The following is a 56,453-nucleotide window of genomic DNA, read 5'->3' on the forward strand; positions in this document are numbered from 1 at the left end:
CTTCAATGGCAGTTTCCGGGATGAGTGCCTGAACGTGAATTGGTTCCTCTCACTGGAAGACGCAAGGGAGAAAATCGCGGCCTGGCGGCAGGAGTATAATTGCTTCCGGCCCCACAGTTTACTTGGTGACAAATCGCCGGAAGAGTGAATAAAAGAAAATATAGTAGAACCCGAATTCTCTAATTTTGACCTGTCTTAATATTGGGAGGGGCTCAAAATTGTTCATACACTACCTTATTATGATGTTTCATATGGGGATTGTTTTTTAATGGAAATAATTTTCCCAGTTTTACATACTCCCTTTTTTTGTACCCATAGTATATGTCTGCATAAAGTGTGTCAAACTTTTTGTTTTTCTTTGTTCTTAATTTTATAGTCATATCTCTTCTTAAAAGTAGTTGTTAAAAATTTCGTTTGTACTCTTGTCCATTGATGGATTAAAGCTGCCGAATTCCAAAAGTGCTTCTCTAAGCTGTTTAGGACAGTAGTATATTTTGTTTTTTTGTTTAATCTGCTTAAACAGATTTCCTATCTTTCTAAGAGTTTCCTTGGTTTTGTATAGAAGCTATCTCATAAATAGGGACATTCTTTAGGAGCTGCATGTTTACTTGTCATGAAGCTGACAGATAAATAATGGGAGAAGCTAAAGGACCTGATTCCTGATGGTGAGAGAAGAGCCGATGGCAGAGGCAGGCCTTGGAGAGACAAGCGAGAAGTGCTGGAGGGGATTCTCTGGATACTGAAGACAGGCGCGCAGTGGAGCCACCTGCCGCCCAAGTACCCTCCCTACCAGACCTGCCACCGCAGGTTCCAGCAGTGGCGGGAAAAGGGGGTGATACAGCAGGTGGTGGAGGCGCTGGCAAGGGACCTGCATCAGAGAGGCGGTGTGGACTTGAGTGAGTGTTTTATCGATGGCTCTTTCTGCATGGCCAAAAAGGGGGGCTGCTGTTGGGAAAACTAAACGGGGCAAGGGGACTAAGGTCATGGCAGTCACAGACGCTGGTGGTACTGGTGGAAAGGGTTCTGGAGGAAAGGTTCATAGACGCTCTGCCTGAAAGGCTCATCGGCGACAAGGCCTATGATTCCGATCCGCTGGATGGAAGTCTAAAGCAGCAGGGAATCGAGATGATCGCCCCGCACAGGAGCAACAGGAAAAAGAAGAAGACGCAAGACGGCAGAAAACTCAGACGTTACAGGCGCAGATGGAAAGTAGAGCGGTTCTTCGCCTGGCTCTTCAACTACAGGAGGTGTGTCGTCAGGTATGAATACAAAGAAGAGAACTTCAAGGCTTTTATTCTGCTGGCTTGTATGCTGATTCTGCTTAAGCTATTTATGAGATAGATTCTAGTAAATAGGCAGCATCTTCCTGTGATATTAGTGGAGATTCCCAAAGCAACTTCTTATTAGAAAGCTTTAGTTGGTAAAGCTGAGCCTTCACTAGTGCTTCTTGGTGTTTATTTGTATTCTGAATGTCCATTTTTAAAAGGTCATTTAGTTAAATTCTTTTATTATGGAATCGAGAAATGGAAATTTTAAAATATTTTTACTTTTTTTAAAAGCTCTTCTTTTCTAGTATTATCCTGTTGTTGAATTTGATTATAGGGAGTTTTTTTGATTGCTGTCATCCTGCTTTTTGTTCTTGTAGATATCCCGAACAGGATAGAAGCCTCCTATATGGACAGATATAATTTTTCGTGAAGATTATTCTCGATTACCTGAAAGGTGGCAGCAGTTTCTAATTCAGTCGTTGTAATCTTTTGTTCTCTTAACCTCTGTTTGTAGGCTCTTTTGGCGCAGTAATCGGAATAGTTCTTAGTAACAGTAGTCTTTGCTATAAACTGTTTACCGCAGAACTGACATTTGCGTGTGATTCTGATATTGCTGCTCATTTTAATGGACCATGAAGGTCTATGGATGTCAGCAACGGACAGGTGTGGACTGTAGTGGACATCATTTCGCCACTAGTCAGCACTAAAATGAAAAAGGAAGAATTCGTAACAAAAACGTCACAGATTCTTCCTTTAAAACATGTTTTAATACTGTTGGATTCTTCTGAAATCTTGACATACGCTCTAAAATAGCGGTTTTTGAGGCAACCTATTTGCCGATGCAGAACTTCGTGAAAATATTATCCAGCAAATCGTCTGTGGTGATTTCTCCGGTTATCTCGCCCAGGCTGTAGAGGGCACGGCGGATATCGGCGGCTACTAGGTCGTTGCTGATGCTGAGGGCCAGGCCGTGGAGCACATCGTCCAGGGCGGCGTAGGTTTTGTTCAGGCTGTCTACGTGGCGCAGGTTGGTGACGATGGTCTGGCTTTGGGTGTTGAGTTTGCCGAGGTTCACTTTCGCTACCAGCGCCTGCTTCAGGTCGTCCAGGTTGGCGCCTTCTGCCGCCGAGATTTGCACCAGGTTTTCTATACTTGCAAAGGCCGCCAACTTCTCTGGCGAGGCCTGATCAATTTTGTTGGCAACCGCTACAAATGGCATTTTTTTGGGGTTCAGCCTTTCCAGCTCGGCCTGCACTTCTGCAGCACTAACTTCTGTGATATCAAATAAGTAGATAATCAGCGAAGACTGGCTTAGCTTCTGCATGGTTCGCTCCACGCCAATGGCTTCTACCTTGTCGGTTGTCTCGCGCAGGCCGGCCGTGTCGATAAAACGAAAGGTGATGCCTTCGATGTTTATCTCGTCCTCAATAAAATCACGCGTAGTACCGGGCACATCAGACACAATTGCTTTTTCCTCGTTGAGGAGTTTGTTGAGCAACGTAGATTTACCGGCATTCGGGTTGCCAACGATAACCGTAGGCACGCCGTTCTTGATCACGTTGCCGAGTTCAAAAGACTTCAGCAATTCTCGGATAATAGCCTGAATGTTCAGGATGAGTGTGCGCAGTTGGTCGCGGTCGGCAAACTCTACATCTTCTTCGCCAAAGTCCAGCTCCAATTCAATCATCGAGGCAAAGTGTACCAGTTCGGCACGCAAGCGTTTGATTTCCTGCGAAAAGCCGCCACGCATTTGCTTCATGGCCACTTCATGGGAGAGGGCTGAATCAGATGAAATAAGGTCGGCCACGGCTTCGGCCTGGGCAAGGTCAAACTGCCCGTTCAGGAAAGCACGTTTGGTAAACTCCCCGGCATTGGCCAACCGCGCTCCGCGTTTCAGGAGCAGCTGCACGATCTGCTGCACAATGTAATCGGAACCGTGGCAGGATATCTCCACCACGTTTTCTTTGGTATAGGAGTGAGGCCCCACAAACAGCGACACAAGCACTTCGTCCAGTACTTTTTCTTCATCCCGTATCGTGCCGAAATGGATTGTGTGGCTGAGTTGTTTGGATAAATCCTTGCCCTTGAAAACCGCATTTGTTATAGTTATTGCCTCAGGGCCAGATAACCTGATGACGGCAATGGCACCCACACCGGGGGCAGTAGCAACAGCTACAATTGTATCGTTATTGAAAGTATGATTGATCAAACCAAAGTATAGTTTAGCGCGGCACAAATTTACGCAAAATTGCCGGAAACCGAATTTGCCCAATAAAAGTCTAAAATTTGGCTGGAATCCTTCCTGTCTGAAAGTATAAACTTAACTTTATACTTCGTTGTAAAAAGTGTTTGAAGAATTAGAATCAAACTAAAGGTTAATTGCCTTTAGCCTGTTTTTCATACTCCTGAAAATTCATTTTCTGATGATGGTTCTCGCCGAAATAGCGGAGAATCCTGGAGAAGTTCTTCGCATCCAGGTAACCGGGCACAGGAGCCAGCATGTTCATGTTTTCATCCAGGTAAACCGTGGTTGGGAAGCTCATCTGGCCTTGCAGCAACGCCACCGCCAGCTCATGCGATTTATACGCTGGCTTAAAGCTGAAGGTCTGCCCGTTAAGCGTGATAGGCTCCTTTCCTTCTGCATCCAGCTTTACGGCATAAAAATGGTCGTTTACAAGCTGTGCCACCTCAGGGTCGGTGAAGGTGCTTTTATCCATTTTCTTGCACCAGCCACACCAGTCCGTATACACATCAATCACAACTTTGCGCGGCTCTTCCTTCATGCGGGCAGCTGCCTCTTCTATACTTAGCCACTGAATTTTGGCAGATTTGGATGCTTCTGCATCCTGGGTGGTAGCTGTTTCTGATGCTGTGGCGCTTCCAGCAGGAGCTTCTGCAGCAGTTGTGTCGGGAGAAGCAGCAGGCGGTGTGCTGGTGTTGCAGCCTGTAAGCAATGCTACTCCTAGTGCTGAAAGTATAGCCGTTCTTTTTATCATACTTGTTGAGTTACTTAATAAATAATCTTCAGGTAGTTCTTGAAACAGAAACGGGAAAGTATAAATTCCTGTTTAGTGCTGCACCGGCTGTAACTGCTTTCTTTTCAGAAGTATGCCTCGGGTAGGGGAGAAGAGAAAAGCCAGCGTGAATTCTATACCTGTTACGGTGGCAATAGCTCCGGCAATGGAGCCATCTATCCAAACGGCCAGGTAATAACCTGCCACGGACGCGATAATACCGGCAAGCACCGAAATTAGCAGCATAGACTTAAACTTGTCGGTGAGCAGGTAAGCAGTGGCCGGCGGCGCTACCAGCAAGGCAACCACAAGTATGGCCCCCACAGACTCGAAGGAGGCAACAGTAGTTAGTGATACTGCCGTCATGAGGGAGTAGTACCAGGCAGTTGTTGAGATACCAATGGCAGCAGCGAAGGCTGGGTCAAAGGCTGTCAGGAATAGTTCTTTATAGCCAAACGTGATGAAAAGTATAATTAGTATGGTTACGAAGCCTAATGTCCAGACGGTGCCCGGGCCTAAGCTCAGACCGCCTTCTGTAATCCAAAGGTCCAGGGGAACATAGGCGATCTCCCCGTAAAGCACGCAATCCTGATCCAGATCTACTTGACCGGCAAACACAGAAATAAGAATGATGCCAATGGCAAAGAGCCAGGTAAAGGTGACACCAATCGAAGCATCGGCCTGCACGCGGGCATAGCGATGAAAAAACTCAATCAGAAAGGTTGTCAGCACGCCTAAAAGTCCCGCACCGATCAGCATGGGCACTGAGTCGCGGGAGCCGGTGAACAAAAAGGCAATAACAATGCCTGGCAACACGGCATGCGAAATAGCGTCGCCGACCATAGCCATGCGGCGTAGAATAAGATAGCAGCCTAACAAACTACAGCAGGTAGCCACCAATGATCCGGTAAGTATGATCCAAAAAGCGTTCACTTATTTAATTGTTATATGGCTTAATTGCTTTATTATTGAAGTGGTGATTGTTGACTATCAGTGCCTTAACTCCCAAACTCTCTAACTTTCTACGGTATTCGGGCGCTGTGCGGATCCATCACCGGAAAGCCTAATTCTTCCATGAGTTTTTGCTCCAGTTCGGGTGTGATGATATGCTCTATGGTTTCGGCATCCTCGTGCACGTGGTCGGAGGCCAGGTGCAGATATTGCGTTAGGTAAAGCTCCCAAAGCCGGTGCAGCCTCACCACACGTTCCCCGCGCCGTTGCCCTTGGCTGGATAGTTTCCATCCTTCGGGAGTCCTCTCAACATAGCCTTGCTTTATCAGTCGTTTAAGCCCCGCCTTAGCTTCTTTCTGAGGTATGGCTCTTCGCTCCAGCAGTTCGTGCAGTTGCCTCGGTGCATCAAAGCCTGGTTTCTTTTCGCCTAGCTGGTACATGAGTTTCAGCAGGTTTTCCTCCAGAATATGTGTTTTATTTCGCCGCTGCCGGAACAGGCGCGATACCCAGCCTTTTTTTGGGGCAAAGGCAAACGAGAAAATTGCGATCATGGAAACTATCAGCACGATCCAGGGGCCTGTTGGCATGGCAGGGGCCGTGTAGGAAACAAATGCGCCTGCCACACCGGAAAAAGCTCCTATCAAAGCAGCCAGCACCAGCATGAGGTGAAGCTTGTCAGTCCAGAAGCGGGCAGCGGCGGCAGGGGTTATCAGCATGGCCGCCATCAGCACAACGCCTACAGCCTGTATGCCTACCACCACCGCAAAAACCGTAAGCGTGGTCAGCAGCAACTCCAGGAGGCGCACCGGAAAACCGATTGTTTTGGCGTAAGCCTGATCGAAACACAACAGCGTAAGCTCTTTATAGAATATGATGGTGGTAACAAGCAGCAACACGGCCACAATAGCAAAAGCAATCAGGTCTTCGCCCACAAGAGAAGCCGCCTTGCCGAACAAGAACTTATCTAAACCGCTTTGTGCGGCATTGCCTGAATGCTGTATGGCTGTGAGTAAAAGTATGCCGATGCCAAAGAAGACGGATAGCACCAGGCCAATAGCGGTATCCTCCTTAATGCGGGAGCGGGAGGTGATAAAGTCGATGGTAACCAGGGAGATCCAGCCGGTAATAAAGGCACCGAGTAAAAGTATAAATGGGTTTTTGGTGCCGGAAAGTATAAACGCCAGGCAGACACCCGGTAACACGGCATGCGCTACGGCATCACCAACAAGGGCTCTCTTACGGAGCAGTGTAAAGCAACCCACCACCGCCGAACTGCTAGCCAGCAGCACAGAGCCAAGCGTAACGTATCGGATGTTGGCGTCTGCAAAAGAAAAGAACTCTAAAAAATCGTTCATACAAGCAGTTTATACTTTCAGAATGTTGGCTGCATTTAACGTTTTATGCCTCTCTAGAAGGAAACTCCTGCTTGCGCAGCAGTTCGCCTACTTTGGTGAGCACGGTTAATTTGCCGCCATAAGTTTGCTCCAGCAGTTCCTGAGTCAGGATTTGTTCTGTAGGGCCGGATGCTACCAGGCGCATGTTCAGGAGCACTACCCAATCAAAATACTCGGTGGCAGACTGCAGGTCATGGTGTACCACGATAACGGTTTTGCCTTGTTCGCGCATGGTGCGCAGTAGTTCTATAATGGCAGTTTCGGTGGCGATGTCTACTCCGGCGAAAGGCTCATCCATAAAATAAATATCGGCGTTTTGGGCCAATGCCCTTGCCAGGAATACCCGCTGTTGCTGCCCACCCGACAACTGAGAAATCTGCCGATCGGCGTATGCCTGCATGCCGACTTTTTGCAAAGCCTCCATGGCTGCATCCTTATCAGCTTTACGCGGTCTCTTAAAAAGCCCCAGTTTGCCGTAGCTGCCCATCAGCACCACATCAAAAACTGATGCCGGAAAATCCCAGTCCACCGACTCGCGCTGCGGTACATAGCTGATGCGGTTGCGCACTTCGTCTATCGGTTTGTCAAATATCCGCACGTAGCCGCTACCCACCGGCAGCAGATCCATCATGGCTTTGATTAAAGTAGACTTACCTGCTCCGTTAGGGCCGATAACGCCTACCAGAGCGCCGGCTGGCAACGTAAGGTCGATGCCCCAGAGCACAGGCTTGCGGTCGTAACTCACCGTCAGGTCATGCACTTCTACTACCGGATTCTCTACTTGAAGTATCATGTGTTATTTATTTTAGAGAAGAGACAATGGTGTTTACGTTGTGCCTTACCATGCCCAAATAGGTTCCTTCTGCTGTGCCTTCCTCGCCTAAGGCATCGGAGAACAATGTGCCGCCAACCTGTACCTCGTGGCCTTTCTGTTTGCTTCCGATCACCACGGCCTCAATAGCTTTTGGCGAAACGGAGGACTCCACAAAAACTGCTTTAATTTTATTGTCTGCTATATAGTTTACCAGCGACGATACATCCTGCAAGCCAAACTCTGAAACAGTAGAAATGCCCTGCAGGCCACGCACATTTATACTATAAGCATCCCCAAAATACCCAAAGGCATCATGCGCCGTGATCAGGATGCGCTGCTGCTCTGGAATGGTGCTGATCTGCGCTTTCACCCACTGGTGCAGCGTGTCGAGCTCCTTCAGGTAAGCCTGCGTGTTTTGCTTGTAGGCCTCGGCGTTGGCTGGGTCTTTTTGTTGCAACTCCTGGCTCATGTGCTTTACCACATCCTGCCAAAGCTGCACATCAAACCATACGTGCGGGTCGCTGCTGTTCTTATACACCGGCGAAGCACGCAGTTTGTCTTCCGCTATACCGGCCGTGGCGGTTACAACCGTTTTCTGGCGGCCAAGTTTTTCCATTATTTCGCCCATTTTGCCTTCCAGGTACAAACCGTTGTAAAAGATAACATCCGCTTCGGTTAATTTCTGCAGATCGCCTTGGGTGGCCTTGTAGAGGTGCGGGTCTACGCCACTTCCCATAATCGACTCCACATCGGCCAGATCACCTACAATATGTTGGGCTGCATCTTTTAAAATACTGGTGGTGGTTACCACTTTCATACGCTCGCCAGCGGCAATAGCGCCTTTGTTTTCGGTTTGCGTACAGGCACTGGTGATAAGGGTCAGGCACAGAAAAGCCCAAAGTAGAATCGTTCTCATAGTTTTGTGCAGCACTCTTTGCTTAAGCAGATATAAATATGTTTTTGGAAACTTCTTGTGATATAACCAGGCATCTGTCTTGGGCAAGGCCAATCTCAAGTGAGTTGTCGTAAGGGATCTTATCGATTATTTTTATACTTGTGCCAAGGGAAATACCCATCTTATCGAGGTACTGCAGGAAGAGTGGCTGCGAATCGTTGACACCAACCACTACACCGGCATCGTCTATTGCCATTTCGGCGAGCAGGCGCTGCTTTTTATGCTTCATTTCTCCCGATTCGGAAGGAATAGGGTCGCCGTGCGGATCAAATTTTGGATAGCCCAGAAACTCGTCTAGTCGGTTGGCAAGCAGGGTAGAGGAGATATGCTCCAGTTCCTCGGCCACCTCATGTACTTCGTCCCAATTAAACTTTAGCTTCTCCACCAGAAAGGTTTCCCATAACCGGTGCCTCCGGATAATCTGCAGCGCCACGCGTTCTCCCTGCGGTGTCAGCGATACGCCCTTGTATTTAACGTAGTTAACAATATCCTTGGCGCTTAATTTACGGAGCATGTCTGTTACAGAGGCCGCTTTTGTTTCCAACACTTCTGCAATGGCATTGGTGTTAACATCCTGCACACCGTTGGCAGATAGCTTGTAAATGGTTTTTATGTAGTTTTCCTCTGTGTAGCTGTGGGACATTTTAATTTTTATTGTGAGAATGAGTGATTGAGTGAATAGACATCTAATGTTAACCACTTCTCCACGCAACCACTCATTCAACATTTATACTTACCAGCGAATTAGTGCAGAAGCCCATGTAAAGCCGCTGCCAAATGCTGCCAGGCAAACAAGATCTCCTTCTTTGATGCGGCCTTCGGCATAAGCCTCGCTCAGCGCGATTGGTACCGAGGCAGCCGTAGTGTTGCCATACTTTTGGATGTTGCTCATAACCTTCTCGGCTGGCAGCCCCATTTTTTGCTGAATGTATGAGGTGATGCGCAGGTTAGCCTGGTGCGGCACTAGCAAGTCGATGTCTTCTGGCTTGTAGCCGTTTTTGTTCAGCGCCTCCTCAATCACTTCCGGGAAACGTGTTACGGCATGCTTAAATACCATGTTGCCGTTCATGTATGGGTAAACGCTGCCGTCATCGATCATTTCGTGCGTCAGGCGCTCTTTCTTGTTACTGTTCGGTGCGGTTACAGCCAGTTCTTCGGCAAATTCGCCATCGGCATGCAAGTGTGTTGAAAGTATACCTCTGTCGTTGCTGTCAGACGGGGTGAGTACCACTGCGCCGGCGCCGTCTCCGAATATCACAGACACGCCACGGCCACGGGTGGAAAAATCAAGCCCTGTGGAGTGAATCTCTGAACCTACCACCAGCACGTTGTTGTACATGCCTGTTTTTATAAACTGATCTCCAACAGATAGAGCGTACACAAAGCCAGAGCACTGGTTGCGCACATCAAGCGCCGGTATCTCTTTAAGTCCAAGTTCTCGTTGCATCAGCACACCCGAGCCTGGGAAAACGTAATCCGGGCTTAGGGTGGCAAACACGATCATGTCAATATCTTTCGGCTCCAGGCCAGCCATTTGAATAGCTTTACGTGCGGCGGCGGCACCCATGTTAGCGGTCGTGTCTACACCCTCCTGGAAATAACGCCTCTCCACAATACCTGTCCGCTCCCGGATCCACTCATCCGTAGTGTCCATCAGTTTCTCCAGGTCCTTGTTTGTTACCACGTTTTCCGGTACGTAGTGGCCAACGCCTGCAATTCTCGAATTACGCATACTATAGTTTCGTTTAGTTACAAATATACTGATTTATATCGAATTTAGATTCATCTAAAAATAAAACTTTGAGCTCATATAGCTTTTTTTAAGGCTTGTTTAACTATGGCTAGAAGCTTCTCTTCTTCGCTCTGCCAGAAAATCTCCTGCGGTACTCCGGAAGTATAAAAAAGCTGTTGACGTATACGAGGCAACAACTCCTGTGGGCGTGCCTGCTTAAAATCAATAGAAAGGCCTGCCTGGTTTGTATGGGTTATACTTTGCCAGAGCGGGTTTTGCTGCACGAGCACCGGTAGTGCGTAGGCCATATACTCATAAAGTTTTGTAGGGATGCAGCGTTCGGTGCTAGGGTGTGGCTGGTAAGGCAGCAGTCCTAAATTACTCTCTTTTATAATTTGCAGAATCTGCTGATGAGGCACCAGCCTATCGCCACCTATAAGCCTGATATAACTTTTGCCCTTTATTTGCTCCTGTAGCTTCTGTAGAGTGTCCTGGCGGGCGCTGTAGCCTATAATTGTCAGGGTGGTGGAGGCATCCAGCCGGTGCAGCTCAATTGCCAAATTTATCGCGTCAAAAATGCCATACAGTTCCGCAATGGTGCCAGAATAAAGTAGCCGGAGAGGCTGTTGCTCCAGTTTAACGGGTGTGGCTGGCAACGTATAATCAGGGGCAGGATTATACTTGTTGCCGATAACAGTGAAATTTCTGCCTTTGATGAACGGTAGTTCCTGTGCATAGCTTTGTTCAGCCAGTAGGAAGTGCGTTACGCCAGAAGCTGTTTTCGCCTCCACTTTGCTGACACCGTAAGTGAGCAACTGCCGGAGCAGCGGCGGGTAATTCTGCTGCGTTGCCAGGTTTAAAGTATAGTTTTCCTGCACATCATATAGCAGCTTGGCACCGTGCTTACGGCAGTACCGTTGGCTGGTTGCCAGCAACTCGTGGGTGCAGGCAATAACCAGGTCAGGTTTTACCTGCTCTAGCAATTGGGTATACTTTTGCTGCGCCAGATAACGGTTAATACTTAGTCGCCTGAAATTAAATATTGGGTGAAAGTATACTTGAGCGGGTGCGGAGATTGGCTCCGGAGCCAGGAAACCTGCAATGTGGATTTGAGTTTCTGCTAGTTTGCTAAGCGATAAGCCCAACTTTTCGAACATCCGTGTGTCGGTTATAGGCTTTAGCAGCGAAGCAATCAGGATTCTCTTTTCAGACATCCACCAAAAATACTTACTTTTACGCAATATTGAGTAACAAGCATTTTGAATATGGAGCTAAGACAAATAATAGAGCAGGCCTGGGATAACCGGGAGCTACTAAAAGAATCAGCCACTGTGGAAGCCATCCGTTCTGTGATTGATGATCTGGATAAAGGATTGGTGCGCGTGGCGGAGCCAACTGGTGAGGAGTGGACTGTAAACGAATGGGTGAAGAAGGCTGTTCTGCTGTACTTCCCAATTCAGCAAATGAAGACGATAGAGGTAGGGCCTTTTGAGTTTCATGATAAGATTGCCCTGAAGCGCAATTACGAGCAACTGGGTGTGCGTGTGGTGCCTCATGCCGTGGCACGTTATGGCTCTTTCCTGGCCAGAGGTGTGGTGATGATGCCTTCTTACGTAAACATTGGCGCCTATGTGGATTCGGGTACGATGGTAGATACCTGGGCAACGGTGGGAAGCTGCGCCCAGGTAGGCAAAAACGTACACCTTAGCGGCGGCGTAGGCTTAGGCGGTGTGCTGGAGCCAGTGCAGGCTGCACCGGTTATTGTGGAAGACGGCGCCTTTATCGGTTCCAGAAGTATACTTGTAGAGGGTTGCCGCATTGGAAAAGAAGCGGTAATTGGCGCGGGTGTAACCATTACCGGCAGCTCTAAAATTATTGACGTAACAGGTAGCGAGCCTAAGGAATACAAAGGATATGTGCCGCCACGCTCGGTGGTAATTCCGGGTTCATACACCAAGAAATTCCCGGCTGGCGAGTTTCAAGTACCATGCGCCCTTATCATTGGGCAGCGTAAAGCAAGCACAGATCTGAAGACATCGCTAAACGATGTGCTTCGCGACCATGCCGTGGCGGTATAGTGCCTGGCTAAGACTATAAATATCCCCTGCTGAGGTTACTTGGCAGGGGATATTTGTTTATGATGTTAATTGGCCAGAACAAGTTTCATACTCTTTGTTCTTTCCTGGGTTTGCACCTTTACAAAGTATAAACCTCGGCTTAGCTTGGTTCCGTCAATCTCAATTTTAATAATCGCGCCCGCCGTAGCTTCGCCCTCGTTTAACTTGGCAACTAGCGCGCCTGTTGTATCATAGAGCAATACCTTATACCTGCCGTTGTGCTGCAGGCTAAAATATAAATTGGTATTTGCTGAAAAAGGGTTGGGGTAGATGATCCAGTCTTGAACAGCATCGCATTTATCTGAGGGTTGATCATCTAAGGCCAACACCCCCACCGCTTGGGTGCTGTCGGATGCCAGAATCACTACATCATTATTATAAGGGCCTTTGCTGCTCGACACATTGTTGTAGGCCCCGTTTTTTATCAAAGGCAGTTCTGGTGAGAATGAGATGTTTTTACTGTCCGACTCTTTATAAACAATTTCTCCATCAAGGTCCTTAGCAGTATAAACTACTTTGACTTTGTTCTTTTCTTCATTAAGTATAACAATCGGCCTGGTGCCTTTTTGAGATACTTCGTACAGGTTGTCCCAGGTGCCGGAGGGCCGCCGCACCAGCAACGCAATTTTAGGGTAACCCTTGGTGTCATACTCGGTCTTAATAGCGCAGTAAAGCGTTCCGTCGCTGGCAACTGTCATGTTCAAATGGTCGTCTGCCATGCCCAAGTGCACATCCAGTGCTGACTGCGAAGCCGGAACCTCATCACCAGACCAAACTTCAGGGGCGTCTCCATCTGTGTGCGTTCTAAAACCAAACCGTTTTGCTTTCTGGTTAGACCACATCACGCCAACTTTATTTGGCATAGCTATGATGGCGCCAATATCATTTATACTAATATTAGATACTAAGTCTATGGGATTGCTCCAGTTAGTATAAGGAGAATCGCTCCACCTCACTTTAATATTTGGTGCAGCATCAGACGCCAGCCACATTCTACCTTTGCTATCTATGTCTATTGTAGCGGTTTTAGCACCCTCGGCAAGCGAAACGGGAGATGGCGTTGGCTGTGCAGACCAGAATTTATAAGTGCCACTTTCTGATGAGTACTCCAAAGAGACTAAGTAGCTTTTGCCTTCCCCGGTAAAAAGGAAGATATGCGCTATATCGTCTACAATTTTACAATCTGCGTTGGCAAGTTTATCTGACAGCTTAAGCACATTTCTCCATTTATTATTATCAAGCCGCCAGAGGTATGTGCCGGATTTGTCTGCCAGCACTGCCCATTGCTTGCACTTGTAAGACCATACTTTTGACTGCGGTTTCTCTCCTGTGTTTCTGGATACGGGCAAAGGAGCAAGCTCTTTAACTGAGACAAAACCTTGTGACTGTTGCGCGAACGCTTGGTAATAGAAAAGGAGAATACAGATAAGGGCGGTATACTTTATTATCATATTGGCAATTTTGAAGTAAAACCCAAAGAATGTAGCAGCAAAAGAACGTGTCTTAAATCTCTCCTAAATTAAATTATTATAAATCAGGAAGATATGTAGAGTGTCATGTATCAGCTAAAGTAAGGCTGATTCGCATACTTGATTTGTTATAAACTTGTATTGAGTATATTATTTATACTTATATGTATATTTTTAAAATTAGTTGTATTTAATGCTGCTTTATTTGATCTTTTCGCTTAGGTAATAAGCGCTTTTACTTGAGAATTATGCCCGTTAAACCCGCTCAGCTATAGAATTTATACATTGAATAATTGAGAACCTAAGAAGGATTAGAGGCAAGAGGTCTTGCCCTTGCTTCGCAAAGTATAATTTAAAGGGTTACCAATTTGAGGTTAAAATAGAAGCGTAGAGAATTGTATTGTAAAGAAAGTCAATGCGTTATCATGTGTTGTATGACAAAAAAAGAGCAGGTTCAGGCGCTTTATTTGCCTGAACCTGCTCTTTGCTAAAGCTTGTTTATTATATTAAATTCAGTTGATATTGATCAGCCTGAAGGTATACTTGCCGTAGTTCGTTTCAACTCTTACAAAGTATAAGCCGGCGGCGAGGTTTGTGCCATCAACTGCTACATTAGTGGTTCTTCCTTTTTCAGCTGTTCCCTGGCTTGTAACACCTACTTGTTTGCCGTTGCTGTCATATAAGGAGACACTGTAGGTGGTGTTAGCCGCGCTAGTAAAGCTGATTGTCACACTGCCAGAGAAAGGGTTTGGATATGCTTTTAGCTCACTGATTAAGTCGGCTTCAGTTTCAAAGCTGGTTGAACTATTAGAGGCATTGGTGTCTTTTGTTCCGAGTGGTACTGCTTTGCTACCGATAAGCTCAAGATCAAACGCTATGTCTGAGGATGAGCGAGCAGCCTGATGTATTTCTACCGCTATCGTGTTGCTGCCGTTTACAAAGGCTGTTATAGGTATCGAGAACGGAATAGGAGTAGCGCCATCGTCGCCACCAGTAGTACCGGCAGCCAGTGTGCTGTAACTTATAGCTCCGGAAGGCATGTTGTTGCGGTAAACTTCCTGGCCGTTTACATAAATCACCACACCATCATCTCTGTTAACTTGCGCTGTAAAGGATGAGATAGCTTCTAGGTCGGTTATCGAGAAATTTTTCCGGAAGTAGGAGGTTATATATTTCTTGTTTTTGTTTTTCCCGTAGCTTACTACAGTAGCTGCATCAGGTATGCCATAGCCCAACTTGCCTTCTCCGGATTTCCAGCCGGAGTCGTTAAATGAGGCTTCTTGCCAGGCAGTGTCTTGGTCTGAGCCATCATCAAGATATTTCCAGGTAGAGTTAAAGGAGATGATTTCTTCTTCTGTAGTTGTGCCTGATGTGTCCGTCGGAATATCATCTCCTGCAATATCCTCCCATCGGTACAGGTGAAAAGTCCCGCCTTCCGACATAGCTACCACTAAGCCATTGTTAAAGTCTGGTGGTAAAGAATGACTCGTGGCTTCAATGCCATCAGTAAATCTTGCAGCTATGGGTACTTCCTTTAGCAATGGGTGTTGGTGCGGGTCGGCAGCAGTGCCTTCACGCGGGTAAAGGTGCAACTCACCCGCGTCCTGGTCAGATACAAGTATAAAACCGGTACTATCTGTTTCGTTGTAAATAGCAATGCCCTCCTGGTCGATGCTAAAGCTGCTGGTTGCAAAAAGCGCCAGTTCCTCATTGCTCGAGTCAGGGTCTGCGTAATACTTCCTTACCCCTACCATTTCGTCTGAATAATACACGTAACCTAGTTCATTATCTACTGCAACGGCCTCTATTTCTTTGTTGCCGCTATAGTTCCCGAATTTCCTGACGAGCGTTCCGGTTACATTGCCTTGCCCGTCATCTTCCAGCAGGTACTGCCAGAGATAAGTGCCGTCGCTAGTGCCGCTTTTCCGGCTTACAATAGCAAATAAGCTTCCGTCGCTTGGCCTTTTATAAAGTGAAACACCCATAGGTTCATCGTAGCCATAGCTGCCGCTTTCGCCTTCAAACACTTCTATTCCGCCGCTATCAACTGCTTGCATATCTGGTAGGCTGTACACTCTTAACTTGCCAGCTAAACGCTCTGTTGTCACGGCTATATCCACCTCTGCTCCCTGTAGCATCAAGCCATAGGCAACATCCACATTATTAGGGCGCTCTAAGTTTGGAATTACTTTATCCGGAATGATTTGCCCTTGTAGGTTGAACACAAACAAGGCACCATCTGCCTCTTTGTCGGTGCCGATAATAAGGCTTTCACTGGGGTTTTCCTTGTTAATCCAAATTGCCGGGTCATCGGTGTCATACTTCACAGCTTCAGTTACATACAAAGGCTGAACCGTGCTTTGTGCATTTACAGTAAATAAGATTGGGTTAATCAGGTAAGTCAGAATAAACAGAAAGAAAGAAGTTTTAATAAGTTTTAAGTTTTGCATAATATAAAAGCTAAAGCAATTCAAAATCGTTACGGGTCATACATTCGTCATTTCAGGAGAAAATGAAGCTTTGGCGTCGTTGTTTTTAGCGGGAATTTTTGAACTGTTTAGAAGGGGAAGAATCCTGCCCTGCCAAAAGTTGACAGAGCAGGATGAAAGATACGTTTACTTGTCCAGCACAAGCCGCAGCGTTTTGCCCTGTGTTGCTGTTTGCAGGCGAATAAAGTATAAACCTTTTGCCAAATGCTGACCTCTAAGCTCCAGGGCTCTGTTTTCTCCTGCTGTAGCGTAGCCCTGCTGTAACTGATCAATCAGCGCTCCTTTGCTGTCATACAACGATAAGGAATAAGAGCCGCTCTCCGGAAGTATAAAATTTAAGGTAGCAGTTGATGTAAACGGGTTTGGATATACTTCCATACTTGGCATCTGCTCCGAAGGTGGCAGCAATGCTGTGGCAGAAGAGGTGGCGGAGGCTGCCAAAGAAGCATTGCCAGTGTATAAAGCGCTGACTTCTGAGGCACTTAAAGCATTATTGTATATCCGGGCATCATCAATAGCGCCTCTAAACTTATAAGTACCATTATCCTGCGCTCCGATATGCACAGCCTGGGTGTTTATAGCTATAGTTTGAGGAGAGCTCAGTGTCTGGCTTGCGTTCTCTGCCCCGTTCAAGTATAGCTTTAAAACAGAGCCATCGTATGTGGCAGCAACGTGCATCCAGGTGGTGCCATTCGATGGATAATCTGTACTTGAGTTTAGCCTGTATGTATTGCCTGATGAAGCTTGGTTAATCCGGAAAAATACGCTTCCGCTACTGGATAGCCCTAACTCGTAACCGTCTATACTGTTGTTTACCGCTTTTTTAATAATGTATTGCGTACCCGTTTTCTGAGGCTTTATCCAGGCGGAAAGTGTAATGGTCTCAGTAATATCAAGGGATTCAGTATCTGGTGCCGCTGCATACTGGTTGCTTCCGTTAAGCTGCAGGGCTGTACCATCTACACCTGTAGTCCAGGATGGGCTTCCAACAGTTTGGGCATCATTGCCATTGCCGGTGGCATCTGATACGGTGGTGCCGCTGCCTTCGTTCATTTTCCAGTGTGCCACAAGCCCTTCGGTAGTTGGCGGCGGTGGAGGAGGGGTGGCAGAGTTAGTGGTAAAGCTCCAGGTAGAGGACCAGTTGCCTGTGCCTGCTGTATTCGAAGCTCTGGCCCGCCAGTAGTAGGTTGTATTTTGGGTAAGCCCGGTTGCGGTTACTGAAGTGCCCGTAATATTACTCTGGTTAAATGCGGTGCTTGAGAAATCTGAGCTTGCAGCAACCTGAACCTGATAGGTAGCGGCATGAGACGCTGAGTTCCAGCTGAGCGATGGAGCAACGGAAACTCCAGTGGCTAAATCGGCCGGCGAAACTAAAGACGGTGTGCCAGGCAGAATAGGTGTTGGAGAGGATGCATCAGTAGCCAAAACTCCTGCCGCTTCAGAGCTGCTTGAGGCAAGTATAACAATATCATCCGTAAAATTATCTTTGGTGCTGGTGGCGTTGTTGTAAGAGCTGCCGCTGATCAAGGTCATCTGAGAGCCAAAAGATATTGACGACATGGAAGACTCCCGGTATAGAATATTGCCGCCACTGTCGCTGGAAGTATAAACAACCCTGACTTTACCCTCAGCCTCATTTAATATTACCAAAGGTCTTGTGCCGCCATTAGCTACAGTGTATAAATTGTCCCAGCTGCCGGATGGCCGCCTTACAAGTAACGCAATGGAGGGGTAATTCTGAGAATCATAACCAGTTTTGACAGCGCAATATAAGGTGCCGTTGCTGGAGATTGCCATATTTAAGTGATCATCTGCCATGCCGCCGCCAATATTCATGGCAGATTGTGAGGCCGGCACTTCATCTGATGACCAGGAAGCAGGATCTGCACCGTCGGCATGTACTTTAAACCCGAACCGTTTTGTGGATTGGTTAGACCAAAGCACTCCTATATTACCGGGCATGGAAGTTAGGGCGCATATGTCGTCGCTAGATACACCAGATGCTATGGTAATAGGTGAGCTCCACTTGTTGTAAGGCGAGTCGCTCCACCTTACATGTATGGTGCTGCTTGCGTCAGACGCAAGCCACATTCTTCCCTTAGAGTCTATATCAATAGTAGCTGTCTCTACACCACTCTCGAAGGATAGCCCAACGGTTGATGTTCTCTTTGACCACAGCTGGTAAGTGCCTTCTGCCGGTAGGTATTCAATGGAAACCATCTGTGAAGACCGCCCTTGGTAAAGGAGGATGTGTGCCGTATTGCCCACCATTTTGCAGTCAGCTTTTGAAGTTGACTTTGTAGAGAGCTTCAGAACATTGGTCCAGGAGGTGCCATCTAAACGCCATAGGTATGTGCCGGAAGAGTTCGGTAAAACTGCCCAGTGTTTGCCATCATGCTTCCATACTTTAGATTGCGGTTTCTCGCCCGTGCTAGTAGAAACGGGCACGGGCTCCAGGCGGGTAATGGTTTTAAACCCTTCAGAAGTAGGTTCATCAGGTTTCTTTGTTACAGTAATGCTAACGGCTGAGGAGGTGGCTGATGCTCCTTCGGCATCAGTGGCTGTTGCTGTAAGTGTATAAGTGCCAGCTGCCGCAGGCGACCAGGAGAGGCGGTAAGGGCTTGAGTTGTCTTCGCCTATAGCGGAGCCGTTTACGAGAAACGTGACTTTTGCCAATGCGTTTTCGGGGTCTGAGGCCGATGCTTCTAAAGTTGTGGTGCTTCCCAGTTCCATACTTGTACCGTTTGCCGGGCTTGTTAAGCTAACAGAAGGCGGCTCATTCTTAGTTGGGGGTGGGTTAACGGCAGTAGCGCTTAGTTCCAGGTCAAAAGCTATGTCTGAGCTGGAAGGGCTTGCCTGATGTATTTCTACGGCCATAACATTGGTCCCGCTAACTATGGCACCGTTTGGTACAGCAAACGATATAGGTGTTGCCCCATCATCCCCACCAGATGTACCAGAGGCGCGGGTGTTGTAGGAGATTGCGCCGCTTGGCATATTGTTACGGTATACCTCTTGTCCGTTTAAGTATACAACAACGCCATCATCCCGCTTTACCTGCCCCTGTAATTCGTTATATGCCGATGGTTCTGAAATGGTAAAACTCTTTCGGAAGTAGGTGGTAATATATTTATTAGATGAGCTTCCGCCAAAACTAACTATAGTTGCTGCGTCAGAAATACCATAGCCAAGCTTTCCTGCACCGGATTTCCAGCCGGAGTCGTTAAAAGAGGCTTCACGCCAGGCAGTGCCTTGGTCTGACCCATTATCCAGATAATTCCAGGTAGAGTTAAACGGTATAATGGTAGTTTGTGCAGCTGCTACCAAGCTTATTAGTAGCAAGGGTAAAAGTAGTAATGCGTTTCTTTTCATAAAAATTATTCATGTTTGTTCTCATTTGGGTTGGGCGCATGTGGAGGCAAGTTTGTCAGGGGCAGATGGGCACCTGATCGCATACCTATAGCGTCTATTTGGTATAGATACACTATAAGCTTCGGGAGGTCGTATTAATAAACGTATGTATGATTTGAAGAAAAGTTGTGTTGTTTTGAAGATTAAAAGGCCAGATTAATCAATAATTTAGTGAGCTTTGTTATTTGGCCTGTAGGAATCAAGTATAATTCTACCGAGCCATAGAGGTGAAAAAGTGAGGTGCCAAGCGTTAAGACTAGCCAGTTAAGCCCTTTGAAAAGTGATGATGGCCAAAGCAGCGGTGATAGCTAATTTGGATAACTATCTGACTAAAAGTGTGCGGATTTTATTTAACTGGGAAGACAAATCAGGCAATTTGCTAAAACGAGTTACCCCAAGGTTTTGCTCTTCAAATTCCAAAATCTCCAGAAAACTTTGACGCATAGAGTTAATCTTTCTGAAAATAAATATTTTATGCTTTAAAGAATATAGCTTCAAGCTATAGTATTCTGCCATATCAGAACCAGGGCGTGATTTGAATTTATGAAACAGAACAGGGAAAAGCCTCAGAATGTAAGACAGCAATATCCACATAGCCTTGGCATAAAACGAAAAGAGGTTTTTTGCCCCCATACTTACTCTTAGCCGGTAAGGGACAATCACTTCATAACATTGCAATCCTTCTTTGATGAAGCGTTTATAGAACTCCCATCTGATGCGGGAGGAAGGCATGAAGTGCCTAAAAGTAAGCTTTCTTTCATACCAAATGCTGTAACCAGCCAAAGCAATGGCATAACAAAGCTCATAGTCTCCGCCCGAGCTAAGTTTACCGCCTTTTCGATCAGTAAGTGTTGGTTTGAATCCTGATTGTATAAGTTTGTTATACGCTGTTTTCCTGATAACGCATCCTGCACCATACACAATATGGTTAGGTACTATGCCCGATGCTTTTGCTTGCGGCCCGTTAGCAAATAAACCATGGCCTTTTGCCCAGACAGGTGGCGGAGTCTCAAATACTAAAGTGCCATGGCCTCCAAGCGCCCCAACCCTTGGGTGCTGCATCATACATTGGTAAGCTAAGTTTACATAGTTTTCCTCTAGCCAATTGTCATCATCACAAAACAGAACAAAATCATACTGAGCCTCTTGTAAGGCTAGTGCACGGGCGTATGTTAACCCTTGTTTGCTTTCCTGAAGAAGGATAAAAGGGGCTGGCGATCCGTGTTTTCGCCATTCAGTTACAGCTATCTCGCTTGTGTTATCAGTGGAGGCATTATCTATTACTACAAGCTCCCAACTAATTTTTGGATCCACGCGCTGCTGTGCTATATGGCGTATAGTTTCTGGGAGTAAAGCCGCTCCGTTGTAAGTGCAAATAACTATAGATACGCCTTCTCTCATATTAGTGCCATATAAAATATAGGGAACGTCTTCAATGCTGTAGAAGAGCAAAACACTACACAAAATGAAGTATAAGCTCCTGCTAACTTACTACCTGAAGTCAAATTGCTTAACAGCTTATAGTATATTATATAAGTTGTTCTAAAACATTCAGCTGTGCAGCTAAAAATAGATACACCTGTTTTGAGGATGGCAGAAGTGGCTATACGTTGTGTTATATGCAAAACATCTGACAGCCTCAGTAAGTAATTTAATGTGTTTGTAAAAGATTGAGCTAAGTATAAATACTTTATAAAGCTGCCAATTTTGTGAAGGAGCCGAAGCAGATGGAACAAGGGAGGCAGAACCAGTGGCATTGTTTGAGGAGAAGTTTTTTATAAGCTTTTATATACGGAGATTTAAGGTTTATATCTGAATAAGTCTTAAATATATTTATATAATCATAGTTTGTTTGGTGTATCTTATTGTTTTCTCAAAGTATTAAAGTTCTTGTAAGCTGGTTTTTGATATAGAGTAATATAGTTACTCACCCATAACCTCTATTGTTATCAGTTAAATATGCTGATGTTAGAAGTCCTCTTTTTAACTACAGTTTACCTATTCTCTAAATTAGAACGGCATTCAAAAAGTCACAGTTCTACTTAATTTGCCGACTCATTTTCGGTTATAAATGACTGTATTTTAACTATTTAGTAGGTGTATGTATAGGAATTAGTTATCTCTTAATAATAACATAGCCTATAGGTCGTTATACTTAAAAAATAGTGCAATCTATTATAGATCGATTTTGATCTGGCTTGAGCTAATCAATCCATACTAATTAACATTAGTATGGGCTCTTCTGGTAAACAATAAAATTGCATCTTGTTCTTTCTGAATATTGCTTAATCCTAAGCAAGAAAATCTCCTGTTGTAATTGATTGTATTGTAAAAATACAATTATCATAAAAGCTTATAGTTCTGACTATATATAAGGTTTCGTATAAAGAAAGCTAAAGCATGTATGAATATCATGTTTTAAATGTAAAAAAAGACGTTTTTTGCAGAAAATTGGTGAATGGCTTTCAATTTTGAAATCAACTGCTTTACCTTTGTTGCAGACATTAGGATAAAATGTGCAATTATTAGGTGGGTGTAGTGCAGTAGAGATTACATCATTCTATGTTTAACTGTTAAAAAGCTTCTGTGTGTATGATAAGACTTTTAGGTGTTAGTAAATTAATTTAACTAGTAACCGTAAATTATTAATTCTTAAAATTTTCTATCTAGTTTTTACCTCTAATAAATCAGTATTGACTGGTAAAAATGAAACTATTCAATCCAATTCTTATTCAATTTTTAGCCAAATAATGAAAAATTCAAGATTCAAATATATCCTTATGCCCCTAATGGTGGGCGCAGTAACTTTTTCTTGTGAGCAAAAAGAACTTGATGAAGTAAACCCTAGTGCAGGACTGACTGCTGAGTCAACTGGCAATGCTACTTCAGCGAATTACATTTTCCAGGAGACGTTTGAGGGCAGCAGCGCCTTCTCCGGCCGCCACACGCAGTTCGGCACCTCTTACTCGTTCCAGATGGCCACCAACCCGGTTTTCGCCGGGGCCAAGTCGGGCCGCTTTGAGCTGCGCAGCTCAGACGGGCAGGTAGCCAACGGCACCCGCGCCGAGGTGATCGTGGCCGACCCGGCCACCAACAAGAACAGGTGGTACAGCTTTGCGGCCTACTTCCCGGCCAAGGACTACGCCTACGACTCGGGCAGCGAGGTGATCAGCCAGTGGTGGCAGACATCGGGCAGCACCCAGGCCACCTCCCTTCGGGTGCGCAAGGACAGGCTCATCCTGAGAACAGGCAACGACCCGAAGTCGTTAAAGGAGATCGACCTGGGCGCAGTGACCAAGGACAGCTGGCAGGAGTACGTGTTCCACTTCATCCACTCGAACGGCAGCGACGGCCTGATCGAGGTGTGGCGCAACGGCACCAAGATTCTCGAGCAGAAGGGCGGCAACATGTACAACGACAAGATGCCTAACTGGAAGATCGGTATCTACAAAGCGTCATGGAACAGCGGCAGCACCGAGACGAGCAAGCGCGTGATTTATTACGACAACATCCGCGTTGGCAACGAGAATGCTACACTGGCTAGCATGACTACTACAACCGCTGACGCTCCGGTAACAACTCAGCCAGAGCCAGCACCAACTGAGCCAGAGCAGGAGCCAGTTATCACAGAGCCAGCACCATCTGCGCCATCTGAACCGGAAGTTTCTGAGCCAGCACCGTCTGAGCCGAGTGAGCCAGAAACGACAGAGCCAGAACCAACTGAGCCTGAAACAACGCAGCCAGAGCCGACTAAGCCTAGTGAGCCGGAAGTTTCTGAGCCAGAGCCATCTGATTCAGATAAGGATAAATACAAAAACAGAGGGCATGAGAGAAGAGAAAGAAAAGATCGTAGCTACGGTTACTCTAAGTCTTATTCTAGAGCTAAAGGTAAATAAATTTATATAGTATTTTTACCTGTATAGGTAGATAAGCCTACACATTGTATTGAAAAGAGCAGCTGATCTTCAGCTGCTCTTTTTGTTTTTTAGTATAGCATGGACTTAAAATTAATAGTAGGTATAAATAGCTGTATAGCTTGTGCTTATATAAGAGTTAAACTGATATTCTCAATTAGCTACCATAAAAGTGACACTTTGTACAGATAACTATTTTCGATCTTGAATATAGAAAAAGTTTAAGCCATATCTGCTTCGAATAATTACTTTACTAGATATTAAAATATACACCCACGCAGCTATTATACTCAAATAGCATAAACTAAAACTATATTATAAATAGAGTTGCTATACTGAAAAATGATAACTAATAAAAGTTAAATGGCTTATAAGCAGTTTTTTAAAAGCTGAAGCCTTTATAGCATTAAATTTTAGTACACCATGCAATCCTACTAAATTGGTTGGAATCTAATGAATATAGCTATGGCCAGTCAGGATTAAACAAAATTGAATCTGCAAATATATACATAGTTTATATGTATTCACATCCTATAGATTGACGTTCACCAGTGAAAACCCCTTATCTACCCGATATTTTATATTCCTTCCTAATATAAGCATAAATATGAATCTTTAACAGTTGGATTAAGTATAATAATTATAAAAAATTTATAAAAATTATAACTCATTAGTTATTAGTTCCAAAATATGGAAAGAAATCAAGGTGATTAGTTTGATTTAATTGTAAAAATAACACCAAGGTTAATAGTGTTTATATATTTTGTAGACTTAATATTTCGTAATATGATTGAAATTTACCGACTCTCTTATCAGTATTATGTAGTCCCGCACAGAATTTAAGGATTACACACAAAATCTATAATACAGTATATATTCTAGTTCTACAGTACAGGCTTAGCAAATATGGTAAGTGCTTACTACTGTATTGCCTCTAGTTTAAATCTATTGCGCTGCTATAGATGCTTCTTATACCAATTCACTGTAACCATTATGACCTAAGCTAACAAACATTGGTAGCCTTTATGGTAAAATAGTTATTACGATCACTTTAAAATGTATAGTATGAACGACCACAGACATATAAGCCCGTCTTTCTACTTTGGTGGAGATATAATAACTTTAATAACAGCTTTATTTATTTCTATCTATTTCTTCAATGATAAAAGTTTAAGCCAGGTAGATTGGAGTATTTTTTTAGGCTTCATTGTACTGTGGTTTGTAATTGGCTACTGGAGGCGTTTGTATTACCTAAATTTCCACAACAGGCTAAGCCTTAGGGTTTTCAATTATGTGAAGGCTTATGTTATACTTATCACAATCTCTTCCATTATTTACTATTTCTCACCAATATCAATTAAAAGCCTTAACGCTATTACCGCTTTTGTAGTCGCATTCCCAATTTTAGGCATTTCTGTTAATATGCTTGTTGTAAACTACTTGACTTACGTTAGATCCCAAAAGAGCACGAATGAGCGTTATACTTTAGTTGCAGGCATTGGCAACGTGGCAGAGAATGTAGAGAAGCACCTACACACTTCTAAAAACAGAGGATATAAAATTAAAGGCTTTATAGACTGCAATAAAAAGGAGAAGTGCTTGGTGCCGCAAGATAAAGTGGTAGGAGACATTGACCATATACATGAGTATCTGAGAGATAACCCTGTAGATGAAATTGTAATCGCACTTCCTGTTAAAACTTCAAAGAAGATCAAGAATATTATAACAGCCGCTGATTACCATGGTGTTAGGGTAAAGTATATTCCAGATTATCAAGGGCTCTTCGGTAACCAATATAAAATTACCAGGTTTGGGCAGTTGGATGCTATAAATGTTCGCCAGTTACCTTTAGACGAGACATTCTCATTTTTCATCAAGAACACCTTTGATAAAGTTTTCTCATTTGTAATTCTTGTGTTTTTGTTACCTGTATTTGCCTTAATCGCTGTACTTATTAAAGCAGATTCTCCAGGCCCGGTATTCTACTACCCTACCCGGATCGGAAAAGGAGGGCGGCCTTTTAAGGTGATTAAATTCCGAAGTATGATAAAAAATGACAACCCTAATTTAGACATGCTGTCTACTCAAAAAGATGATGCCAGAATAACTAAAGTAGGAAGAATCCTGCGCAAGTATAGCCTCGACGAGTTACCGCAATTTGTGAATGTGCTGCTTGGCGACATGAGTGTTGTTGGGCCAAGGCCGCATCGGAGCTTTCTAAATCAGCAGTTCCAGGAAAGTGAAGAGAAGTATATGATCAGGCACTACTTTAAGCCTGGCATTACTGGTTGGGCGCAAGTAAATGGGTGGCGCGGGCCAACAGAAACAAAGGAGCAGAAAACACAGCGAACACGGCATGACCTGTGGTACATGGAAAACTGGTCTTTATGGCTGGATCTTAAAATCATCTACATGACAATTTTCGGTAAAAAGACCCACAATAGCGCATTTTAATACGAATGCTTTCAGGCGCATAATAAAAACGAAAGCAGAGATACTATTTTATGTTGAAAATAAATACGATATATATTTCATACTTTATACTATTTCTTACACTTATTGCCAAACATGAAGTTTCAGATTTAGCGTCTAAAATACAGCAAAAAAGCGAAGTGCTGCCTGAGCAACTTTATTCGCTTTATTTGCCACGCATGGAGTTTCAGAAAGTAAATTCATCAACCAATTCCATAATTTTTGAGGAAACCTTTGAAGGTGAAAAGCCTCTCTCTAGCATTGTAGGAATTCAGACTGCAACTCCGCATAGTTACCAGTTAGTAACAAACCCGGTTTTCAGGGGCAGCAAAGCAGGAAAATTAGAACTTCGGCACAATGACCCTATGGTCCATAATGGTACCAGGGCAGAACTGTTTGTTACTGACCGACCTACAAACAAAGAGAGATGGTATAGTTTTGCGGTTTACTTCCCATCCGAAAAGTATGCATGTGATGCCTCTAGTGAGGTAATCAGCCAATGGTGGCAAACTGCCCACAGTACGCAAGCTACATCGCTGCGTGTGCGGGAGGACAGACTTATACTTAGAACTGGCTCTGACCCGGATCTGCTGCAGGAAATAGACTTAGGCCCTTTGTTAAAAGACAGTTGGCAAGAGTTTGTATTCCATTTTGTACACTCTGATGGTGGCGATGGCCTGATAGAGATCTGGAGAGACGGGAGGAAAATCCTTACGCAAAAGGGAGGAAATATGTATAAACTAGACCTACCTTACTGGAAGCTAGGTCTATACAAAGCTAAGTGGAATAAAAGCGAAACAGATACAAAACTTCGTGTCTTATACTTGGATAACATACGTGTTGGCAGCGAACATGCAGGATTAAATATTATGCAAACTATTAATGAGGCTCCATAACTTCTTTTTGCTTGAAGTACAGATTTTAGGGAAAAAGTAAAATTATTTAGTACTATAAAAATAATATTTAGACATATTTTTACCTATTTTTTTCGTATTGAAAATATGCACTAATATATCAACCCAGTACTAAAAAGACGTATCACTGATCTTAAATGATTTCCCATGACATGGAGCGCTAGAAATATATTCACCTGGTTTGTAGCTAACTTGTTGATTATAGGTGGATTTGTACGGAGGGCCAAGAAACGAGCTATGAAAGGAGAGTTCATCTTACCGGTTTATTTTCATAACCCCACTAAAAAAGAGTTTGAAGGGTGTGTGAAATGGCTTAAAAACAACGGGTTCACTTTTCTAAGTATGGCTGACCTGAATGAAATCAGGCAAAAAAATCTTCCGCTGCCAAAGGGGGGAGTGCTGCTAACCCTGGATGATGGTTGGCAGTCTAATGAGAGCAACGTAATAGAGGTTGCCAATAAATACAAGGTGCCGGTATCAATATTTGTGTCCTCAGAACCTGTAGAAGACGGTGTTTATTGGTGGACTTACCTTGAAACTGCCGCAAAGTATAACAAAGGTCTTCCACCAAAATCCTTGTTGAAAAAAGCATCCAACGTAGAACGTATTTCTATACTACAAAACATAAAGAATGAAATCACGCTGCCGCGAGAAGCTTTAACGGTTGATCAGGTTAAAAAAGCATCTGAATCTGAGTATGTTACTATTGGCGGCCATACGCATACACACCCTATACTAATCAATTGTAAAGATGATGAGCTTTACGCTGAGTTAAGTCTGTCTAAAGAGAAGTTGGAAGCTTGGACGGGCAAAAACATACATTATTTTGCTTACCCAAACGGAGACTATGGAATACGAGAAATAAATGCCCTGTCCGAACTTGACTACAAGCTAGCGTTTACCTGTGAGCCAAAGTACCTTACAAAGAGTATATTGAACAGCAACTTTGAATTACCGCGATTTGGTCTGTTGGAGGGCGCCTCGCTGGCAGAAAATATCTGCAGAATGTTAGGAGTCTGGAAACCGCTGATGCTTAAATTTATGTATCCCAAGCGCAGGCTGTCTGTGGATCCACAGACTACTACAGTGTCAAGCAGGCCAAAATCCGAAATGATGGCGCTTTAAATAACTTCTGTAACAATAATTTATCGGGTTGTTGCTGGTACCCTTTCCAGCTCTATACCAGCACATCTTCAATGGCATGTTAGTATTTTACCATATAAAATATCAACTGAATTGCTTGTAGCCTTTCATCAAATTAAAAAATCTTAGTTATGTATAAAAACCTTACTAATGAGTTAACCTTAGAAGTAGAAAGTACATCTGCAACTGAGCTTTTAGTTGGAGATGAGGTATTACAATTGATGTCAGATCAAAACTTTATCGAGGCTTGGCACGCACTTTATGGGGATTGTGAGTGGGCAACAGTGTTTCAGAGTCCAGAGTTTGTAAGTGTGTGGTACCAGACATTTCATCATAAAAACTTGCCCATACTTGTGAAAGAGGAGCAGGGAGGGAAACTCACCGGCTTACTGACATTAGCTAAAAATGTGCAAGGCTTGGGCATTACGGCTGCCGGAGGCTGGGATGCTTACTACCATACCTGGCTTTGCAGCAAAAGTGACGAGGATAGATTTATAAAAAATGCTTTATCTAAGGTAAGAGAGGGTTTTAAGGGGCAGAAAATCATGTTTAAATATATTCCACCTAAAACACCTCTTAATTGGTTGCAGGATGACCCTGAGTGGAATAGCCGCTATGTTATGCGTGAGTTCAAGCGCCCGGTTATGAATTTCCAAGATCCTGAGGCAACAAAGCTGTTTAAAAAGAAACAGTTTAGGGAAAATCGTAATCGCTTAAAACGACTTGGAGAATTAAAATTTGAAAAGATTGTAGTGCTGGATGAGTTTAAAGCTGTGCTGGACGAACTTATTATTCAGTTTGATTTTAGAAAAGGTGCGACGCTTAACAAAATCCCTTTTAAAAATAACCCTGTTAAAAAGGAGTTCCTTCTTGCGCTATTTGAGCAAGGCATACTTCATGTAACAGTCTTAAAGCTTAACGATGAAATCATTGCCTCATTAGTGGCTACAGAAGGTAAAAATAAGTGGGTGCACGGTGCGGGTATCAATACGCATTCTCCTTTCTATGCAAAGTACTCGCCAGGCTACGTCATTATGGTAATGTTGGAGCAGCTACTGTTTGAAGAAGGTTATGCAGCTTTTGATTTAACGCCTGGTGGTCACGCTTATAAAGAAAGACTTGCAAACTCACATGATCAGTTGTACGAGCTCTGTATTACAAGTAAATGGCATGCCTATACGACACGTTTTTTTTATGATTATTTAAAAAAGGCTAGCATGTACGGCTTGTCAAGGGCAGGCATAAACCCAAAGCTGCTCAGAAGCAATGTTGAAAGAAAACTTCTTCTTAAAAAGGAGCAATTAAAGCTGGCTAAGTATAATGGTTATAGAAGTTTAGTCAGAGATAAAAATACGCAGAACTTAGGAAAGCAGATAGAGGTTTACAGAGTTGACGCAAGTGCTTTGGGTGAGACTATGCCTGTAAGGAGAAACTGTTTAAACAGCTTGCTGCAGTATAAGGCTAAAGGTGCCCAATTAACAAGGTGGGAATTTTTGGAGGGTGCCATGATGCGTTTTGAAAGTGGTGAGGAATCCTACACCTGGCTGAAAGACGGGCAATTACAATTATGCTTATGGGTAAACTATACTTCTAAAACTGGCTTTGAAAAAAATGATGGGGCAGTAGCAGTTAAGTTCGAAAACATCTACTGTAATCCTGAGAATACAAAAGACTTACCTGCTTTTATTGCAGCCGTATCCAGAGAAATAATAACTAAAACTGGCAAGCAAAACTACTATATCACTGTTAACGCGCATGATAATTTGCTAGTGCAGTCTTTTGAACAAATCGGAGTTAATACAGCATCTCTTTCTGTTGAAACAAGCATTTAACCTCTACCCACAAAGATGCTAGTGGCGGTAAATGACTTTTTCCGCATAATCTTAACAATTCCCTTATAATTTCCTCCTTAAAATGGGCATGATACTGCTTCTTTAGGAGTGAAAACAGCCTATATTTTCTAAAAGCAGGACTCCCTGAAGATAGTGCATCCTCAACTAAAAAGTACAAAGTTGCCTCATGCTTTCTAATTGAGGATGCTATGGTAATTAATTTTACTGCTGACCTGCTGCAGCATGTTCATTTTTGGGTAACTATTTTAATCTGAGGCATATTAAAGGAGAGGGTAAGGGACGTATGGGTATAAAATCTTATTTAAAATTTTAGAGGTTTAATCAATAAAGGTTCTGAACCATAGCTCCAGGTGAACCCATTTCCATATCTCCTTGGCTATGTTTGCTTCGCCAGATAAATGTTCTTCATACTTTTGAAGCGCGACTTCAGGATCAATAAGATTTCTGTTTTTGAAGGATTCACTTTTAAGTATGTCTTTAACTGTAGCCTGCCATTTAGGCTCTCTGAACCATTCATCCTGGGGGGTGCCAAAACCAATTTTGTCCATCCTCATTCTGATTTTATCAGGCAGAATTCCTTTCATGGCTTCTCTAAGTATGTATTTGGTGATGCCGTTGCGAATGGCCCAGGTTTCTGAACTTGCCAAGGTTCTCTCCACAAGGCGGTAGTCTAGAAACGGAACCCGGGCTTCTAAAGAGAAATGCATAGAGTTCATGTCTTCCCATTTTAAAAGATGCTCCAGCTTATTTTCAAAGTGGTCTAGCAAGGAGTCTTTCAGCGTGTTGGAGCCATACAGGCTTCCGGCAATAGAGTTTGATGTGCTATACCTTTCAATAAAATCTCCTTTCAAGTATCCTTTTTCACCGACGCGTACGGATGTTTTAATGTTCTCAGGCAATAAAAAGTATACAAACGATTTGATGCCGTACAAGCTTCGGTGGTTGTTCAGGTATTGGTACATCTCACCGCCTAGCCTGCCGATTCTGGCAGTTCTTAAGAGGTCTTTAAAAAAGAAACCGAAAAAATAATGATAGCCGGCAAGCTCTTCGTCGGCTCCTTGCCCGTCTAGGGTTACCACCACTTTATCTTTTGCTAACTCCATAACCTTATATTGGGCGTAAGGCGAGGTAGAAGGTATGGGCTCTGCATGCGCCTTAACAAACTGTATTAAATCTGCTCCCAAAGTCTCCGCATCAGGGTGCGTATAATGCATGTTCTGCAGGTAAGGCTTAAACTCATGTATAAACTCCTTCTCATCCCCAACCTGCCCGTTTTGATAAACCGCAGAAAAAGTGTTTAGATCAGTTTTGTTAAATTCTTTAAGAAGAGTCGCGACAATGCTGGAAGAATCCAGGCCACCGCTAAGGCAAACACCAACCGGCACATCGCTCCTCAGGCGCAGCCCTATAGAAGAAGTTAACAGGTCTCTGTATTCTTCCGGGTCCCGGAAGGCCTTTGCTTTTGCTACACTGTCACGCAGGTCGTACCACTTGTTAATTGTAATACTGCCTGCGTTTACCATTAGCTTCATGCCGTGCTGCAGCTTTTTAACTTCTTCAAAGAATGTCTCTTGCGTTTGGTCGGTTCTGTTAAAAGCGAGGTAATCGAATATACTTTGGTAATTAGGCGTCGGCTTTGAGTCTAAAAGGCTTAGCAGGGGAGGGATTTCGGAGCAGAAAGCAAAGAAATCCTGGTTTTGGATATAATAAAAAGGTTTGATGCCAAAGCGGTCTCGGCAGGCGAATAATGTTTTTTCTTTTCGGTCATAAACTGCAAATGCCCACATGCCGTTAAAGCGGTGCATGCATTCCTCACCCCAGTTAATGTAAGCCTGGAGCAGTACCTCTGTATCCGTTTTAGTCTTGAATACAATTCCCTGCTCTTGCAGCTCCTCACGTAACTCAACATAGTTAAAGATCTCACCATTAAATACCAGCGCATACCTATCGTCAGCAGATAGCATCGGCTGATGGCCATCCGGTGAAAGATCAATGATGCTGAGCCTGACAAAGCCCAAACCTGTGGCATTTTCTATAAATAAACCTTCGTCATCTGGTCCACGGTGTTTCATTTGCTGCATCATGGTGCGCAGCGACACTTCTTTAGGGCTGTTTTCGTCAAAACGGATGATTCCTGCTATTCCACACATATTTGTTATAGTTTGGGTTAATATAAATCTGTAAAGGGTTATGGAGCGGTGATGCTATTTTCTAAAGCCGAAGTTTTGCTATACTTGTCTGCGTAGGTAATGCCTTTGCTTGTGTTAGACCGTTTTTGGCAAGCGAAGTATAAAGAGCGCTGTTGTTGCTATTTTTAAGAAGGTAGATGTCTTGGTGTACTTTACCGGCAGCCGCTACAGCGGTAAGTATGAACTCGTCTAATCGATTCTGCACTTGCAAGCATGTATGGTATCCATAAAGGATTACCGCGTCTGCAGGCAGCTCCTGATCAAATTCAACAGAGGTTTTCAGAGCCTTTTGGTTACTTTCCCAGCACCAGCCAAGGAGGCAATTATTTTCAGACCATGAATAGCAATGCTGTCCCTGCTCAAAACGATTCATAGCCTCTGCCAGAAACTCCCACTTAGTTGTCAATGAATTTGTTGGCTTGTACAGCAGAAGATCACTTAAGCTGTCTCTATGGAGTGTGATGTTAGTTGAAGTAGTAACCGCAGAATGGTTCAGCTTTAAAACCGTCTGCTTGCTCTTGGCTTTGATCTTATGAATATTTTGTTGCAGCCACAGTGACAACCCTTTAGATTTTAGTAAATTGGCTTTTTGTTTTAACAGTTCTGACTCGTGTTTAAAACGTCTCAGCTTCTCTCTTTGCAAACCTGTTTTAGGTAATTTCTTTTTCAGATACTCGTTTAGTTTATACTTCAGCTTATGTTTTAACCAGCTGTTTTGGCCGCAGATGGTAAGTTCTGTTGCAGTACAAAAGTCTGTTGCCAAGGTTTCTTTATAAGGGTCTGAGCCGGGCGTAAGATCAAACACTTTCATGCCTTCTGCCGCGAGCAGATTGCCAAGCATCAGAAAATGAAGTATGCCCGGAGAGTGTTTGGCATGGAACGGGGAGTGCGTATTTATACCTTGCAAATGCAGCCAGCTTTTACCTGTAAAACCTACGTTAGAGGCTATAATTGTTTCATCTACCTTAAGAACAGTTGCATGAAGCAGGTCCTGTTTATATAATTCTAAAAGAAAGTTTTTTCTAAATGGATCTTCCTGAAAAGCACACTTATCATACATCGCTCCTTTGCGGAAGTCGCTTTGGATGGCCAGTTCCCCTAAAACATTGCTGAACTCATTAGCATCAGTCAATCTCTCAAACTTCAGCTCACCCAGTCTTTTAAGGCGGTTAATCTTTTCCCGTCTGTTTTTCTTTTTTAACTCTTGCGCTATCTGGGCTCTGTCAATCAATAGCAGGGGTTGGGGCACATCTCTGCGGATACAGAACTTGCTCCAATAGTTGTGCTTTAAAGTCCAGGACAGCGGTGCCCCTTCTGGTATGTATTTTAAGCTGATCTTGCTGTTGGGGTAGTGCTGGCGCAGCTTTTTAAGTGCCTGTAGTATAAATAAATCAGCATTTGATTTAGCAGAAAGCCATACCTGGTACTCTGCCTGATTTGCGCCGGCGCCAATTATGTTCCTTCTTTCATCTAACGCTAAGGTCAGAAGCCCTGCCAGTTTTCCTTTAGAAATATACTTTATAAGAAGGGGCTGATAAGCGGTATGATAGTGTTTGTACCACGTAACCACAAACTCCGGGCTTTGAAAAACAGTTGACCAGGGGCAGTCAGTGTACAAATCCTCCCAACCGGCTATAAGGTTTGCATCTGAAATCTGCTGCAGCACTTCATGGCCTTTATAGATCGAAACAACATCATGCTCCTGCTGCAGATCTCTCTGGGCTTGAGCCGAAATAGTTAGTGGCATAAAGTCAGACATAAGTATGTTATATATGTAGGTATTGATAGCGGCTGGGGTATCGTGATGGGGTTTATATTTGAGCATCTGTAAAGCCTGCCTCTTTTATACTTCTAAGCGTTGCTTTATCATCTGCTTCACAGTAAGCAATTAGTTGTTTGTCTGCTATATCCCTTGCTGCTTGGCTGATAACCGCTGTAAGAAAAGTATGAAGTTTGCCTTTAGCAGCTGGATAGCAGTAAATGTGGTGCAGTGCCGCTACGCCATCTGGTTCCGTAAAATCCTCTTTTGCTTTAGAAGTGTTAGCGCCGCCTATCCACGCACAAGCCATCAAACAATCATCATCAACCCAGGTATAGGAATGCGCACCGCTTTCAAACCGCTGCATAGCATCTTCCATGAACTCCCAGCGTGAAATTTCGCCTTTAGCCGAAGTATAGCACAGCAAGTCGTTTAAGCTGTCTCGCTGTATGGCCAAGGCTGTTGTTGTATTTGCCAGTCTTACCAACCTGAATTTAGAGATAGGTTTCTGAGAGCCGATAATGTTCGATAGCTGTTCTTTTAGGAGCGTTTTAACTCCTGCTTTAAGTGCGCTCCGGAGCAGATACTTTCGCTTTTCGATAGCAAGCTCAAAAGTCATCGGTCTTTTACCAGCTTTTATCAGACGAATGTGCAGCTTCTTTTTTATGTATTTTTTTAAGCGAAAAGTAGGGTTAGGCGTTATTATAAGTGTATGTACAATGTCGTGAATGGTGGCAAAGCGTTCTTTATACTCATCTCCGCCAGGTGTTAAATCAAAAACTTCTATACCTTCCTGAGCTAAACTTTGGCCGAGATGCAGGAAGTGGAGTATGCCCGGTGAGTGTTTTGCATAGAAAGGAGAATGGGTGTTAACGCCCTGCAGGTGAACCCAGTTTTTGCCAGCTACAGCCACCATAGAAGCTATGATTTCCTCACCAACTTTTAAAATGGTGGCATGCAGTAAACCCTGCCTAAACAACTCCACCATAAATTTGAACTTCTGAGGCTTGTCTCTGAACTGGTTCTTGTTGAACATGCAGCCTTGCCGAAAGTCAAATTGCAAAGTCAACTCCTTTAAAGCTTCTGTAAATTCACGTGTATCCGATAATTTTTCAAACCGAACCTCTCCTAAGCGTTTAAGGCGGTTATACTTGGTTTTAAATTGATTCGTGATTTTGAATACCTTCTTAGCATTGGGGTCGCGTAAGTCAAGCAGCGGCCTTTTATGCGACTGCACCACGCACATGCTTTTCCACTTAGGATCTGAGATAGACCAGTTTAATGGAGCCAAAGGTGGAATAAACCGGAAAAGGATATTGGCTTTAGGAAAACACTTCATCATCTCTGACAGGGCGCTTTTGATGAATTGCTCTCCGTAGGTATGTGTAGCCATCCAACACTGGTATTCCGCTTCATACTCTCCGGCACCAACAATATTTATACTTTTATTTTCAAAATCAGGGATGGCTGAGCCGCAAATTGAGATAGCCATGGTTAATAAGCCGCTGAGTTTGCCTGCGTGTTCAGATTTTACCAACAACGGCAGGTAATCTCCTTTAAACACATTGTACCACGTTGTTACAAAGCCTCTACTTTGGAAAGCAGTGGCCCACTCACATTGCTGGTAAAGCTCATCCCATTCTTGTTTAAACCTGTCATTAGATATAAGATTAAGTACTTCCTCTCCAACTAGTAACGCTATATGACTTGTTTCCTCAGCGGTGTTTCCAGCCTTATGGTTTAGGTTTTGAGTCATACTGATATAAGCTAAGCTTGATTTGAAGAATAAGTTTGTTTGTTTTTCAAATAGGCAGAAGAATTATTATTGATAGCTAAGTACTTCGTTAACCATAAATTGCGTGGTGTCTATACAGTTTTCCAAGAGCTTGTTCCGTAAGCTTTTATACTTTTGTCTGCCGTTGTTTTCTTTCAGAATGGACATTGCTTTGGCTATGGCTTTTTGCTGGTCAGTTTCGCTTTCTGTAAAGTTGAATACTAGTCCATACTTGCGCTCTTCTTCATCGGTATAGCCTCTGCCATCGTTGTCCATAAAAATAGCCGGAGTTCCTAATACAGCGGCTTCTGAAGCCATTGTGGCGCTTTCTCCAAATACAAGGCTGCTGTAGTAGATGGCATCGTGCATTTTATCAACTGGTATACTGATTCTGTACTGCTCTAACTTGGTCGGCAACGCACCTTCTGAAGTAATAAATACTTTGGCCAGCTTTGAGAGCTCTCGTACCGCCTTTAACTTGTTTTCCGCTGACATGCCGGTATGGTCAAAATCATGCGCCGCAGCCCACGACACAAACCTTATAATCACGTATTTTTCATCGGCCTGAACTTTCAGCAACTCCAGGATACTTGGGTCTGGGGTGTAGTAGGAGGGATGCAGATAAGACAGCTCCATAAAACTGTTAAACCGTACCTGCTTTTCACCTAAATCTAATTTGTAACACGAGGGAGTATAGACTTTGGTGGCAAAAGGCACTGTAAGTTTATGATGCAGGCTGGCATGCTCCGTATCGCTGAAAACCAAAGACGGCTTACCCAGCAGTGTTGCTACTTGCGATGGGTAAGGGTGCAGGAAATTAAGGTATAAATCCGGGTTAAAGGCGAGGGAGATTTTATACAGCTGGTAATCTGCGTAGATCAGGTACATAAACTTTCCAATTCTTCCGTTTCTTCCCTTTCCCCTGTCCATGTACGGAATGTTATAAAGCGTTAGCAGCCGCTGCGCCATTTCCTTATTTCTGGATACAAAAAGAGTTTCATGGCCTTTCTCTCTCATAATACGTGCAAAATTTCTGAAGTAATGCACATGCGCCGGGTGGTTGATGTCGATTAGTATTCTCATCTGCATAGGTTCTATAGTGATGAAACAAGGGTAGGGAGCGCCTGCCGTTTATTTGAGTTTATTTACTTGCAGGCTTAGTACACTTATAGAAGTATAGCGGCTCCAGGATACAGGGTACTAGGGGTAAGCTTTGTAATGTGCTGCTTAAAGGTTTTATACTTTCAGGGAGTTTATTAAACAACAGAATTTATACTTTCTGCATGAAAGGTTGCTTAACCCGAACCAGTTTAGAAGTTGGGCGCAGCATGGGTATACACTTATAGTATACCTCTATTACCCGTTGCGCTACAGACGCTGCTTCCAGGCCAAGCTGTTTAATGCGCTGCTCACCATTGGTTCTGCCTTCTTTTTCAGCAAACTCAAGGGCAAGCTCAATTTTATCAGCAAACTCACCTACTTTAAAAGATGATATAAAGCATCCTTTTGTATTGCCCATCACCCATTTTATATCGCCTACATCTGTCGCAACTATAGGGCAGTTACAAGCCATAGCTTCTTTTACTACATTCGGGGAACCCTCCATGAATGATGGCACAACCAACACAGCGGCAGCATTCAGGAATTTGGGTATGTCGCTATGCGGAATAGGATAGGGGTTTATCAGCTCTACATGCTGCATGTTTAACTCGGCAACTGCGTTTAAGGCTAGCGGGAAATTCTTGCCGATCCGTTCTTTACTACCGAGAAATAGCACTTGCTTTTTAGCCGGGTCTAGGCCAAGCTCAGGCTTTAGGTCCTGCAGGATCGGTTTAAAAACTTCGGTATCCACTCCGTTAGGTATAACATAGGATTTGTTTTTCAGGTAAACATACTTTTCCAGGTTATGCGCTTTAGAAATGATGGCCTTTACAAATGGCTGAATCAGCAAGGAGGATAGCATGAAAAAGCGGCTCCTAAGCGTTATTTTGTTTACACCTATGTAGTCGCCCTGCGCATCGTCACCCATCAGCGATAATACAACTGGTATATTCCGAGCCCCTAACACTGCTGACCAACCAGATAGCGAAAAATGCGCGTGAATAATATCATAATTTCTGTACTTCAGGTATTTGCGGAGTTGTAAACCTGCCTTTAAATATCCCTTTAATCCTTTCCCCTGGATCGGAAAATAATCTACTTCAACACCAAGTTCTTTTAAGGATTCTCCTTGGGCTTTTATAAAAGGAATAATTTCAAACGATTTAGAATTTCCGCTGCAAACAAAGAGTACTTTCATATAGATAAGCTTTTAAACAGGCTAAGACATAGTCAGTTTATTGTAGTGAGGTTTAAAATATTTTGCCTCGGGCTCGGGAGTTAATTCTTCTTGTTCTGCAGCATCTGAGATATGATGCTTAGCGGCAGACATTAAAAGCATAAGTAGTGGCGCAAAAGTTAATGTGCCTATAAACCGCCCGGGGAGCAGTACAATCAGGAACATGAAAAGCAAAGGATAGTAAACCTGCCTGCTTCCAGGGGGTATTCTCCCGATTCCTGCCACAAAGTATTTGAGGAATACTACACTAAAAAGCAGCAAGCCTACCACACCGGTACTATAAAGAATCATATTTATATCACTGTGTATAGCCCTTTCATAGCCAAAGTACCTGATCCCGAAACCTAACGTATCAAAGGGTTTCACGCCAAATAGTACTTGCGTAATTCGGGCCTTGTTTTCCAAATGCTCCAATAAAAACATGGTCTCCAGGTATCGGCCTTCTTCTTCGTAGGTATCAATGTTTTGAATACGTTCTCTTTCTTCAAGCTGAGCGTTTAACCTTTGCTCGTAAAGCGGATAGCTGAAAATAAGCGCGGCAACAAAAAAGGCCAGCAGCATAGCCATTTTAAAAAACAGCTGCCTGTTTAGCAAAGCATAAACAACTAGTGCCACAGCTATCATCCCAAGTGATGTTCTCCTGGTTATAATAATGAGCAGGCACATGTTGATGAGTATAAAAGTTATATCACTTGCCTTTATAAGAAAGCTGTTTTCTTTGTTGGTGATGAGATAGTGAACTGCTAAAAATACAACAATGGGTGCCAGATACATTCTGGAGGTTACTAGGAACCCAGTCGTGAAATTATCTGAATAGGACTCTCCGATGTTAAAAATGTTGGATAGCACAATGTAAACAGGTATTACCATCAGTAAGAATCTGTTATACTTTTCAAATCCTTTCAGAATGTCGGTTTCCTTAGCTAACTCCCTGCCAATGGGTATCATAAGCAGTGTAAGGACTATGGATACCGTGATTTTGGCGGATAAGATTACATCTCCCGGAGTATAAACCAGAAGTATGAGTAAGTAGATAAATAAAAGCAGAAGTATACCATCCGTAGTTTTAAGAATGTTTTTCCTGACCACAAAGATGAATGTAAGACAGAGCGGCGTAATATAGCGTATGGCCGCGTATATTTTATCGTCCTTGTAAAAGCCATCAAACATATCGAACAGTGCGAAGAATAACACTAAGGCATAGATAAAATACTTCTGATAAAACAGAAAAGTAATTATTAGCAGAAAACTTAAGCCAAATAGTATCATAAGCTACCAGTTGCTGTTAATATTTGTAAGAGTAATGTGTAATTGCTTTTTTATACATCAGGAGGAATCGCACTATAAAAGCGGGGAGGCGGTTTAATAGGTACAGTTTCTTTAAGCGTTTCCTAAAAACTTTCTCGTTAAAGCCTTGAGCGTAACGGAACTGGTGCTCAATTAGCATGCTTTTTTTTCTGTGGCCGGCCCAAGCATGTCTTAAGCCGTTTTCAATCGCCTTAAAAGCAATAAACTTGTTTCTGTACTCATCGCCTTCGCAGTACAGGTCGTACCAGGATTCTTTACAGGTGTCGGGTTTCGCTACTCTGTAATAAGTTTCACTCATGCCGAGGTTATAAGTAGCCAGTATTTTGTTTGTAAATGCCACTGGGTAATGTATGGCTGCTTTACACCACATATAAGAATCCTCTCCGCTTATCATGCCGACCGGAAACATCCCCGCCTTTTCAAAAACCTCTCTTTTGATAATAGTAGCCGAAGTCCAGGAAACCTGATTATACTTCAGTATAGTCTGAAAGTAATTTGACAACTTGCCCTCCGGGATATTGGGTTTATGTATAATTACTTTATTTAGTTTAATGCACTTGTATCTGCAGCTGAACATCCCACATTCCGGGTACTTATGTATAAGCTTGTTCATTTCCTCCAGGTAATTAGGTTCCCAAAAGTCATCTGCATCTAAAAAAGCTATATAATCCTGAGTTGCTCGTTCTATCCCGTAATTTCTGGCATGCGATACGCCTGCGTTTTGCTTGCTGTATACTTTTATGCGGGGGTCAGTATACGATTCCGCGATGGCAGGCCCCCTGTCGGTAGATCCATCATCTATTACTAGTACTTCAAATTGTTCAAAGGTTTGGTCTAACACCGTTTCCAGGGTATCTGCTATACTGGCCTGTTTGTTATATAAGGGTATTATAACGCTAAACATGTTTAGATGGCATTAGTAGTAAGTTGCTCAAGCACATTATTGTACTTGACTATTTGTTGGGGAGGGATAAGGCTTAATTTCCGTTGTTGGTATACTTCACCATAAATCCGACTTATAGCGTAGGCAATGCGGAGCTGTGTAGGCCCAATACTTAGCAGTTGCGCTAGCTTTTCTAAGTATAAACGTTCAGCCAGAATAGCGACTGCCCAACTTTGCTTGTTGGAGATTGCTTGCTGGTAATTATAAAAGTGTATGTAATCTGTTATAAAACTGCCTTTGCTGTTGTACATAGCCCAGTCAATTATCCGCAACTCACCACCTAACATTATCATATTGTTTATGTGAAGGTCGCCGTGTGCGCTTGTTATTGGCAAACACATATCTTTAATAGCTTGGGCAGCTTTTGTTAAAAGATGCTCTTTCATGCCATATCGCTCAAGCCCTCTTAATACTTCCAGATCAAACGAGTTGCATACAGAGCGCTTGGGGTATTTAAGAGATTTTAATAAAGCCTCTTCCATAAATTGCTGCGCTTGCTCTTTGTTGAGCTTTTCGATTGGTTGGCCTTTAGGCATAGCCAGGCATGATAAAAACGGGCTTACCTCTACAACTCTGTTTAGCCAAAACTTAGCTGACAGGGCAGACTTGTTTGCCTGGAGCTCTGCCTCCTGTGACGCATACCCAAGCGGGGTGAAAATTTTGTAAGTCCGGTTTTTGATGTGTAGAATGAATGCGTAGGATTCAAATAACCTGGACGTGGATTTGATTATTTGCACGTTAATGTTTTTTTATAATGTCTAAGCCATATTTTAATTCTTTGATAAACAACAGTAGATACACTGCGCTTCCTGCCGCACCAGCTATCAGCAAGGTGAAGAGGGGCGGCATCTGAAGCATGGTAATCAAGTATATAACACCAATCATAAGAGCGGCGGCAAGTACCGGCCTTCTCAGGGCGACTATTACATCTTTATCCGTGAGCTGAATGTACTTTTTCATATAATGATGAAAGAGTATCCGGGAGGCTGTGTAGTGGATGCAAACAGCGTATGCTACGCCGGTTAGTCCAAAATATTTCTGAGCGATATAAATGCTGGGCAGGGCCACCACAAACGTATTGAACAAGCTTATATAAAAGCTGACCGATGGCTTCCCGATTCCTTTCAGTACTTCGCCCGGTGTTCCGGATATGGCAATAAGCATGGTGGCAACTGAAAGTATGCGTAATGGCCCGGCAGCGGGTAGCCATTCGTTTCCGAACACAACAAGTATGAAATCCTCGGCTAGGCCTATAAAAAGTGATGAAATAGGGAAAGTTATGATTGCCGTGAATCTCATTACCTTTAAATAATAGTCTTTAACCTGCTTCAGATCATCTTGTATAGAACTGTAAACCGGAAATAAAACCTTATTAATGATAGAGTAGAGCTGCGCCCTCAGCACCTCGCTGAGTGTAAAGGCCAAGGTATAAATACCTAAAGTGGTAGCACCTGCCAGCTTGCCTATAATCAGGTAATCCACATTGTTGCGGAAAAAGTATAAAATGCCGCCTAGCTGAGAAAAGGTGCTATAGCTGGAAAGCTCCCTTAGGGTGCTAAAGTTAAAAGTCAAATCAGGCCTCCATTTTACTCTCAGCCAGTAAGAAATAAAAACGACTGAAGAGCCTATTACCGATTTGGCCACCAAACTCCAGACACCAAACCCTGTTAAAGCCAGCACAATAGCGGCAACCGAGCTTAAAGCTGTTCCTGCATACGTAATTTGCACCAGGCTCCTAAAATCTAATTTGCGTGTCAGTATGACCCTCGGAACAATCGTCTGGATATTAAAAAACAGGTAAAGGCTAAGCGCATTCAGCACCGGTACAAGCTGCGGTTCGTTATAAAAATTTGCGCCAAGCGGAGAGATAAACAGGTAAAAACATGCTACAAATGAGCTGGCAAGTATCAGTAAAAACCAAAAAGCGCTGGAATAACGAACTTGCGTAAAGGCATCTTCCTTCCGCTGCACCAAGGCATTGAAAAGGCCCATATCCGAAATAACCTCTAGAAAGCTGGTAATAACCATAGCCATACCAACCACACCAAAGGCTTCCGGTAGTAACAGTCTGGCTAATATAAGCTTTACCCCGAAATCGGTGCCGCGGGTAGCCAATACACTAACTGCATTCCATTTTAAACCGGATAATACCTTTGATTTTGTACTGGCTACAGCCATACGTTCAACTTTTTAATTATACTTAACTGTCAAGAGGTTTTGGTATACCTTCGAGTGCCTGTAAATCTCCGCTATGATTTTATCCCGGGCTTCATCTATGGTTATGTGTGAGGTGTCTATACTGATAAAATTACCTCCTGATACGCTATCCGCGACTTGCTTAAATTTATTGATGTCGGCTATGCTTCGCTCCAAAGTAAGTTCCTCCGGTTTTCTCTGAACCAGCACTTCAGGGGCGGCATGCAGAAAAAAAACGAGGTCCGGCTTAGGAAGTATGGTTCTGTATAGGAAAGAGCTGAAGGGCCTGCCGCTCATAAAAAAAGAGCCGGGAAACCTATCGATGAGCACCAGCGAGAACCTGGACCTTACTTTAACCGGCGCTATGCGCAGCATGAACTCTGATGGGAGAAGTATAAAGTTCTTGACCAGGCTTAATATTTTATCAAACAAGACAATATTGAACCTGTGGTTGTACACTCGCTTCGATGCCTGTGTTGTCCAGCCGTTTTCACCCATGCCGAGGTATAGCTTGCGTGCTTTTAGGTTTATCTTTTCTTGTACAGCCTGTATTAAAGTTGTTTTGCCCGATCCGTCCGTACCCAGAAATAGTATTTTCATCCCGTATCCATACTTCGAGAACCTTTCGTTACGGACCATTGGCCTGTCTTCTTGATGAAAATAAGAAGCAATGGCTTGCTGCAACTCTAAAGTATGGTTAGGGAAACTGTTTGTTAGCCAATTGCTGATCGCACTCAGCGTTGCCGGGTTCAATGTTTTTAACTCTGTGTTATAAAGGTTTAGGTAATGGCACAGATACTGTTCGTGTTTTTGTTCTAGTCCTCCGCGTTCTTTATAAGCTAAGTGGGCAGCGTACAAAAGTATGGCATCGGAACCCTGAGGCCGGTACAAACCTGTATTGTTCAGAGTAGCTCTACCTATTGCCTCTTCTGCCAATAAGTATGTAAAGCAGCTTTGTTTTCCGTTAGCGAAAGATAAATCATACTTGATATCCAGGTAAATTTCCAGATCAGGGGAGAAATAGAAATGGTGGTTTATATGCTGTGGCAGTTCCTTTCTTTTGTACCAACCAAGTCGGCTTAACAAATCCTCAAATTGCACTTTAAAATCTGAATGCACATATAAATCAATATCTCTGGAAAGCAGGTCGGCTTCAAAGTCTGTCAGCAGAAAGTATTTTATACCTTGGCTGTGGAGTTGGCTTGCCAAACTGGAGAAGTGGACGTTTAAGAGTGGTTGTTGGGTAACAGTTTCCTCCATAAGTATAGTTATGAGCGGTAGAACAAAATATGACTAAAGCTTATGCTACAGCTGTTTTCTTGAGACTGGTCTTTTCCAGTTCGGCAAACATGATATAACCTAATGTGGGCAGGGCAACAACAGCAGAGCGGTTTTTAACGGATACAACTATACCCTCTTTTCCTGTAAGTGCCCCAGAGGTAATCTGAACTGAATCACTGATTATAACCTGTGCCTTTTCAAGTTTCACATCGTTATGCGCACTTAAGAATTGCTTTATAGTTTCAATTTCATGGTCTTTAATCACAGCGGGTTTTCCTAACCAGGTAACTAAACTTAAAACCCCGTTCACTTTTTTTATCTCAGCATGCTGCTTTTCTGTAACGCGCACAAAAACATAGGAGGTGAAAAGCGGTTCCATCACAACTTTCTTTCTGTCACTCCATTGCCTGTGTACTTTGTTAAGCGGACAATAGCTCTCCAGTTTCATCAAGCTTAATGTTTCAGACACTTTCTTCTCCCAACGTGGCTTTGTGTAGATTGCGTACCATTTTTCAGTCATAACTTGGTGTCGGCTATAAGGTGTTACAAATGCGGCTCGGATAAGGCTTCGCCTACCTCAGTTACAGTATGTATCCCGAGTAAACTGTTGATACCATTTGTTAGCAGCTGCTTTAGAAGTATAAAGGCTGCTAAATAATTTTGTAACTTATTGGTATTACTTCAGAAGCATAAGATCCCGGATTTGGCCCAAATGCTTTATTTAGCAGCAAGCTTCCTCGATCTGTAAGTTTTGTCTGTGTATTTATTATCGTATCCATAACCATAGCCGTAGCCGTACTGGCCCTTCACAAAACCACGCGGTTTAACTCCGTTAAATACCACTGCCAAATTGTGCAGAGAGCTTAACTTGTTGTTCTGAGCGAGGCGTTGCACCAGACTTTTAGGTGTATAGGCATGTCTGATTACTAGTAGCGATATGTCACTATATTCTGATAGCAGGTATGCGTCTGAAACAAGATCAACAGGCGGGGTGTCTATGATGACATAATCATACGCTTCTCCCAGGTAGCTAAACAGTTTTTCCATTTTATCATTTAGCAGGAGCAATTCGGTATGGTCGCCAATCGCAATTCCGGCAGGTGCTATGCTAAGATTCTCGAAATCTGTTGGTATGATAATATCCTCTGGGTTCAGGTTTTTAGATAAATACTCTATAATGCCGTTTAGGTTTATCCTCTCGAATAGGTGCGATGTGTTAGGGTTGCGAAGGTCGAAATCAAGCAGCACGACCTTCTTGCCCGATGAGGCCAGACTCAAAGCCAGATTTGTGCTGACATAACTTTTGCCTTCCCCCGGTATACTGGACGTTACAAGTATTTTTCGTCTTGTAAAAGTGCGCCCGTACAAGCCCATCGTTACCCTTAGCTGCCTGAACTGCTCTATCTGGGCAACCTCTGCAGGCTCTTTCAAAGAGTTTTTGTTGTAAGACTTTACACTTGAGAGCTCTGCCACAATAGGGGCATTTATATAACTCTCTATTTCTGACCTGAATAGGACTTTGTTATGCAACAGCTCTTTACTTGCCACCAAGGCTATACCTGCTCCCAAAGCCAGAATAAAGGCCGAAAAATAAATATATAATGGCTTTGGGCTGATAGGGTCGCGAGAAGACTGCGCCATATCTACAATTCTGATATCTTCAGCACTTGGAGCATAAGAAAGCACTGTTTCTTCTCTCTTCTGAAGCAGAAAGCTGTAAGTATTGTTTTTTATAGTTTGCTGCCTGCTAATGTCCAGCAGTTCTCTTTCTTTGTGAGGAATGGCCTGTAACACTGTACTGTACTGGCTGTTAGTAGATTCAATTTTAGCTCTACTGGCATTTAGGTTGTCGCGCTGGTTTCGGATATTCTCAAGTATACCTGGCCTGATGCTCTCAATTTCCTCTCTTAGAGATATAAGCAGGGGGTTGTTTACGGCAGTCGTTTTGCTCAGTTGCTGATATTGTATTTCGGCATCATAAAGCTTCTGCAACAACTGAGTAAGCACAGGATCATTTACCCCGAGTGTAGACGGTACAATGCCTGCCGTTTTATTTTTTGAGATGACATAATTTTCAACATTGTCTAGCACAGCTAATTGCAGATTTATGTCTCCAAGTCTGCGGTCGTTTTCCCCGACGTTCTGCAGAAACATTCTTCCCTGTTCATTTAAGTTTACAGCATCTTGAGAAGATCTGTATTGTACAATCTTCTCCTCCAGGTCCTCTAACTCTTTTTCTAATAACTGAATGCGGTCTTCCACAAACTTTAGCGTCTGCTCTACAAGTAAATTTCTTTCTTTATTGGCCGCATGCTGGTAAGACTCTATAAGCGTATTAAGGATGTCTTCACCACGTTCGGGAGAGGTGTCTTCTAAGTATAAATTTACCACGCTGGATAATTTACCCGGTGTTTCTATACTAACACTGTTGCTAAGCTGCCTTGCTACTTTTCTTGAGTCCAGAATGGTGAAGTACAGCGGGTTTTGCGCAACACCATTTTTGTTTGGGTTTTTAGAGAATTTAAAAACACCGTAAGGAGTCTTTACCCATTCGTTTAGTACATGGGATTTCTCATCTATGATTACTTTACCCTTAATCTTATCATAAGAGAAGTAGACAATTGGTGCCTGTTCCGCATTCGCGGGAGATTTTACTTTGACTACGATTGGAGATGTGGCATAGGCTGGTGTAGCGTTAAACTCTCCTTCTTCAAAAATTGGTGCGTATAATTTTAATTCATGTACAACCTCGTTCATTAAAGCATTAGACCGCAATACGTTTAGCTCGTTTTCAACCGTTTTATTAGCACTAAAGCCATCTATTGATTCTGCAATTTTAGAAGAGTTTACACCTTTCTTTTCATCTTTTACAATTAAAGAGGCAGTAATGGCATATGTGGGTGTGGCATAGTAACTCATATAAGCCCATGCCCCAGCCATAAATAAAATTACCAGCACAAGGAAAAGGGGCCAGAATGGCAAAAACCTAAATACAAGCGAGGACAATAAATTATCCTCATTATGAGACTTATTTTTATCCATAAGTTTGTTTGCTTAACGTGTTAAACGGTCAATACTTACAACAATCAGAGTCATGGAGCTTAGCACAAGAGGCAACCACTGCCTTACAGCGCTTGCTGAGGCAATCTTTGTCTTGTTAGGCTCTACATATATGATGTCGTTAGACTTCAGGTAATAGTAAGGGGAAGTAAATATTTCATCTGTTGTTAAATCCAGCCGGATCAACTTTTTCATCCCTTCTTCTTCCCTTATCAAAAGCACGTTTGTGCGGCTTGCATATATGGTCAGGTCACCTGCCAGCCCAAGCGCCTCGAGTAGTGTCAGTTTTTCATTCGGAACAGTAAGCACAGACGGGCGTGCTACTTCTCCAAGTATGGAAACTTTATAGTTTAAGTATCGGATGTCAACGATAGGGGACAGGAGAAGCTTTCTTTTAAGAAGCTCCTCTTCAATCTCGTCTTTCAGAGCTTTTTTAGACATGCCGGCTGCTCTTATTTTACCTAGCATTGGAAACTGAATGTATCCGTCTTGGTCAACGAGATAGCCTGTAGCAGGCGCGACAGTATTGGAAGCAGTAACACTCCTGACATTGCTGGTGCTAAAGGCATTAAATATTTCGGATGCGTCGGGGTTAAGGCTACTTACAGAAATACTTAGCAAGTCATTTTTTTGGATAGTAGGCTCCAGGCTTTCCACCGAACTACCATATTCAGTTTCTGTTACACTGCTAAAGTATACTGCTTCTTTTGTGCTTGAGCAAGCTGACAAAAGTGCAAATATTATAAGGGAAAGGATAGTGTTAGTTAATTTGCGCAGTTTCATTCTGAAAGAAGTTAGGGTGTACACATCTCCTGACATAAACTTGCCAATACTTATGTTAAATTAGATGTGTTTCTATTATAGTTAAATTAATAAATGGATAATTACAATACGCTGTAAGGGTTAATAGGTTGTTGCTATATTATCAGTAGGTTAAATATTAATGTAGTAATAAATAGTAAAACTTTACTACTTTGGTATTTAGCTTTAACACTCCTTAAAAGTGATGTGAGATAAAGAAGCATAAAGGCTGTATTTATATACAGAAGTAAGGAAGTACAGCAGTTAATAGAGAGGGCAAAAATAAGTCTCTGCTAAAATATCAGCAGAGACTTATAAGTAAAGGTGATCGAAAGTATGGTTTACCAAGGCAACATCATACTTGATAATTTAACTATATAGTAATTGTAAATTTACTTTTTGAACCTGTCGGCTACAACTAACTCCTTGGTGCCATGAGTCCAGGAATAGAAGCCTTGGCCTGACTTAGCACCTTTGTGTCCTGCTTGTACCATATTAACCAGCAGTGGGCAAGGTGCATATTTTGGGTTGCCAAAGCCATCGTGCAGCACGTTAAGTATGGAAAGGCAGACATCTAAGCCAATGAAATCGGCTAACTGCAACGGACCCATCGGGTGAGCCATGCCTAACTTCATAATAGTATCAATCTCCTCCACACCGGCAACACCTTCATAAAGGCTATAGATTGCCTCGTTAATCATTGGCATTAAGATGCGGTTAGCCACAAAGCCAGGATAATCGTTTGCTTCGGCAGGTACTTTGCCAAGCTTTTTAGATAGCTCCATAATTTGCATTGTCACCTCGTCGGTAGTAGAGTAGCCTCTAATCACCTCCACCAGTTTCATTACCGGTACCGGGTTCATAAAGTGCATACCTATTACTTTGTCCGGGCGGTTGGTTACTGACGCAATCTTTGTGATGGAGATAGAGGAGGTATTGGAGGCAAGCACAGCCTCTGGTTTTGTGAAGCTATCCAGGTCACGGAAAATCTTCAGCTTGAGGTCTACGTTTTCGGTAGCGGCTTCTACAACAAGGTCAGCGTCTTTCACGCCTTCCTGCATATTAGTGTAAGTCGTGATATTTCGCAGTGTCTGCTGCTTCTGCTCTTCGGTCAGGTTACCTTTTGCTATAATGCGGTCAAGGTTTTTAGAGATTGTGCCAACTGCTTTCTGTAGGGCCTCCTCAGAAATATCTATAAGTGAGACAGGGAAACCGTTCTGTGCAAATACGTGGGCAATACCGTTACCCATTGTGCCAGAACCTATTACTGCAACATTCTTCATAGGTGTATATATGTATGTTTTACGCTCTACAAAACTAGTAAGATTATACTTATACTTATGGGTGGTGCACTGTAATCTTTAAAAACTTATAATAATACTATCTGATGCCTCCTTCGCCATTTGGCTTAAAAAATTAAAAACATAAGTTAGGCTGATTTTTGATGTTAATCATACTTAACAAGTAGATGAAGGTAAAATATTGATTTATAAATGTTTAAATAGATAGGGCTAACGCTTTATATAGCTAAACATAGCTATTGGTATAGAAAAATTATTGCATAATACAAATCCTTTGCAATAAAGACCCGTAAAAGCTAAAAATTACAAACACAAAACGCACGAGGCGGTGGATTTAAGATGATAAAAACCCTTACCTGCCTGGTGTAATTTTAGACAAAATAAAAAACTATGGGAAATTTACTTTATATCATCGCCGTAGTGCTGGTGATCTTCTGGCTGATCGGGTTCTTGGGATTCCCTGATGCTGTCGGCGGAATAATTCATGTGCTGCTGGTAATAGCTGTAATTGCGGTACTGCTGCGCCTGATTAGGAGCGCTTAACCCTCAGCTTGGATTTACGTTAAAAGAAAAAAAACAACTCAAACACTAATAATACACAAAACTATGGGAAATTTATTGTATATTATAGCTGTAGTACTTGTCATCATTTGGCTGATCGGTTTCCTCGGATTCCCTGATGCAGTTGGTGGTTTGATACACATTCTACTTGTAATTGCTATTATTGTAGTTCTGCTTCGCCTGATACGGGGATGATTTAGCACTACTTAATAAAAATAGAAAAAGGCTGCTCATATAACATGAGCAGCCTTTTTTAATATTGAGCTAGCGCTTACCGGCTTGTAAAAGGAATGTTGAAACCTACTCTGATGACAGGGTTGCTATAAGGGTTAAAGCGGTCATCATTACCGTTGTATAGCACCAGCAAGTCAAAAAAGCCTTTATTCGATATCCGCTGCCGATAACCTAAGCCTACCATGGGCATTAGCAATGTCTCGCGGTCATACCTTCCGTTTCCCTGAAACCCTTCATACTGTACGCTTAGTGTTTCTACTTCGGCATGAGCAAGCACAGCGCCACTGCCAATATTAAACATTTCCAGCTGCGTAAATCCCCTGGCCCCGTAATGATGGAAGTTAAGGCCTAAACCGCTTTCAAAGCGATATACGCCTCCAACGCCTACAAAAAATTTGGGCTTCACGGCATAGCTAAGAGTTGGCAGTAGCGATATACTGGTATAGGTGCCAAACTGCAGCCCAAAGCTACCTCCAAAGTATAATTTATCTATAACCCGCAGCGATTCCTCCTGTGCATCTTCTTCTTGCTGCACCACTACTGGCTCAGGCTGCGGCTGCTCCCTTTCACGAGGTTGGGGCTGAGGCCGTGGCTGCTCTACCGGAGCAGGAGGGCCCGTGGGCAACTCCGGTTTACGGTAGGTAGTATCTGGCACCTGTGCTGCTGCTTCTGTGCACATTAAAAACACAAACAAAAGCGACACAAGAGGAGTAAGGAGTAGGCGCTTGGGCATCAACATATATATATCAGCTGTTTTTATAGTTTAGTTTACACTACGGCCGTGGCATACATCTTTTTGCGCAGTTCCTTTATCGTCTCATCCGACAGGTACTCCTCATAAGTCATGCGCTTATCTATGATGCCGTTTGGCGTTAGCTCTATAATACGGTTTGCAATCGTATCAACAAACTGTAAGTCGTGTGATGAGAATAGGATTGTGCCATCAAACTCACGCAAAGAGTTGTTCAGTGCCTGAATCGATTCCAAATCTAGGTGGTTTGTTGGCTCATCAAAAACCAGCACATTGCCTGACTGAAGCATCATTCTGGAGAACATGCAGCGCACTTTCTCACCACCTGACAATACATTGGCCTTTTTAAGCGACTCTTCACCAGAGAAAAGCATTCTACCTAAGAAGCCACGAATAAAGCTTTCATCTTTCTCTACTGAGAACTGACGTAGCCAATCTACCAGGTTCAGGTCAGTGTCAAAAAACTCCTGGTTATCTTTCGGGAAGAAAGAGGATGTAATAGTAGTTCCCCATTTATATTCGCCGCTGTCGGCCTGGTCTTCCTCAAACAGGATCTTGAAAAAAGAAGAGGCGGCCAAATCGTTTCTGCCAATTACGGCAATCTTATCGCCTTTGTCCACCATAAAGCTGATGCCCGTGAATATCGGCTGACCGTCTACATACTTGCTTAGGTTCTCAACATTCAGAATCTGGTTGCCCGCTTCGCGCTCTGGTTTAAAAGCAATGTAAGGGTACTTACGAGACGAAGGCTGGATATCATCAACAGTAAGTTTTTCGAGCAATTTGGCACGCGATGTAGCCTGCTTAGACTTAGAGGCATTGGCGCTGAAGCGGCGGATAAACTCCTCCAGTTCTTTACGCTTGTCTTCAGTCTTTTTGTTGGCGTCAGAGCGTTGCTTTAGGGCCAATTGGCTAGAGTGGTACCAGAAGCTATAGTTACCGGCATACATCTTAATTTTGCCAAAGTCGATATCGGCTACATGGGTACAAACTGCATCCAGGAAGTGACGGTCGTGCGATACCACAATCACTGTGTTCTGGAAATTGTCTAGGAAATTTTCCAGCCACATGATAGATTCAGCATCCAAGTGGTTAGTAGGCTCATCGAGCAACAGGATATCAGGGTTACCGAAGAGGGCCTGGGCCAGGAGCACACGCACCTTTTCACTGCCGCTCAGGTCTCTCATCTGAGAGTGATGCAGATCTTCCGTAATGCCAAGACCGCTCAAGAGTTCGGCCGCCTCATACTCTGCGTTCCAGCCTTCCAAATCAGCAAACTCGCCTTCCAGTTCGGCAGCACGCAAGCCATCTTCCTCATTAAAATCCGGCCTAGCATATATGGCATCTTTCTCCTCCATAATACTCCATAGGCGCTTATGGCCCATAATTACTGTCTGCAGGGCAGGGTAATCATCGTATTCGAAGTGGTTCTGCTTTAATACAGCCAGGCGTGAGTTGGCAGGTATGTCTACCGTACCGGTGTTAGGGTCAATATCGCCAGATAATATTTTCAGGAAAGTAGACTTTCCGGCACCGTTGGCCCCAATCAGACCGTAGCAGTTGCCGGGTATAAATTTGATGGTTACATCTTCAAATAATGTGCGCTTGCCGTACGACAGGCTGACATTGTTCGTACTAATCATAAAGGCTTAAGTATAAGTATGATGTTAGATTCGGCTGCAAAGTTACAAAATAAATATGTGGTTTTAGTGTTCACTACGCATTAGCAGCCTATAAAGTATGAGTAATAAACTAAGCGCATGTGTTTAAAAACCAGCCGCTTTTAAAGTGATATGCTAAAAAAACATACGCAAACCACAACGCAGCCGCGCTATCTATAGTATATAGTTTCAATAATATTAATAGGCACTGCACAAAGCGCAAATATGATGCCGCAGCTGCCTACATCTTAACCAAACGAACAGTTAATCTGTTCAATTGAATGGAATTGATTGAAAACTCTTAATTTATAAATCATGGCTTCTGCTAAAGTCTCTTTTCAGAATATTGCTATTAAATACGGAATGATAGTGGGCGTGGCGCACATCCTGTTTTTTCTGTTGATGCGTTTGCTCGATCTCACAAACAATGTTGAACTCTCGTACTTAAGTGGCTTTTTCCTTATAATAGGTATTGTGGTTGCCATCTCTAAGTTTAAGCGCTTGAATGGCGGTCTGATCAAATACTTCGAAGGCCTGGGCATCGGTGTGGTTACAGCGTTTGTGTCGTCGCTTATACTTGGTCTGTTTCTGGTGCTCTATGTAACAGTACTAGATAAAACATACATAGAAGCTATGCAGGCTAGCGCACTGTTCCCAGAGGGGCTGTCTGTACTATCTATGTTTATGGTAACACTGGCACACGGTACCTGGCCTGGTTTTTTTATAGCATTTATTGCGATGCAGTGGTTTAAAAACCCAGAGCATTCTATGCCTAACCAGATATAAGTATTAACTTAACTCAGAAGCATCCCTTAAACCTGACCCAATATGGAAAAGATCGGCCTGAAATATGGGCTATTAACAGCTGCAGCACTCATAGGTTACTTTTTGTTAATGAAGGTGCTTGGGCTGGTACACATTATTGAGCTGAGATTTTTGAACGGTGTCATAATGGCTGTAGGTGTTGTGCTTGCCATTAAAGGGTATAAGCAGCTGAAGGAAGGCCGGATATCATACTTTAAAGGTATAGGCACTGGCCTAATTACCTCTGTGGTAGGCACAGTCATTTTCGCTGCTTTTATGGTGATCTATGTTAAAACGGCAGGGGAGGATATGGTGGAGATGCTTTCCGCTGAGCGCTATTTTGGGGAGAGAGTAGAGTCCACGCCTGGTGTGGTTATCTTTTCGGTATTGCTGCTAGAAGGAGTCATCTCAGGATTTATGATTGCTTTTATTGCCATGCAGTGGTTTAAGCAACGGCAACACAAGGTGCCCGGAGCGCCTTGATGCTATACTGTATAAGATTTATATCTGTTATATATAACCCAAAGAGGCCGGCTGCAAATTTGCAGCCGGCCTCTTTGGGTTATAAGCTGTTGATGTAACTAATACTTCGCTATTTTACGATACTGTCCGGCCGCTGTATAATCTGTACCACAACTTCATGCAGGTCGCCTTCTTTGTCTTCTATTTTAAAGATAACCATCGGATTATCTGCGTCATGTATTGATTTTGTTTCTATTACCCGCTCTCCTTCGTCCAATTTTGTTTCTAGCTGCTCTGTCAGGTCTTTAACGGCTATTGCGAAATTTACTTCCAGTTTACTGGGATTGTAAAACCTTGTCCTCATGTTGATTTAGTTAAATCGAAACCAGTTAAATATGTTTGGTTTCGCAGTTATACTTACAAAAAATCCTATTAAGGAAATGATATATAAAGTATACCTATTTAGGAGGGTATAGTTACGCAAGTGCTGCAGTATTTAGTTAATATTTAAAAATTATATATTTAAAATATATAAAATTGTGTACTATTTGATTTTAGTTTAATAAAATAAAAGAAAAGTATAAAACAAAGATATTTTAATTAACTTGCGCAAAGATTATACGTTAAAGACAGCTAAAGGAACACTTATCTACTATTACGTATTCTATAAAAAAGAATGAAAAGATATTTACTAGTACTCGTATTAACATTAATAGGAGCAGCCAGCCAAGCTCAAGGGCTAGGTGCTACAGACGATGGCTTGGATTTGGTGGTGCTGTCTATGGATTTGGATGGGCCGGCAATGGCAAGTATGGAAATGAAGCAGGAGTTGAGCCTGACAGAGGAGCAGTTAAGACAGGTGGCTCAACTAAACATGAGCCGTTACCAGCAGCTGCAGCGAGCAGAAGCTAACTTCACTAACGATCTGCTATCTCGTTCCAGAGAGTTTAGAAACATTCAATTTGACAATGACCAGAACCTGAAAGGCATTTTGTCGCCGCAACAATTGCGTTCCTATCAGAAGCTGGAAGGCCGCTTAGACTTACATTTGATAACTGAAAACGAAGAATAGGTTTAACAATAATAACAGCAACAGAAAAGCCCGGGAATTACTCGGGCTTTTCTGTTGCTGTTATTGGTTTGTAGTAGGTTATCTCTGATACTTTGCCCAAAGAGTTTATCCTGATCTGGACCCTGTTCGCCTCTGACATTTTTTTGCGGTCGTCCTGGCATTGGGCACCAGGCTCAATATAATAATAATAAATACGCTGGCTCCGCTCCATCAGCTCCTCGCTGTCTGGTTTGCCTAATAAATTCCGCACTATATACTCTTTTTTGCCATACAGCTCTTTTCTGATCAACTCAAAATCGTCTGCCAATCCGGCACGCAGATTATCACATCCAAAACGGTCGTCTTTCCAGGTATCGCTGTCAAAGTCTTTCAGGCTATCTGGTGTGGAGCAGGCCCCTAAAAGTAAAAGGAACAGAGCAGGTGCAAGTATAAATCGTTTTCTCATGGTCTTGTTTAGGAGGCATAAAGTTGCAGCAAGTTCTTTTGCCAGACAAGAACAAGTATAAAAAAACATTAACTATAAAATTACTTATATAGAATATGATAGTGTTAGTATTCTGCTGATTAGGCTGCTGAAGCTGTTGTACAAGTTGAATTTAACTGCTAGATTAAGTGTTCGGAGTGGTACTAAAGGTACAGCAATGGAACAATTTGCACAGTAATTCATGTTGCTTTAGCCGAACTCGCAACACAGAACAGAAAGCTTAATCAAACTTATGGTAAAAGTATTTTTAACTGCTATCACCCTCGGTCTATTATCCTTCACCTCGCCTGCGCCAGAACGCACACTGGCAACGCCACCTGCCTTTGCGGCGGAAGCAACTGGTGTAAATGGCAGCCTAGCCGAACTTGGCGCTGCTGCAAAAGAGGCCGCTTTTGACAACCATGTTCAGGAGCTTTACAATGCGGCAGGCTTGAAACAAAAAGGCCTATCGTATGCTGTTTTTGAGAAGGCGTTGGTAGGATTTCAGAATTTTAAGCGTCTGAAAATGGTAGCACCCGAAAAATCCATACTTTCAGTGGTAGACTTTACCAAATCAAGTGCCCAGAAGCGCCTTTGGATCATTGATCTAAAATCCAAAAAAGTGCTTTTTAATACACTGGTTGCGCATGGCCGCAATACAGGGCAGGACAAAGCCACACAGTTTTCAAACGAATCGGGCTCCTTCATGAGCAGCCTTGGTTTTTATTTAACTGATGCCACGTACTTCGGCAAGCACGGCCTTTCTCTACGCTTACAGGGAATGGATGCCAATTACAACTCCAATGCCATGGAAAGAGCCATTGTGGTGCACGGCGCTGATTATGTGAGTGAGAATTTTGTGAAGCAGTATGGGCGATTGGGCCGTAGCCTCGGGTGCCCGTCTGTGCCAAGAGAGATTTCAAAAGACGTGATCGAAACAATAAAAGATAAATCAGTGCTGTATATTCACGGTAACGATAAGCAATACTCTTCACGCTACCTGAACAACACGCAGGCAGTTGAGTATTATGCCGCAGAGACAGGAGAAGCTGTTCTAAACATCTGAGCTATTAAACTTACAATAAACAAAAAGCCGCCTATTGCTAGCAATAGGCGGCTTTTTGTTTATTAAGTCGCTACTTAAGCTTCGTCTTTTGTAGTTTTAACCAGGTTGATCCCTGCGAAAAAGAAGATCAGACCAACTATAAACGGTACGGCGGAAGTATACTTTCCTACTACGCCGCCATCACCTCCCATCAGGAAGGCATAAGCACCCCATATAATCCCTACGATACCCAGTAAAGTAAGAATGGTGCCGAAAGTTCTCTTCTGATTCATGGTTCTTTGAATTTAGTTATCACACCTGCAACGCAATATTGCAAGCTGGTGTAAGTACGAAATCGGTATAATAAAGTATAAATCTTTTCTAATATTTATACTTGCTCAGGCTAACTTCTAAATACCACAACCAGCGGCAAAGCTTCCACGTTTTCTCTGTACCGTTGGCACAAATTCCCCCTATATTAACTATTGATTTCTCCGGCTAACGCTTCTGCGTATCTACACTGTATCCCTTGCAAGACCG

The 56,453-nt window shown here is 43.3% G+C and carries 45 protein-coding genes and 1 pseudogene; 14 read left to right on the top strand and 32 right to left on the bottom strand.

The features are described from left to right. Both Q1B04_RS18290 and Q1B04_RS18295 read left to right on the top strand, forming a co-directional pair. The coding region (locus Q1B04_RS18290; protein WP_299761872.1) for a transposase at nucleotides 1-148 on the top strand (148 nt) is incomplete at its 5' end. A 504-nt stretch (nucleotides 149-652) separates the two neighbouring features. Further along, nucleotides 653-1,341 (top strand): annotated as a pseudogene (locus tag Q1B04_RS18295) (IS5 family transposase). A 756-nt stretch (nucleotides 1,342-2,097) separates the two neighbouring features. Here Q1B04_RS18295 and mnmE read toward each other — a convergent pair. From mnmE to Q1B04_RS18340, 9 genes are all read right to left on the bottom strand, one after another. Beyond that, nucleotides 2,098-3,477 (bottom strand): tRNA uridine-5-carboxymethylaminomethyl(34) synthesis GTPase MnmE, encoded by a 1,380-nt coding sequence (gene mnmE, locus Q1B04_RS18300; protein ID WP_299761733.1) that lies wholly within the window; start codon nucleotides 3,475-3,477, stop codon nucleotides 2,098-2,100. 166 nt (nucleotides 3,478-3,643) lie between these two features. Next, complete coding sequence (locus Q1B04_RS18305; RefSeq protein ID WP_299761736.1) at nucleotides 3,644-4,264, bottom strand: thioredoxin fold domain-containing protein; 621 nt, start codon at nucleotides 4,262-4,264, stop codon at nucleotides 3,644-3,646. A gap of 72 nt (nucleotides 4,265-4,336) precedes the next feature. Continuing rightward, the gene (locus tag Q1B04_RS18310; RefSeq protein WP_299761739.1) at nucleotides 4,337-5,215 is read right to left on the bottom strand and encodes a metal ABC transporter permease; all 879 of its coding nucleotides are present in this window, start codon (nucleotides 5,213-5,215) and stop codon (nucleotides 4,337-4,339) included. Between the two features lie 89 nt (nucleotides 5,216-5,304). Then, on the bottom strand, nucleotides 5,305-6,588 hold the full coding sequence (locus tag Q1B04_RS18315; RefSeq protein WP_299761742.1) for an iron chelate uptake ABC transporter family permease subunit: 1,284 nt from the start codon (nucleotides 6,586-6,588) through the stop codon (nucleotides 5,305-5,307). A gap of 43 nt (nucleotides 6,589-6,631) precedes the next feature. Continuing rightward, nucleotides 6,632-7,420 (bottom strand): metal ABC transporter ATP-binding protein, encoded by a 789-nt coding sequence (locus tag Q1B04_RS18320; RefSeq protein WP_299761745.1) that lies wholly within the window; start codon nucleotides 7,418-7,420, stop codon nucleotides 6,632-6,634. A gap of 7 nt (nucleotides 7,421-7,427) precedes the next feature. After that, the gene (locus tag Q1B04_RS18325) at nucleotides 7,428-8,357 is read right to left on the bottom strand and encodes a zinc ABC transporter substrate-binding protein (RefSeq protein ID WP_299761748.1); all 930 of its coding nucleotides are present in this window, start codon (nucleotides 8,355-8,357) and stop codon (nucleotides 7,428-7,430) included. 22 nt (nucleotides 8,358-8,379) lie between these two features. Continuing rightward, nucleotides 8,380-9,039: a metal-dependent transcriptional regulator gene (locus tag Q1B04_RS18330; protein ID WP_299761751.1), complete on the bottom strand. Its 660-nt coding sequence runs from the start codon at nucleotides 9,037-9,039 to the stop codon at nucleotides 8,380-8,382. A 90-nt stretch (nucleotides 9,040-9,129) separates the two neighbouring features. Further along, the gene (locus Q1B04_RS18335) at nucleotides 9,130-10,128 is read right to left on the bottom strand and encodes a beta-ketoacyl-ACP synthase III (RefSeq protein ID WP_299761754.1); all 999 of its coding nucleotides are present in this window, start codon (nucleotides 10,126-10,128) and stop codon (nucleotides 9,130-9,132) included. A 74-nt stretch (nucleotides 10,129-10,202) separates the two neighbouring features. Continuing rightward, nucleotides 10,203-11,342, bottom strand: a complete 1,140-nt coding sequence (locus tag Q1B04_RS18340; RefSeq protein WP_299761757.1) for a glycosyltransferase — start codon at nucleotides 11,340-11,342, stop codon at nucleotides 10,203-10,205. A gap of 51 nt (nucleotides 11,343-11,393) precedes the next feature. Here Q1B04_RS18340 and Q1B04_RS18345 point away from each other — a divergent pair, with 51 nt between their 5' ends. After that, nucleotides 11,394-12,206, top strand: coding sequence for a 2,3,4,5-tetrahydropyridine-2,6-dicarboxylate N-succinyltransferase (locus Q1B04_RS18345; RefSeq protein ID WP_299761760.1), 813 nt, complete (start codon nucleotides 11,394-11,396; stop codon nucleotides 12,204-12,206). 65 nt (nucleotides 12,207-12,271) lie between these two features. Here Q1B04_RS18345 and Q1B04_RS18350 read toward each other — a convergent pair whose 3' ends face one another. The 4 genes from Q1B04_RS18350 to Q1B04_RS18365 all read right to left on the bottom strand — a co-directional run bounded on the left by Q1B04_RS18350 (nucleotide 12,272) and on the right by Q1B04_RS18365 (nucleotide 21,015). Next, nucleotides 12,272-13,696, bottom strand: coding sequence for a T9SS type A sorting domain-containing protein (locus Q1B04_RS18350; protein WP_299761763.1), 1,425 nt, complete (start codon nucleotides 13,694-13,696; stop codon nucleotides 12,272-12,274). 530 nt (nucleotides 13,697-14,226) lie between these two features. Next, complete coding sequence (locus tag Q1B04_RS18355; protein WP_299761766.1) at nucleotides 14,227-16,164, bottom strand: phytase; 1,938 nt, start codon at nucleotides 16,162-16,164, stop codon at nucleotides 14,227-14,229. 165 nt (nucleotides 16,165-16,329) lie between these two features. Beyond that, nucleotides 16,330-19,545: a LamG-like jellyroll fold domain-containing protein gene (locus Q1B04_RS18360; protein WP_299761769.1), complete on the bottom strand. Its 3,216-nt coding sequence runs from the start codon at nucleotides 19,543-19,545 to the stop codon at nucleotides 16,330-16,332. 390 nt (nucleotides 19,546-19,935) lie between these two features. Further along, nucleotides 19,936-21,015: a glycosyltransferase gene (locus tag Q1B04_RS18365; RefSeq protein ID WP_299761772.1), complete on the bottom strand. Its 1,080-nt coding sequence runs from the start codon at nucleotides 21,013-21,015 to the stop codon at nucleotides 19,936-19,938. A 1,349-nt stretch (nucleotides 21,016-22,364) separates the two neighbouring features. On the opposite strand from Q1B04_RS18365, the gene Q1B04_RS18370 reads away from it, so the two are divergent. The 5 genes from Q1B04_RS18370 to Q1B04_RS18390 all read left to right on the top strand — a co-directional run bounded on the left by Q1B04_RS18370 (nucleotide 22,365) and on the right by Q1B04_RS18390 (nucleotide 29,889). Then, entirely contained in the window at nucleotides 22,365-23,510 is a 1,146-nt protein-coding gene (locus Q1B04_RS18370) for a polysaccharide lyase (RefSeq protein WP_299761775.1), read from the top strand. Nucleotides 23,511-24,593: 1,083 nt separating this feature from the next. Beyond that, entirely contained in the window at nucleotides 24,594-25,982 is a 1,389-nt protein-coding gene (locus tag Q1B04_RS18375) for an undecaprenyl-phosphate glucose phosphotransferase (RefSeq protein WP_299761778.1), read from the top strand. Nucleotides 25,983-26,032: 50 nt separating this feature from the next. Beyond that, nucleotides 26,033-26,896: a polysaccharide lyase gene (locus tag Q1B04_RS18380; protein WP_299761781.1), complete on the top strand. Its 864-nt coding sequence runs from the start codon at nucleotides 26,033-26,035 to the stop codon at nucleotides 26,894-26,896. 165 nt (nucleotides 26,897-27,061) lie between these two features. Next, a complete protein-coding gene (locus Q1B04_RS18385; protein WP_299761784.1) occupies nucleotides 27,062-28,039 on the top strand; it encodes a polysaccharide deacetylase family protein in 978 nt (325 codons plus the stop codon). 149 nt (nucleotides 28,040-28,188) lie between these two features. Next, nucleotides 28,189-29,889 (top strand): GNAT family N-acetyltransferase, encoded by a 1,701-nt coding sequence (locus tag Q1B04_RS18390; RefSeq protein WP_299761787.1) that lies wholly within the window; start codon nucleotides 28,189-28,191, stop codon nucleotides 29,887-29,889. Nucleotides 29,890-30,227: 338 nt separating this feature from the next. Here the strand turns inward: Q1B04_RS18390 and asnB are convergent, their stop codons facing one another. The 14 genes from asnB to Q1B04_RS18460 form a co-directional block, all read right to left on the bottom strand. Continuing rightward, nucleotides 30,228-32,060, bottom strand: coding sequence for an asparagine synthase (glutamine-hydrolyzing) (gene asnB / locus Q1B04_RS18395; RefSeq protein ID WP_299761790.1), 1,833 nt, complete (start codon nucleotides 32,058-32,060; stop codon nucleotides 30,228-30,230). A 61-nt stretch (nucleotides 32,061-32,121) separates the two neighbouring features. After that, a complete protein-coding gene (locus Q1B04_RS18400) occupies nucleotides 32,122-33,924 on the bottom strand; it encodes a GNAT family N-acetyltransferase (RefSeq protein ID WP_299761793.1) in 1,803 nt (600 codons plus the stop codon). Further along, on the bottom strand, nucleotides 33,911-35,614 hold the full coding sequence (locus Q1B04_RS18405) for a GNAT family N-acetyltransferase (protein ID WP_299761796.1): 1,704 nt from the start codon (nucleotides 35,612-35,614) through the stop codon (nucleotides 33,911-33,913). The genes Q1B04_RS18400 and Q1B04_RS18405 overlap by 14 nt, the downstream gene beginning before the upstream one ends. Before the next feature lie 66 nt (nucleotides 35,615-35,680). Continuing rightward, a complete protein-coding gene (locus Q1B04_RS18410; protein WP_299761799.1) occupies nucleotides 35,681-36,715 on the bottom strand; it encodes a DUF354 domain-containing protein in 1,035 nt (344 codons plus the stop codon). A 187-nt stretch (nucleotides 36,716-36,902) separates the two neighbouring features. Further along, the gene (locus Q1B04_RS18415) at nucleotides 36,903-37,931 is read right to left on the bottom strand and encodes a glycosyltransferase (protein ID WP_299761802.1); all 1,029 of its coding nucleotides are present in this window, start codon (nucleotides 37,929-37,931) and stop codon (nucleotides 36,903-36,905) included. A gap of 21 nt (nucleotides 37,932-37,952) precedes the next feature. Continuing rightward, nucleotides 37,953-39,164 (bottom strand): hypothetical protein, encoded by a 1,212-nt coding sequence (locus tag Q1B04_RS18420; RefSeq protein ID WP_299761805.1) that lies wholly within the window; start codon nucleotides 39,162-39,164, stop codon nucleotides 37,953-37,955. Nucleotides 39,165-39,255: 91 nt separating this feature from the next. After that, nucleotides 39,256-40,182: a glycosyltransferase family A protein gene (locus tag Q1B04_RS18425; protein ID WP_299761807.1), complete on the bottom strand. Its 927-nt coding sequence runs from the start codon at nucleotides 40,180-40,182 to the stop codon at nucleotides 39,256-39,258. A 2-nt stretch (nucleotides 40,183-40,184) separates the two neighbouring features. Continuing rightward, a complete protein-coding gene (locus tag Q1B04_RS18430) occupies nucleotides 40,185-40,757 on the bottom strand; it encodes a hypothetical protein (protein WP_299761810.1) in 573 nt (190 codons plus the stop codon). A gap of 202 nt (nucleotides 40,758-40,959) precedes the next feature. Further along, the gene (locus tag Q1B04_RS18435) at nucleotides 40,960-42,399 is read right to left on the bottom strand and encodes a lipopolysaccharide biosynthesis protein (protein ID WP_299761813.1); all 1,440 of its coding nucleotides are present in this window, start codon (nucleotides 42,397-42,399) and stop codon (nucleotides 40,960-40,962) included. A gap of 12 nt (nucleotides 42,400-42,411) precedes the next feature. Continuing rightward, a complete protein-coding gene (locus Q1B04_RS18440; RefSeq protein WP_299761814.1) occupies nucleotides 42,412-43,677 on the bottom strand; it encodes a hypothetical protein in 1,266 nt (421 codons plus the stop codon). 40 nt (nucleotides 43,678-43,717) lie between these two features. Further along, on the bottom strand, nucleotides 43,718-44,218 hold the full coding sequence (locus Q1B04_RS18445; RefSeq protein WP_299761817.1) for a UpxY family transcription antiterminator: 501 nt from the start codon (nucleotides 44,216-44,218) through the stop codon (nucleotides 43,718-43,720). 197 nt (nucleotides 44,219-44,415) lie between these two features. Continuing rightward, nucleotides 44,416-46,740 (bottom strand): polysaccharide biosynthesis tyrosine autokinase, encoded by a 2,325-nt coding sequence (locus Q1B04_RS18450; protein WP_299761820.1) that lies wholly within the window; start codon nucleotides 46,738-46,740, stop codon nucleotides 44,416-44,418. A gap of 12 nt (nucleotides 46,741-46,752) precedes the next feature. After that, a complete protein-coding gene (locus Q1B04_RS18455; RefSeq protein ID WP_299761824.1) occupies nucleotides 46,753-47,487 on the bottom strand; it encodes a polysaccharide biosynthesis/export family protein in 735 nt (244 codons plus the stop codon). A gap of 464 nt (nucleotides 47,488-47,951) precedes the next feature. Next, on the bottom strand, nucleotides 47,952-48,842 hold the full coding sequence (locus Q1B04_RS18460; RefSeq protein WP_299761829.1) for a 3-hydroxybutyryl-CoA dehydrogenase: 891 nt from the start codon (nucleotides 48,840-48,842) through the stop codon (nucleotides 47,952-47,954). A 408-nt stretch (nucleotides 48,843-49,250) separates the two neighbouring features. On the opposite strand from Q1B04_RS18460, the gene Q1B04_RS18465 reads away from it, so the two are divergent. After that, nucleotides 49,251-49,403 (top strand): lmo0937 family membrane protein, encoded by a 153-nt coding sequence (locus tag Q1B04_RS18465; protein WP_139237079.1) that lies wholly within the window; start codon nucleotides 49,251-49,253, stop codon nucleotides 49,401-49,403. Between the two features lie 63 nt (nucleotides 49,404-49,466). Then, nucleotides 49,467-49,616 (top strand): lmo0937 family membrane protein, encoded by a 150-nt coding sequence (locus Q1B04_RS18470; protein ID WP_115566706.1) that lies wholly within the window; start codon nucleotides 49,467-49,469, stop codon nucleotides 49,614-49,616. A 76-nt stretch (nucleotides 49,617-49,692) separates the two neighbouring features. Here Q1B04_RS18470 and Q1B04_RS18475 read toward each other — a convergent pair whose 3' ends face one another. Both Q1B04_RS18475 and Q1B04_RS18480 read right to left on the bottom strand, forming a co-directional pair. Beyond that, entirely contained in the window at nucleotides 49,693-50,394 is a 702-nt protein-coding gene (locus Q1B04_RS18475) for a hypothetical protein (RefSeq protein WP_299761849.1), read from the bottom strand. A 29-nt stretch (nucleotides 50,395-50,423) separates the two neighbouring features. After that, entirely contained in the window at nucleotides 50,424-52,049 is a 1,626-nt protein-coding gene (locus Q1B04_RS18480) for an ATP-binding cassette domain-containing protein (protein WP_299761851.1), read from the bottom strand. 333 nt (nucleotides 52,050-52,382) lie between these two features. Between Q1B04_RS18480 and Q1B04_RS18485 the strand changes: the two genes are divergently transcribed. After that, nucleotides 52,383-52,853: a DUF4199 domain-containing protein gene (locus tag Q1B04_RS18485; protein ID WP_299761853.1), complete on the top strand. Its 471-nt coding sequence runs from the start codon at nucleotides 52,383-52,385 to the stop codon at nucleotides 52,851-52,853. A 42-nt stretch (nucleotides 52,854-52,895) separates the two neighbouring features. Continuing rightward, on the top strand, nucleotides 52,896-53,354 hold the full coding sequence (locus Q1B04_RS18490; protein ID WP_299761856.1) for a DUF4199 domain-containing protein: 459 nt from the start codon (nucleotides 52,896-52,898) through the stop codon (nucleotides 53,352-53,354). A 109-nt stretch (nucleotides 53,355-53,463) separates the two neighbouring features. Here the strand turns inward: Q1B04_RS18490 and Q1B04_RS18495 are convergent, their stop codons facing one another. Further along, entirely contained in the window at nucleotides 53,464-53,697 is a 234-nt protein-coding gene (locus Q1B04_RS18495; RefSeq protein WP_299761859.1) for a hypothetical protein, read from the bottom strand. Nucleotides 53,698-54,009: 312 nt separating this feature from the next. Here Q1B04_RS18495 and Q1B04_RS18500 point away from each other — a divergent pair, with 312 nt between their 5' ends. Beyond that, entirely contained in the window at nucleotides 54,010-54,405 is a 396-nt protein-coding gene (locus Q1B04_RS18500; protein WP_299761862.1) for a hypothetical protein, read from the top strand. A gap of 37 nt (nucleotides 54,406-54,442) precedes the next feature. Here Q1B04_RS18500 and Q1B04_RS18505 read toward each other — a convergent pair whose 3' ends face one another. Continuing rightward, a complete protein-coding gene (locus Q1B04_RS18505) occupies nucleotides 54,443-54,850 on the bottom strand; it encodes a hypothetical protein (RefSeq protein ID WP_299761864.1) in 408 nt (135 codons plus the stop codon). 271 nt (nucleotides 54,851-55,121) lie between these two features. Here Q1B04_RS18505 and Q1B04_RS18510 point away from each other — a divergent pair, with 271 nt between their 5' ends. Next, nucleotides 55,122-55,934, top strand: coding sequence for a murein L,D-transpeptidase catalytic domain family protein (locus Q1B04_RS18510; protein WP_299761866.1), 813 nt, complete (start codon nucleotides 55,122-55,124; stop codon nucleotides 55,932-55,934). Between the two features lie 74 nt (nucleotides 55,935-56,008). Here the strand turns inward: Q1B04_RS18510 and Q1B04_RS18515 are convergent, their stop codons facing one another. Beyond that, on the bottom strand, nucleotides 56,009-56,206 hold the full coding sequence (locus tag Q1B04_RS18515; protein ID WP_299761869.1) for a hypothetical protein: 198 nt from the start codon (nucleotides 56,204-56,206) through the stop codon (nucleotides 56,009-56,011). Nucleotides 56,207-56,453: the final 247 nt, after the last annotated feature.

The organism is uncultured Pontibacter sp., from assembly GCF_947495565.1.
Taxonomy (GTDB): domain Bacteria; phylum Bacteroidota; class Bacteroidia; order Cytophagales; family Hymenobacteraceae; genus Pontibacter.

Coding starts and splice junctions, on each gene's coding strand:
- Q1B04_RS18305 (WP_299761736.1), bottom strand. CDS start 4,264: ATGATAAAAAGAACGGCTATACTTTCAGCACTAGGAGTAGCATTGCTT.
- Q1B04_RS18315 (WP_299761742.1), bottom strand. CDS start 6,588: ATGAACGATTTTTTAGAGTTCTTTTCTTTTGCAGACGCCAACATCCGA.
- Q1B04_RS18320 (WP_299761745.1), bottom strand. CDS start 7,420: ATGATACTTCAAGTAGAGAATCCGGTAGTAGAAGTGCATGACCTGACG.
- Q1B04_RS18325 (WP_299761748.1), bottom strand. CDS start 8,357: ATGAGAACGATTCTACTTTGGGCTTTTCTGTGCCTGACCCTTATCACC.
- Q1B04_RS18330 (WP_299761751.1), bottom strand. CDS start 9,039: ATGTCCCACAGCTACACAGAGGAAAACTACATAAAAACCATTTACAAG.
- Q1B04_RS18335 (WP_299761754.1), bottom strand. CDS start 10,128: ATGCGTAATTCGAGAATTGCAGGCGTTGGCCACTACGTACCGGAAAAC.
- Q1B04_RS18340 (WP_299761757.1), bottom strand. CDS start 11,342: ATGTCTGAAAAGAGAATCCTGATTGCTTCGCTGCTAAAGCCTATAACC.
- Q1B04_RS18345 (WP_299761760.1), top strand. CDS start 11,394: ATGGAGCTAAGACAAATAATAGAGCAGGCCTGGGATAACCGGGAGCTA.
- Q1B04_RS18350 (WP_299761763.1), bottom strand. CDS start 13,696: ATGATAATAAAGTATACCGCCCTTATCTGTATTCTCCTTTTCTATTAC.
- Q1B04_RS18355 (WP_299761766.1), bottom strand. CDS start 16,164: ATGCAAAACTTAAAACTTATTAAAACTTCTTTCTTTCTGTTTATTCTG.
- Q1B04_RS18365 (WP_299761772.1), bottom strand. CDS start 21,015: ATGAGAGAAGGCGTATCTATAGTTATTTGCACTTACAACGGAGCGGCT.
- Q1B04_RS18370 (WP_299761775.1), top strand. CDS start 22,365: ATGAAAAATTCAAGATTCAAATATATCCTTATGCCCCTAATGGTGGGC.
- Q1B04_RS18375 (WP_299761778.1), top strand. CDS start 24,594: ATGAACGACCACAGACATATAAGCCCGTCTTTCTACTTTGGTGGAGAT.
- Q1B04_RS18380 (WP_299761781.1), top strand. CDS start 26,033: ATGTTGAAAATAAATACGATATATATTTCATACTTTATACTATTTCTT.
- Q1B04_RS18385 (WP_299761784.1), top strand. CDS start 27,062: ATGACATGGAGCGCTAGAAATATATTCACCTGGTTTGTAGCTAACTTG.
- Q1B04_RS18390 (WP_299761787.1), top strand. CDS start 28,189: ATGTATAAAAACCTTACTAATGAGTTAACCTTAGAAGTAGAAAGTACA.
- asnB (WP_299761790.1), bottom strand. CDS start 32,060: ATGTGTGGAATAGCAGGAATCATCCGTTTTGACGAAAACAGCCCTAAA.
- Q1B04_RS18400 (WP_299761793.1), bottom strand. CDS start 33,924: ATGCTCAAATATAAACCCCATCACGATACCCCAGCCGCTATCAATACC.
- Q1B04_RS18405 (WP_299761796.1), bottom strand. CDS start 35,614: ATGACTCAAAACCTAAACCATAAGGCTGGAAACACCGCTGAGGAAACA.
- Q1B04_RS18410 (WP_299761799.1), bottom strand. CDS start 36,715: ATGAGAATACTAATCGACATCAACCACCCGGCGCATGTGCATTACTTC.
- Q1B04_RS18415 (WP_299761802.1), bottom strand. CDS start 37,931: ATGAAAGTACTCTTTGTTTGCAGCGGAAATTCTAAATCGTTTGAAATT.
- Q1B04_RS18425 (WP_299761807.1), bottom strand. CDS start 40,182: ATGTTTAGCGTTATAATACCCTTATATAACAAACAGGCCAGTATAGCA.
- Q1B04_RS18430 (WP_299761810.1), bottom strand. CDS start 40,757: ATGCCTAAAGGCCAACCAATCGAAAAGCTCAACAAAGAGCAAGCGCAG.
- Q1B04_RS18435 (WP_299761813.1), bottom strand. CDS start 42,399: ATGGCTGTAGCCAGTACAAAATCAAAGGTATTATCCGGTTTAAAATGG.
- Q1B04_RS18440 (WP_299761814.1), bottom strand. CDS start 43,677: ATGGAGGAAACTGTTACCCAACAACCACTCTTAAACGTCCACTTCTCC.
- Q1B04_RS18445 (WP_299761817.1), bottom strand. CDS start 44,218: ATGACTGAAAAATGGTACGCAATCTACACAAAGCCACGTTGGGAGAAG.
- Q1B04_RS18450 (WP_299761820.1), bottom strand. CDS start 46,740: ATGGATAAAAATAAGTCTCATAATGAGGATAATTTATTGTCCTCGCTT.
- Q1B04_RS18460 (WP_299761829.1), bottom strand. CDS start 48,842: ATGAAGAATGTTGCAGTAATAGGTTCTGGCACAATGGGTAACGGTATT.
- Q1B04_RS18465 (WP_139237079.1), top strand. CDS start 49,251: ATGGGAAATTTACTTTATATCATCGCCGTAGTGCTGGTGATCTTCTGG.
- Q1B04_RS18470 (WP_115566706.1), top strand. CDS start 49,467: ATGGGAAATTTATTGTATATTATAGCTGTAGTACTTGTCATCATTTGG.
- Q1B04_RS18475 (WP_299761849.1), bottom strand. CDS start 50,394: ATGTTGATGCCCAAGCGCCTACTCCTTACTCCTCTTGTGTCGCTTTTG.
- Q1B04_RS18480 (WP_299761851.1), bottom strand. CDS start 52,049: ATGATTAGTACGAACAATGTCAGCCTGTCGTACGGCAAGCGCACATTA.
- Q1B04_RS18485 (WP_299761853.1), top strand. CDS start 52,383: ATGGCTTCTGCTAAAGTCTCTTTTCAGAATATTGCTATTAAATACGGA.
- Q1B04_RS18490 (WP_299761856.1), top strand. CDS start 52,896: ATGGAAAAGATCGGCCTGAAATATGGGCTATTAACAGCTGCAGCACTC.
- Q1B04_RS18495 (WP_299761859.1), bottom strand. CDS start 53,697: ATGAGGACAAGGTTTTACAATCCCAGTAAACTGGAAGTAAATTTCGCA.
- Q1B04_RS18500 (WP_299761862.1), top strand. CDS start 54,010: ATGAAAAGATATTTACTAGTACTCGTATTAACATTAATAGGAGCAGCC.
- Q1B04_RS18505 (WP_299761864.1), bottom strand. CDS start 54,850: ATGAGAAAACGATTTATACTTGCACCTGCTCTGTTCCTTTTACTTTTA.
- Q1B04_RS18510 (WP_299761866.1), top strand. CDS start 55,122: ATGGTAAAAGTATTTTTAACTGCTATCACCCTCGGTCTATTATCCTTC.
- Q1B04_RS18515 (WP_299761869.1), bottom strand. CDS start 56,206: ATGAATCAGAAGAGAACTTTCGGCACCATTCTTACTTTACTGGGTATC.